This is a genomic window from Martinezella sp. CNPSo 3795 (genome assembly GCF_057784475.1).
On the sequence record NZ_JBXSOQ010000007.1, the window covers coordinates 114,207 to 171,877 of the forward strand.

General features: G+C 60.8%; 51 protein-coding genes and 1 riboswitch (2 of these 52 cut by a window edge). Of the genes, 33 read left to right on the forward strand and 18 right to left on the reverse strand.

Annotated elements, in window-relative coordinates:
- The 3 genes from AC13QY_RS20070 to AC13QY_RS20080 all read left to right on the forward strand — a co-directional run.
- Positions 1 to 55, forward strand: partial view of a peptidoglycan DD-metalloendopeptidase family protein gene (locus tag AC13QY_RS20070; RefSeq protein WP_488493861.1) — the final stretch only. 1,817 nt of this gene lie to the left of the window's left edge; the window shows 55 of its 1,872 coding nt (coding positions 1,818-1,872); the start codon falls outside the window, past its left edge; its stop codon occupies positions 53 to 55.
- 162 nt (positions 56 to 217) lie between these two features.
- Positions 218 to 874, forward strand: a complete 657-nt coding sequence (locus AC13QY_RS20075) for a TetR/AcrR family transcriptional regulator (protein ID WP_113353759.1) — start codon at positions 218 to 220, stop codon at positions 872 to 874.
- 178 nt (positions 875 to 1,052) lie between these two features.
- Complete coding sequence (locus AC13QY_RS20080) at positions 1,053 to 1,430, forward strand: DUF427 domain-containing protein (protein WP_113421202.1); 378 nt, start codon at positions 1,053 to 1,055, stop codon at positions 1,428 to 1,430.
- Here AC13QY_RS20080 and AC13QY_RS20085 read toward each other — a convergent pair.
- The 4 genes from AC13QY_RS20085 to AC13QY_RS20100 all read right to left on the reverse strand — a co-directional run bounded on the left by AC13QY_RS20085 (position 1,427) and on the right by AC13QY_RS20100 (position 5,673).
- Positions 1,427 to 2,497, reverse strand: coding sequence for an ABC transporter ATP-binding protein (locus AC13QY_RS20085; RefSeq protein WP_488493862.1), 1,071 nt, complete (start codon positions 2,495 to 2,497; stop codon positions 1,427 to 1,429). The two genes, AC13QY_RS20080 and AC13QY_RS20085, sit on opposite strands and share 4 nt — an antisense overlap.
- A 22-nt stretch (positions 2,498 to 2,519) precedes the next feature.
- Positions 2,520 to 3,368, reverse strand: coding sequence for a carbohydrate ABC transporter permease (locus AC13QY_RS20090; protein WP_488493863.1), 849 nt, complete (start codon positions 3,366 to 3,368; stop codon positions 2,520 to 2,522).
- Positions 3,361 to 4,299: a carbohydrate ABC transporter permease gene (locus tag AC13QY_RS20095; RefSeq protein WP_113331556.1), complete on the reverse strand. Its 939-nt coding sequence runs from the start codon at positions 4,297 to 4,299 to the stop codon at positions 3,361 to 3,363. Before AC13QY_RS20095 ends, AC13QY_RS20090 begins: the two co-directional genes overlap by 8 nt.
- 72 nt (positions 4,300 to 4,371) lie before the next feature.
- Positions 4,372 to 5,673, reverse strand: coding sequence for an ABC transporter substrate-binding protein (locus AC13QY_RS20100; protein ID WP_488493864.1), 1,302 nt, complete (start codon positions 5,671 to 5,673; stop codon positions 4,372 to 4,374).
- A gap of 221 nt (positions 5,674 to 5,894) precedes the next feature.
- Here AC13QY_RS20100 and AC13QY_RS20105 point away from each other — a divergent pair, with 221 nt between their 5' ends.
- From AC13QY_RS20105 to AC13QY_RS20150, 10 genes are all read left to right on the forward strand, one after another.
- Complete coding sequence (locus AC13QY_RS20105; protein ID WP_488493865.1) at positions 5,895 to 7,097, forward strand: ROK family protein; 1,203 nt, start codon at positions 5,895 to 5,897, stop codon at positions 7,095 to 7,097.
- Between the two features lie 140 nt (positions 7,098 to 7,237).
- Complete coding sequence (locus AC13QY_RS20110) at positions 7,238 to 8,338, forward strand: Gfo/Idh/MocA family protein (protein ID WP_488493866.1); 1,101 nt, start codon at positions 7,238 to 7,240, stop codon at positions 8,336 to 8,338.
- A 24-nt stretch (positions 8,339 to 8,362) separates the two neighbouring features.
- Positions 8,363 to 9,004, forward strand: a complete 642-nt coding sequence (locus AC13QY_RS20115; protein ID WP_113331552.1) for a ThuA domain-containing protein — start codon at positions 8,363 to 8,365, stop codon at positions 9,002 to 9,004.
- A 757-nt stretch (positions 9,005 to 9,761) separates the two neighbouring features.
- Entirely contained in the window at positions 9,762 to 10,844 is a 1,083-nt protein-coding gene (locus tag AC13QY_RS20120; protein ID WP_488493867.1) for an ABC transporter ATP-binding protein, read from the forward strand.
- 9 nt (positions 10,845 to 10,853) lie between these two features.
- Entirely contained in the window at positions 10,854 to 11,924 is a 1,071-nt protein-coding gene (locus AC13QY_RS20125; protein WP_488493868.1) for an ABC transporter ATP-binding protein, read from the forward strand.
- A 2-nt stretch (positions 11,925 to 11,926) separates the two neighbouring features.
- Positions 11,927 to 12,799 carry a carbohydrate ABC transporter permease gene (locus tag AC13QY_RS20130; protein ID WP_113331545.1) on the forward strand — a complete coding sequence of 291 codons (873 nt, stop codon included), beginning with the start codon at positions 11,927 to 11,929 and terminating at the stop codon, positions 12,797 to 12,799.
- A 47-nt stretch (positions 12,800 to 12,846) separates the two neighbouring features.
- Positions 12,847 to 13,719 carry a carbohydrate ABC transporter permease gene (locus tag AC13QY_RS20135; RefSeq protein WP_233788642.1) on the forward strand — a complete coding sequence of 291 codons (873 nt, stop codon included), beginning with the start codon at positions 12,847 to 12,849 and terminating at the stop codon, positions 13,717 to 13,719.
- 12 nt (positions 13,720 to 13,731) lie between these two features.
- Entirely contained in the window at positions 13,732 to 14,019 is a 288-nt protein-coding gene (locus AC13QY_RS20140) for a DUF2160 domain-containing protein (protein WP_113331541.1), read from the forward strand.
- 126 nt (positions 14,020 to 14,145) lie between these two features.
- The gene (locus tag AC13QY_RS20145; protein WP_488493869.1) at positions 14,146 to 15,876 is read left to right on the forward strand and encodes an ABC transporter substrate-binding protein; all 1,731 of its coding nucleotides are present in this window, start codon (positions 14,146 to 14,148) and stop codon (positions 15,874 to 15,876) included.
- Positions 15,877 to 16,162: 286 nt separating this feature from the next.
- Entirely contained in the window at positions 16,163 to 17,017 is an 855-nt protein-coding gene (locus AC13QY_RS20150; RefSeq protein ID WP_488493870.1) for a 5'-nucleotidase, lipoprotein e(P4) family, read from the forward strand.
- 252 nt (positions 17,018 to 17,269) lie between these two features.
- Here AC13QY_RS20150 and AC13QY_RS20155 read toward each other — a convergent pair whose 3' ends face one another.
- Complete coding sequence (locus AC13QY_RS20155; RefSeq protein WP_488493871.1) at positions 17,270 to 18,565, reverse strand: ABC transporter substrate-binding protein; 1,296 nt, start codon at positions 18,563 to 18,565, stop codon at positions 17,270 to 17,272.
- A gap of 151 nt (positions 18,566 to 18,716) precedes the next feature.
- Between AC13QY_RS20155 and AC13QY_RS20160 the strand changes: the two genes are divergently transcribed.
- From AC13QY_RS20160 to AC13QY_RS20175, 4 genes are all read left to right on the forward strand, one after another.
- Positions 18,717 to 19,739: a LacI family DNA-binding transcriptional regulator gene (locus tag AC13QY_RS20160; protein ID WP_113331531.1), complete on the forward strand. Its 1,023-nt coding sequence runs from the start codon at positions 18,717 to 18,719 to the stop codon at positions 19,737 to 19,739.
- Between the two features lie 42 nt (positions 19,740 to 19,781).
- Entirely contained in the window at positions 19,782 to 21,638 is a 1,857-nt protein-coding gene (locus tag AC13QY_RS20165) for a DUF2264 domain-containing protein (protein WP_488493872.1), read from the forward strand.
- Positions 21,635 to 22,660 (forward strand): hydroxyacid dehydrogenase, encoded by a 1,026-nt coding sequence (locus AC13QY_RS20170; RefSeq protein ID WP_488493873.1) that lies wholly within the window; start codon positions 21,635 to 21,637, stop codon positions 22,658 to 22,660. The genes AC13QY_RS20165 and AC13QY_RS20170 overlap by 4 nt, the downstream gene beginning before the upstream one ends.
- A gap of 217 nt (positions 22,661 to 22,877) precedes the next feature.
- Complete coding sequence (locus tag AC13QY_RS20175; protein WP_145635528.1) at positions 22,878 to 23,465, forward strand: transglycosylase SLT domain-containing protein; 588 nt, start codon at positions 22,878 to 22,880, stop codon at positions 23,463 to 23,465.
- A 31-nt stretch (positions 23,466 to 23,496) separates the two neighbouring features.
- Here the strand turns inward: AC13QY_RS20175 and AC13QY_RS20180 are convergent, their stop codons facing one another.
- The 3 genes from AC13QY_RS20180 to AC13QY_RS20190 all read right to left on the reverse strand — a co-directional run bounded on the left by AC13QY_RS20180 (position 23,497) and on the right by AC13QY_RS20190 (position 27,439).
- Positions 23,497 to 24,759 (reverse strand): Gfo/Idh/MocA family protein, encoded by a 1,263-nt coding sequence (locus AC13QY_RS20180; RefSeq protein WP_488493874.1) that lies wholly within the window; start codon positions 24,757 to 24,759, stop codon positions 23,497 to 23,499.
- Between the two features lie 140 nt (positions 24,760 to 24,899).
- Positions 24,900 to 26,321, reverse strand: a complete 1,422-nt coding sequence (locus AC13QY_RS20185) for a mandelate racemase (RefSeq protein WP_488493875.1) — start codon at positions 26,319 to 26,321, stop codon at positions 24,900 to 24,902.
- A gap of 422 nt (positions 26,322 to 26,743) precedes the next feature.
- Positions 26,744 to 27,439, reverse strand: a complete 696-nt coding sequence (locus tag AC13QY_RS20190) for a TetR/AcrR family transcriptional regulator (RefSeq protein ID WP_113352696.1) — start codon at positions 27,437 to 27,439, stop codon at positions 26,744 to 26,746.
- 180 nt (positions 27,440 to 27,619) lie between these two features.
- Here AC13QY_RS20190 and AC13QY_RS20195 point away from each other — a divergent pair, with 180 nt between their 5' ends.
- The 6 genes from AC13QY_RS20195 (at position 27,620) to AC13QY_RS20220 (ending at position 34,054) form a co-directional block, all read left to right on the forward strand.
- On the forward strand, positions 27,620 to 28,903 hold the full coding sequence (locus AC13QY_RS20195; RefSeq protein ID WP_488493876.1) for an ABC transporter substrate-binding protein: 1,284 nt from the start codon (positions 27,620 to 27,622) through the stop codon (positions 28,901 to 28,903).
- A gap of 37 nt (positions 28,904 to 28,940) precedes the next feature.
- Positions 28,941 to 29,876, forward strand: a complete 936-nt coding sequence (locus AC13QY_RS20200) for a carbohydrate ABC transporter permease (protein WP_371864875.1) — start codon at positions 28,941 to 28,943, stop codon at positions 29,874 to 29,876.
- A 28-nt stretch (positions 29,877 to 29,904) separates the two neighbouring features.
- Positions 29,905 to 30,753 carry a carbohydrate ABC transporter permease gene (locus tag AC13QY_RS20205; protein WP_173002562.1) on the forward strand — a complete coding sequence of 283 codons (849 nt, stop codon included), beginning with the start codon at positions 29,905 to 29,907 and terminating at the stop codon, positions 30,751 to 30,753.
- A gap of 73 nt (positions 30,754 to 30,826) precedes the next feature.
- The gene (locus AC13QY_RS20210; protein WP_488493877.1) at positions 30,827 to 31,852 is read left to right on the forward strand and encodes a Gfo/Idh/MocA family protein; all 1,026 of its coding nucleotides are present in this window, start codon (positions 30,827 to 30,829) and stop codon (positions 31,850 to 31,852) included.
- Between the two features lie 7 nt (positions 31,853 to 31,859).
- Positions 31,860 to 32,930 (forward strand): Gfo/Idh/MocA family protein, encoded by a 1,071-nt coding sequence (locus AC13QY_RS20215; protein WP_183809601.1) that lies wholly within the window; start codon positions 31,860 to 31,862, stop codon positions 32,928 to 32,930.
- A gap of 44 nt (positions 32,931 to 32,974) precedes the next feature.
- Entirely contained in the window at positions 32,975 to 34,054 is a 1,080-nt protein-coding gene (locus tag AC13QY_RS20220; RefSeq protein ID WP_113352895.1) for an ABC transporter ATP-binding protein, read from the forward strand.
- Positions 34,055 to 34,117: 63 nt separating this feature from the next.
- Here the strand turns inward: AC13QY_RS20220 and AC13QY_RS20225 are convergent, their stop codons facing one another.
- The 7 genes from AC13QY_RS20225 to epmA all read right to left on the reverse strand — a co-directional run bounded on the left by AC13QY_RS20225 (position 34,118) and on the right by epmA (position 42,459).
- A complete protein-coding gene (locus AC13QY_RS20225; protein ID WP_488493878.1) occupies positions 34,118 to 36,586 on the reverse strand; it encodes a glycoside hydrolase family 2 protein in 2,469 nt (822 codons plus the stop codon).
- 77 nt (positions 36,587 to 36,663) lie between these two features.
- Complete coding sequence (locus AC13QY_RS20230) at positions 36,664 to 37,623, reverse strand: DUF1839 family protein (protein ID WP_488493879.1); 960 nt, start codon at positions 37,621 to 37,623, stop codon at positions 36,664 to 36,666.
- Between the two features lie 8 nt (positions 37,624 to 37,631).
- Entirely contained in the window at positions 37,632 to 38,540 is a 909-nt protein-coding gene (locus tag AC13QY_RS20235) for an amino acid--[acyl-carrier-protein] ligase (RefSeq protein ID WP_145321919.1), read from the reverse strand.
- 5 nt (positions 38,541 to 38,545) lie between these two features.
- Positions 38,546 to 39,739 (reverse strand): acyl-CoA dehydrogenase family protein, encoded by a 1,194-nt coding sequence (locus tag AC13QY_RS20240; protein ID WP_488487148.1) that lies wholly within the window; start codon positions 39,737 to 39,739, stop codon positions 38,546 to 38,548.
- Positions 39,739 to 39,990 (reverse strand): acyl carrier protein, encoded by a 252-nt coding sequence (locus AC13QY_RS20245; protein ID WP_075853503.1) that lies wholly within the window; start codon positions 39,988 to 39,990, stop codon positions 39,739 to 39,741. The genes AC13QY_RS20240 and AC13QY_RS20245 overlap by 1 nt, the downstream gene beginning before the upstream one ends.
- A 355-nt stretch (positions 39,991 to 40,345) precedes the next feature.
- The gene (locus tag AC13QY_RS20250; RefSeq protein WP_488493880.1) at positions 40,346 to 41,398 is read right to left on the reverse strand and encodes a lysine-2,3-aminomutase-like protein; all 1,053 of its coding nucleotides are present in this window, start codon (positions 41,396 to 41,398) and stop codon (positions 40,346 to 40,348) included.
- Positions 41,395 to 42,459, reverse strand: a complete 1,065-nt coding sequence (gene epmA / locus AC13QY_RS20255) for an EF-P lysine aminoacylase EpmA (RefSeq protein ID WP_113331498.1) — start codon at positions 42,457 to 42,459, stop codon at positions 41,395 to 41,397. The genes AC13QY_RS20250 and epmA overlap by 4 nt, the downstream gene beginning before the upstream one ends.
- Before the next feature lie 151 nt (positions 42,460 to 42,610).
- On the opposite strand from epmA, the gene efp reads away from it, so the two are divergent.
- On the forward strand, positions 42,611 to 43,180 hold the full coding sequence (efp, locus tag AC13QY_RS20260) for an elongation factor P (RefSeq protein ID WP_069611558.1): 570 nt from the start codon (positions 42,611 to 42,613) through the stop codon (positions 43,178 to 43,180).
- A 133-nt stretch (positions 43,181 to 43,313) separates the two neighbouring features.
- Here the strand turns inward: efp and AC13QY_RS20265 are convergent, their stop codons facing one another.
- Positions 43,314 to 45,164 carry an ABC transporter ATP-binding protein/permease gene (locus AC13QY_RS20265; protein ID WP_488493881.1) on the reverse strand — a complete coding sequence of 617 codons (1,851 nt, stop codon included), beginning with the start codon at positions 45,162 to 45,164 and terminating at the stop codon, positions 43,314 to 43,316.
- Positions 45,165 to 45,327: 163 nt separating this feature from the next.
- Between AC13QY_RS20265 and AC13QY_RS20270 the strand changes: the two genes are divergently transcribed.
- The 9 genes from AC13QY_RS20270 to AC13QY_RS20310 all read left to right on the forward strand — a co-directional run bounded on the left by AC13QY_RS20270 (position 45,328) and on the right by AC13QY_RS20310 (position 54,123).
- Positions 45,328 to 46,170: an AAA family ATPase gene (locus AC13QY_RS20270; RefSeq protein ID WP_113389793.1), complete on the forward strand. Its 843-nt coding sequence runs from the start codon at positions 45,328 to 45,330 to the stop codon at positions 46,168 to 46,170.
- A complete protein-coding gene (locus tag AC13QY_RS20275; protein ID WP_113389792.1) occupies positions 46,170 to 46,592 on the forward strand; it encodes an NUDIX domain-containing protein in 423 nt (140 codons plus the stop codon). The genes AC13QY_RS20270 and AC13QY_RS20275 overlap by 1 nt, the downstream gene beginning before the upstream one ends.
- A gap of 80 nt (positions 46,593 to 46,672) precedes the next feature.
- A riboswitch (SAM riboswitch) is annotated at positions 46,673 to 46,750 on the forward strand.
- A gap of 47 nt (positions 46,751 to 46,797) precedes the next feature.
- Positions 46,798 to 47,724 carry a homoserine O-acetyltransferase MetA gene (metA, locus tag AC13QY_RS20280; protein ID WP_113331489.1) on the forward strand — a complete coding sequence of 309 codons (927 nt, stop codon included), beginning with the start codon at positions 46,798 to 46,800 and terminating at the stop codon, positions 47,722 to 47,724.
- Positions 47,725 to 47,727: 3 nt separating this feature from the next.
- Positions 47,728 to 48,921: a vWA domain-containing protein gene (locus AC13QY_RS20285; protein ID WP_488493882.1), complete on the forward strand. Its 1,194-nt coding sequence runs from the start codon at positions 47,728 to 47,730 to the stop codon at positions 48,919 to 48,921.
- Positions 48,922 to 49,266: 345 nt separating this feature from the next.
- Positions 49,267 to 50,292, forward strand: coding sequence for an aldose epimerase family protein (locus AC13QY_RS20290; RefSeq protein ID WP_269244608.1), 1,026 nt, complete (start codon positions 49,267 to 49,269; stop codon positions 50,290 to 50,292).
- Between the two features lie 122 nt (positions 50,293 to 50,414).
- Positions 50,415 to 51,188: a GntR family transcriptional regulator gene (locus AC13QY_RS20295; RefSeq protein WP_112724171.1), complete on the forward strand. Its 774-nt coding sequence runs from the start codon at positions 50,415 to 50,417 to the stop codon at positions 51,186 to 51,188.
- On the forward strand, positions 51,185 to 52,216 hold the full coding sequence (locus tag AC13QY_RS20300; protein ID WP_488493883.1) for an SIS domain-containing protein: 1,032 nt from the start codon (positions 51,185 to 51,187) through the stop codon (positions 52,214 to 52,216). Before AC13QY_RS20295 ends, AC13QY_RS20300 begins: the two co-directional genes overlap by 4 nt.
- A complete protein-coding gene (gene nagA, locus AC13QY_RS20305; RefSeq protein WP_113421224.1) occupies positions 52,216 to 53,373 on the forward strand; it encodes an N-acetylglucosamine-6-phosphate deacetylase in 1,158 nt (385 codons plus the stop codon). Before AC13QY_RS20300 ends, nagA begins: the two co-directional genes overlap by 1 nt.
- A 21-nt stretch (positions 53,374 to 53,394) precedes the next feature.
- Positions 53,395 to 54,123 (forward strand): SIS domain-containing protein, encoded by a 729-nt coding sequence (locus AC13QY_RS20310; RefSeq protein WP_113352713.1) that lies wholly within the window; start codon positions 53,395 to 53,397, stop codon positions 54,121 to 54,123.
- A 211-nt stretch (positions 54,124 to 54,334) separates the two neighbouring features.
- Here AC13QY_RS20310 and AC13QY_RS20315 read toward each other — a convergent pair whose 3' ends face one another.
- On the reverse strand, positions 54,335 to 57,511 hold the full coding sequence (locus AC13QY_RS20315; protein ID WP_488493884.1) for an efflux RND transporter permease subunit: 3,177 nt from the start codon (positions 57,509 to 57,511) through the stop codon (positions 54,335 to 54,337).
- A protein-coding gene (locus AC13QY_RS20320) for an efflux RND transporter periplasmic adaptor subunit (protein ID WP_488493909.1) crosses the window boundary here: on the reverse strand, positions 57,508 to 57,671 show its final stretch. The gene runs 1,012 nt beyond the window's last position; only the last 164 of its 1,176 coding nucleotides appear in the window; its start codon lies beyond the right edge, outside the window; the stop codon is at positions 57,508 to 57,510. The genes AC13QY_RS20315 and AC13QY_RS20320 overlap by 4 nt, the downstream gene beginning before the upstream one ends.

Consider the following 57,671-nt stretch of genomic DNA (forward strand, 5'->3'; position numbering starts at 1 on the left):
ACCGAATTTGGGACCGGGCTTTGGGCCGAGCCATTTCGGCGCGCCGTCTCCATAAGCCAGCCAGAAATCCGCACGAATGTCCTTCCCGATCCTTGCAAACCCGATTCCCGCGGGCGGCAATGGCGCCTCGATGCCGAATGCGATAACAATCCTTCTGTATTTCGCCATGGAGAAGATATCGCCGCGCGCCATCTGACGCGATGCCGGATATCCTCACATGGTAACCTGCAAGGAGCAGAAATTGGCGCGCAAGCCGTTGCCGGAACCAAAACCCATGCTGCCGAATGAAAGCAGGCGTCTGCGCGCAGATGCGCGACGCAACTATGGCAAGTTGATCGAAGTTGCAGCACAAGCTTTTGCCAGCCACGGCACCGCCGCCTCCCTGGAAGACATAGCTCGCCGCGCGGATGTCGGCATTGGCACGCTCTATCGCCATTTTCCGAGCCGGGAACACCTGGTGGAAGCGGTTTATCATCACGAAGTCGAAGCACTATGCGATGCCGCCGAAGAACTTTCACGCGAGCGCCCACCGGATGAAGCTCTGGAGGAATGGATGCATCGCTTCGTCGGTTACATCGCGACGAAGCGGGGCATGGCCGACAGTCTGCGCATCCTTTTCAACAGCAATTCCAAGCTCTTCGCCGACAGTTACGGCAAGGTGCCGGTCGCGCTCGCAAGTCTCATCGACCGCGCAGTCGCCGCCGGCGCGATCCGCACCGACGTCGACAGTACCGACGTGCTGCAGGCACTTTCCGGCACCTACTCCATGCCCGATTCACCGGAATGGTATGACCGATCCCGCCGCCTCGTACGCCTCCTGATGGATGGCCTACGCTGGGGGGCCTTGAAAACGCCGGGGTCGCAAGGGACCTGATAATCGGCAGAATGCTTCCTATATCCCTTTGAACTGAGATCGTCAGGCGAGTTTGGTTCTGCCGCAGTTTCGTGCATGGCCCCGCATCGCGGGGAGAGGGCTAGGGTGAGGGGCAGACCACATAAGCGATAGCAGAACCAAACTCATCTGACATTCACCAAAGTTGAGGAGAGCCAGAATGTCCGAAAGAGCAGTCAAGATCCCCGGTCCCGATCATCCAATCACGATCGAGGAAAAGCAGGCCCATGTCATCGTCTCCGTCGCCGGCAAGGTGATCGCCGATACGCATGAGGCCCTTTCGCTCAAGGAAGCATCCTATCCGGCCGTCATCTATATCCCGCGCAGGGATGTCGACATGTCCTCGCTGGAAAAGACCAGCCACGAAACCTACTGCCCCTACAAGGGCGAATGCTCCTATTACAGCATTCCGGCCGGCGGCGAGCGCTCGGTTAATGCCATATGGAGCTATGAAAACCCCTATCCATCCGTCAGCCGGATCAAGGATTACATGGCCTTCTATGCCGATCGCGTCGATTCCATCGATGTGAGAACCTAAAGAGCCAGGCCGCTCGCGGCGTCGAAGACATAGACCTGCTCCGGGCTCACCGAGACATTCAGCGGCTGCCCATAGCGCACCGGCGCCTCGCCATCGACAACAGCCGTCACCTGTTCGCCGGCAAGGTCGAAGAGCACATGTGTCTGGGCGCCGGTCGGTTCGACCAGCAGCATCTGACCGGTAAGGGGCGAACCGGCACTTGCAAGGCTCAGATGCTCGGGCCTCAAACCAACCTTCACGCTCTGACCCGCCTTCACCTTGCGTTCCCCAGCGATGCGGATCGGCGTGCTGTCCTTCAGCCGCACGGCAGGAACGCCCTCGACGCCTTCGACCACGCCATCGAGAAAATTCATGGCCGGCGAGCCGATGAAGCCGGCGACGAAGAGATTGGCCGGCTTGCGGTAAAGCTCGATCGGCGTGCCCTGCTGCTCGATGCGGCCCTGGTTCAGCACGACGATCCGGTCGGCCAGCGTCATCGCCTCGATCTGATCATGGGTGACGTAGATTGAAGTGGTCTGCACCTTCTGATGCAGCGCCTTGATCTCGGAGCGCATCTGCACGCGCAGCTTCGCGTCGAGGTTGGAAAGCGGCTCATCGAACAGGAAGACGGCGGGATTGCGCACGATGGCGCGGCCCATGGCGACGCGCTGGCGTTGACCACCGGAAAGCTGCGCCGGCTTGCGGTCGAGCAGCTTGGTGAGATCGAGCATGCGTGCGGCTTCATTGACCCGCTGCTCGATCACCTGCTTGGTCTCGCCCGAAAGCTTCAGGTTGAAGCCCATATTCTCGGCGACCGTCATATGCGGATAGAGCGCGTAGGATTGAAAGACCATGGCGATGTTACGCTCGCGCGGCGTCATCGAGTTGACCACCTGCCCGCCGATCGACACATCGCCATCGGTGATTTCCTCCAATCCGGCGATCATCCGCAGAAGCGTGGATTTGCCGCAGCCGGAGGGGCCGACGAGCGCGATGAACTCTCCGTCCTCGATTGAAAGCGAGATATCGTGGATGACGGTCAGCGCCCCATAGGCCTTGTGGATGTTGTGCAGTTCGACGGATGCCATGTTGTTTGCGCTCCAGTAAGGCTCAGGATTTCACGGCGCCGGCAGTCAGACCGGCAATGATGTGCTTCTGCGCCAGGAAGAAGACGATGACCGTGGGCAGGATGGTCAGCGTGATGAAGGCGAGCACCAGTTCCCATTCCGTGCCGAATTCGCCGCTATAGACCATCATGCCGAGTGGCCAGGGATAGATCGAATCCGAGTTCAGCATGATCAGCGGCAGGATATAGCTGTTCCAGCTGCCGACGAAGGAGATGATGCTGACGGTCGCGATGATCGGCCGCGAAAGCGGCAGCGAGATATGCCAGAAGAAACGGATATAGCCGCAACCATCGACAAAGGCCGCCTGGAACAATTCTTCCGGAAGGTTTCGAAAATAATTCCGGAAGAGCAGGATGCTCATACCGAGGCCGAACGCCACCTGCGGCAGCACGACGCCCCAATAGGTGTTGAGCAGGCCGAGATCGCGGATGCGGATGAAGAGCGGCAGGATGGCGGTGGCGGCCGGAAACATCAGGCCGATGAGGAAATAGTTCAGCAGGAAATTCGAGCCGAAGAATTTCACATGCGCGAAAGCGAAGGCGGCCATGGCCGAGACCGACAGCGTCAGGAACACTGTCAGCACGGCGATGATGAGGGAATTCGTCATCTGCCGCCAGTAGCGGTCGCCGAACAGAATGCCGGTATAATTCTCGAAATGCCATTCGGCCGGCAGGCCGAACGGGTTGGTGCGGAGATCGCCGAGCGTCTTGAAGCCGCCGAGCGCCGTCGTCAGAAGCGGGATCAGCACGATCGCGGCAATGATGGTCAGCGACACATAGAGATAGATCTTCGTGCCGGTGGTCAGTCGAACGGATGAGGCCAGATCAGTCATTGCGCATAAATATCCGTTTGTAGCCGAAGGCGAGGGTGACGCAGATCACGAACAGAACGACGCCGACGGCGCTGCCGAGTCCGACCTGCATACGGGTGACGCCGAAATTGTAGAGGAAGGTCACCATCGTCTGGGTCGAGTTGAACGGGCCACCGCCGGTGAGCGGCATGATCATGTCGAAGAGCTGCAGCGATCCGACGACGGCGAAGAAGACGGAAAGACGCAGCGTTGAGCCGAGCAGCGGCAGCGTCACGTAGCGGAATTTCTGCCAGCCGGTAGCGCCGTCGATCTCGGCCGCCTCGAGCACGCTCTTGTCCAGCGACTGCATACCGGCGATGAAGAGCATCATGTGAAAACCGAAATATTTCCACACGATCACGCCGAGCACGGCATACATCGCGAGATCCTTGTCGGCGAGCACGTAGGGCGTCGGCGTGCCGAGGAAATGCGCGATCGCGGCAAACAGGCCGTAGTCGCCGTCATAGACGAAGCGCCAGATCAGACCGGCAGCCACTTCGGCCAGCACGTAAGGCAGAAAGAAGATCAGCCGGAAAAGCACCACGCCGCGAATGCGGTGCGCCAGCATCGTCGCGAGCCAAATGGCAAGCGGCACCTGGATGGCGATCGACACGACGATGATCAGCGCATTGTTCTTGAGCGACGTCAGGAAGGCGCCGTTCTTGAAAAGAACCTGGAAATTGCGCAGCCCGACGAACTCGGTCGGCGGGCCGTAGCCGTTCCAGCGATAGAGGCTGTACCAGGCAGCTTCACCCATCGGCAGGATGACGAAAATGGTGAAAAGCAGCAGCGCCGGTGGCAGGAACAGCAGAATGACGGGCAGGCGGCCACGCGCCGCCGGCGACTTTCGTTTCGCTGCGGGTCTTACTCTTGCGACGGAAGGCATGGCGGTCGTGGCGCTGACATCGGTCATGGGCAGTCTCGACAGTTGCAATTCAAAGAAGAACCGGCGCCGGCACAAGGGAGAGGCCGGCGCCGGAGGGCGCTAGAGCTGGTCCTGCTCGAAGGCATCCTGGACCTGCTGCGCGCCATCCTTCGGCGAAATCTGGCCGGAGACGATACCAACAGCCACATCGTTGACGACGCGGCCGACCGAGGGGCCGAGATCCTGGTCGAAGAAGTTCTGGTGCCAGGTCGAATGCGCCAGCTGGTCGGCAGCCTCGTGCATCAGCGGACCCTTGACGCCATCTTCGGCACCGACGGCGACCGGGATGATCATGCCGGCTTGCGCCATGGTGCGCTCGTTTTCAGCATTGGTGAGATAAGCGAGGAAATCGAGCGCCTCGGGCGGGGCTTTCTTGGTGACGGCCCAGCCGTTCAGCCCGCCGAGCGTATCAGTCGGAAGGCCGGCACCGCCGGTCACGGCCGGGAAGGCGAAGCGGCCGATATTGTCATCCGCCAGACCCTTACCGTCACCGGAATTGGTGCGCTGGTTGGCAACGGTATTTTCGAAGCCGAGGATCATTGCAGCCTTGCCGTCGCCGAAGACGCCGAGCGCCTGCGGCCAGGTGGTGCCGAGATAGCCGGGCTGGAAAGGTTCGAGCTTGCCGAGCTCTGCAAGCTGTTCGCCGGCCTTGATGATTGCCGGATCGTTGAAACCGTTACCCTTGCCGTTCTTGGCGTCGTTGAAGACCTGCTGACCGCCGTCGCGCATCACCAGATAGCTCCAGTAGAAATGGATCGGCCACTTCTCGCCGCCGCCACCGGCGATCGGCGCAATACCGGCAGCCTTGATCTTCTTGACTGCGGCCAGATAATCGTCCCACGTCTTGATGGCACTGGCATCGACACCGGCTTTGGCGAACAGCGCCTTGTTGTAGAAGAAGGAAACCGTGCCGAGCTTGTAGGGTACGGCGCTGATCTTGTTGTCAAAGGTCAGACCCTTGACGGCTGCCTGATTGTAGCTCTTCAGCCAGGCGCCATCCTTGGCGTTCATCGCCGCGGTCAGGTCGAGCAGCGTGCCGGTTTGCTGCTGCTGCTTCAGCACACCACCGCCCCAGCTGAAGAAGAAATCGGGAGCATCCTTCGATTGCAGCAATGTCGGCAGCTTCGCCTTGAACGCCTCATTGGCCAGGAACTGCATCTCTATCTTTGTGCCGGGATGCTTGGCCTCATACTGATCTGCGATCTTGCGCCAGACGGCGACATAATTCGGATCGGTTTCCAGATGCAGCCATTTGACGACGGTATCGGCAGCAGCGCCCGTCGCGCCGGCGAGAATCGCCAGTCCGGTCGTGGCGGCGACAGCCGCGATGCGAAGGGCTTTGGCCCCGCGTAGATGGATCATGATTTTCTCCTCCCAAGGGAACCAAGAGCCTCAAATATTTTTTCCCTTATGCGGAATAATTCAACGGAGCTTTGCTGAAATGTCAACCGCCAACGCTAAATTTTCGGCAGACCGTCTGCAAAATGGCTTGACATTGGGCAATGGCCATAGGCTATTTAATTCGCATTCCGTTAAAAATATCAGGCCGCAGCCGAGCGGGTCCGTCATTCGGCGCCATTCTCATGAAAACAGCAGATCCCGAGCTTATGCGGGCGATAAACCGCTTCAATGTGCTGGATACGATCCGGCGAGCGGGCTCCATCGCACGTATCGAAATCAGCGACCGCACCCAGCTTTCGACCACCACAGTGTCGGCGATCACCGCGTCGCTGCTGGATGACGGGCTGATCCTGGCTCGCACCGAAGGCGACCTGCGCGAGGCGGCCAGCCGCGGCCGGCCCCGCGTCATGCTGGAGCTCAACCCGGATGCCGCGCGCGTCGTCGGTGCGAAAATCGCCGCCAATCGCATGGTCTTCGTCGTGACGGACTTTTGCGGCGAGGTTCTCTCGACGCTGACACTGGCGCTGCGTGTCGACCGGCAGCCGATCGGCGTCATCGCCGATCTCCTGGAGGATGGCGTGCGCCGCTGCGTCGTCGACGCCAATCTCGCGCTCGACGAGATCGATTCGGTCTGCCTCGGCCTGCCTGGTGTCGTCGAGCACCGCACCGGCCATGTCCGCACCAGCCCGATCTTCCGAGAAGCCGGCGTCGATTTCGCCAAGGAAATGTCGGAGCGGCTGGGCGTGACCACCATCGTCGAAAGCGATGCACATGCCATCACGCTCGCGCACCACTGGTTCGGCAAGGCCAGGGACCTGGACGACATGGTGCTGGTATCGCTGGAACAGACGCTGGGCCTGGGTGTTCTGCATGGCGGCCAGCTCTTTCGCGGCGCCGGCGGCCTCAGCCACAATCTTGGCGACCTCGTTCTCGGCATGGGTCCGCAGGGTATCATTCGCCTGGCAAGCCTTGCCGGCGAGAGCGCCATTCTCGGCGACCAGCCGAGCGGACGCTTCGCCGAAGCCATCCGCCTTGGCCGCGGAATGGCGCATGCCAAGACACTGATCGATGCCGAGGATGTCTCGCTGATCAATGCTGCCATTCGTGCCGGCGAGGCCTGCGGCATGGCGCTCGCCAACATCGTCACGCTGTTTGCCCCGCCGCGCGTCATTCTCGTGGGTTCGAGCCTGGCGCTCGGCCAGCCCTTCCTCGACAGCCTGCGGGAGGCCTATTCATTGGCTATTCCGCCATCGATCAGGGGTGTGACCGAACTGGTTTTCGACCAGTCGACCGACGAGACCTGGGCGCAGGGCGCCGCCGTCGTGGCACTGCGCGAACTCTACGAATCGCCCTGGGGAACGACGGGACCGGCACCGGCCCTGTGATACCGGAGCAGTTCCAGGAAAAGTGCGTAGCGGTTTTCCGTCCGGAATTGCGTCGAAACAATAGAATAGAGCGGTTCGGCAGCTCCGTGAAACGCCGAACCGCTCCAAGACAGCAAAGACAATTCATCTGGAGGAATCTTATGAACAAGGTCGGCATCGGCATCATCGGCTGCGGGAACATTTCCGGCGCCTATCTCACCGCCATGAAATCCTTTCCCATTCTCGACATCAAAGGTGTCGCCGACCTCAATCGCGAGCTCGCCGAGGCAAAGGCCGCTGAATTCGGCCTGAAAGCGGTCGATATCGCCACCTTGCTTGCCGATCCCTCGATCGAGATCATCGTCAATCTGACCATTCCGAAGGCGCATGTCGCCGTCGGTCTGCAGGCGCTCGATGCCAGCAAGCACACCTATTCGGAAAAGCCGCTCGGCATCAATTTCGCCGAAGGCAAGAAGCTCGCGGATGCCGCTGCCGCCAAGGGGCTGCGCATCGGCGCTGCCCCCGATACCTTCCTCGGCGGCGGTCACCAGACGGCGCGCGCCATCATCGACGAGGGCGCGATCGGCATCCCGGTCGGTGGCACCGCTACCTTCATGTGCCCCGGCCATGAGCGCTGGCATCCGAATCCGGCTTTCTATTATGAAGTCGGCGGCGGCCCGATGCTCGATATGGGTCCCTATTACATTACCGATCTGGTCAATCTGCTCGGTCCCGTCTCGCAGGTCGCAGGCTTTGCCGTCACGCCGCGCAAGGAACGCATCATCACCAGCGAACCCCGTAATGGCGAGCGCATCCCCGTGCATGTGCCGACGCATGTCGCCGGTGTCATGGCCTTTGCCAATGGCGCGGTCGTCCAGATCGGTATGAGCTTCGATGTCGCCGGCCACAAGCATGTTCCGCTCGAAGTCTACGGCACCGAAGGCACGCTAATCGTGCCCGATCCCAACCGCTTCGGCGGCCCGGTGGAGTTTCTGAAGAAGGGCGGCGAATTCGCCGAGCGCGAGGTCACCGCGCCCTATGCCGACGGCAATTACCGTTCGCTCGGCGTCGCCGATCTGGCGCACGCCATCCGCTCGAACCGTCCGCACCGCGCCAATGGCAGCCTCGCGCTGCATGTGCTCGAGGTCATGGAAGCCTTCCAGACGGCTTCCGATACGGGTCGCACGGTCGCCATCACGACGCAAACGGAGCGTCCCGCCCCTCTGTCCGAATCCCTGGTGGATGGGCAGATCGGCCGCTAACCAAGTAATTTCAGGAGGATTATCATGCGTGAAGCACTTATCGTCTGGGGCGGCTGGAGCGGCCACGAACCGCAGGAATGCGCCCACATCATCCGCGACATGCTGGAAGAGGACGGTTTCAAGGTCTATCTCGAAAACAGCACCGAGGCCTTCGCCGACCCTTCGATCCATGATCTTAGCCTGATCGTGCCGATCGTTACCATGTCGAAGATCGAGAAGGAGGAGGTGAAGAACCTTGCCGCTGCGATCGAAAGCGGCGTTGGTATCGCCGGCTATCATGGCGGCGCTGGCGATAGTTTCCGCGAAAGCGTCGAATACCAGTTCATCATCGGCGGTCAATGGGTCGCCCATCCCGGCAACATCATCGACTATACGGTCAATATCACCCGCCCGGACGACCCGATCATGGAGGGGATTACCGATTTTCCTTACACGTCGGAGCAATATTACATGCATGTCGACCCGTCGAACGAGGTGCTGGCGACCACCACTTTCACCGGCGATCATGCCTACTGGATCGACGGCGTCGTCATGCCGGTCGCATGGAAGCGCAAATACGGTCAGGGCCGCGTCTTCTATTCCTCGCTCGGCCATCAGGCCAAGGAATTCGACGTCCCGCAGATGAAGACCATCTTCCGCCGCGGCGCCAACTGGGCGGCGCGCTAAGTCCTGTCCATTTCGAAAACTGCCGCTCCTCATAATGCTTGAGGGGCGGTTCTGCATCGGTAAACGATGACGGCGCGAGCGCGCACATGGCAGATTTCATCGTTTCGAGCAAATGATAAGCAGGCAGGGCAGACGCCCGTGAATGGAGCTTGGGCATGAGCTCCATCCCGCATCCTGCCATCGATCACCTTCCCTATTCACCGCCGGATATTGCAGATCCTACCTCGCACTCAGTGCCAGGCTCCAAAACGCACGACTGTTCGGACGGGCGATCAGGCTCCGTCCGGCCATGATGCGAGTGGACGCATCGAAAGGGACACTAGCCTCCATTTGCAATTCCGATCAATTGCTTACCGGATTGATAATAAATCGCTAAAGCACGCCAGAGATGAGATTCATGAAGCGAAACTGAAACGCGGTCAATTTTCGTTTGACATTCCTTTATCTTCATTTATCGTCATTCTTGTTTCGGTTTTCGCGTGAGGGATGCAAATCGAAACAAGGGGAGGAATAATTGTCCGAAAATCAGATCAATACGGAAAACGGCTTGGTTTGCGGCATCGGCCGCACCGCCATTGACCTCGCGCGGCACCATTCAAGCCGATGCGATGTTTCCGCAGGCAGATCGGCACAATCCACCTCCCGACAACCATAATCTCAGCAATAGACACCGCCCGGCGACGGCATTTCCGGACGGATCAGTCTCTTCGCGATCCTCGCGGCAGCATCGATATGCGGCGCATGGAAGGAATCTATCGTGCTTGAACTCAGGGGCGTATCGAAGTCTGTCGGCGGCGAAACGCATATTGCGGAAACAAATCTGACGCTGCAGCGCGGCACGCTGAACGTGCTTCTGGGGCCGACGCTGTCTGGCAAGACGTCGCTGATGCGGCTGATGGCCGGCCTCGATAAGCCGACCACTGGCACGATCCACGTCGACGGCAAGGATGTCACCGGCCAGCCGGTGCAACGCCGCAACGTCGCCATGGTCTACCAGCAATTCATCAACTATCCCGCCATGACCGTCTACGACAACATCGCCTCGCCGATGCGATTGAGCGGCAAGAGTGCTGCAATCATCGACCAGGAAGTGAAAAAGGCTGCCGATCTTCTACGTCTCGGCCCCTTCCTTGATCGCCTTCCCTTGAGTCTTTCCGGTGGTCAGCAACAGCGCACGGCGCTTGCGCGCGCCATCGTCAAGAATGCTGGCCTCGTGCTGCTCGACGAGCCGCTCGCCAATCTTGACTACAAGCTGCGCGAGGAGCTGCGCGCCGAATTGCCGAAAATCTTCGCCGAATCCGGTGCCATCTTCGTCTACGCCACCACTGAACCGTCCGAAGCCTTGCTCCTTGGCGGCAATACGGCGACCCTGGCGGAAGGCCGCATCACGCAATTCGGGCCGACGATCGATGTCTTCCGTAATCCTCACGACCTGATTACCGCCACTACCTTTGCCGATCCGCCGCTGAACACGATCGCGCTCGACAAGAGTGGCCGCGAATTCGCGCTTGATGGCAATATCCGCCTGCCGGTACCGAGGGGTTTGGAAGACCGGCCGGATGGCCGCTACACGATCGCCTTTCAGCCACATCATCTCGCGCTCGCGCCGCAGACACCGGAAGCCGTCGCTGCCCCGGCACGGGTGATGGTGACCGAGATCACCGGCTCGGAGAGCTTCATTCATATCGATTTTGCCGGTCAGCGCTGGGTGATGCTGACACAGGGCGTGCAAGATATCGATGTCGACGATGCGATCGATGTCTACATCGATCCGCGCCACATCATGGTCTTCGACACCGATGGCGCCGCCGTCACTCTCGCCCTGCAACAAGCCGCCTGAGGAGAGACAATGGCCCGCATCGATCTTGACCACATCAGGCACGCCTACAACGACCACCCCAAATCCGACGCCGACTATGCGCTGAAGGAAGTGAATCACAGTTGGGAAGACGGCAGCGCCTATGCCCTGCTCGGCCCGTCCGGCTGCGGCAAGACCACGCTTCTCAACATCGTTTCCGGTCTGGTGCAGGCTTCCGAAGGCCGCATTCTCTTCGATGGCAAGGATGTGACGCGGCTGTCGACCCAGGAGCGCAATATCGCCCAGGTCTTCCAGTTCCCGGTCGTCTACGACACGATGACCGTCTACGACAATCTCGCCTTCCCGCTGCGCAACCGGCATGTTCCGGAAGCGGAGGTGAAGCGCAAGGTTGATGAGATCATCGAGATGATCGGCCTTTCCGACAGCGCCCACCGCAAGGCGCGCGGCCTGACGGCCGATGCCAAGCAGAAGATCTCGCTCGGCCGCGGCCTGGTGCGCTCGGATGTCAACGCCATCCTGTTCGACGAGCCGCTGACCGTCATCGACCCGCATATGAAGTGGGTGCTGCGCTCGCAGCTGAAGCAGCTCCACCGCCGCTTCGGCTTCACCATGGTCTATGTGACCCACGACCAGACGGAAGCGCTGACCTTCGCCGACAAGGTTGTGGTCATGTACAATGGCGAAGTGGTGCAGATCGGCACGCCAAACGATCTCTTCGAGCGCCCGCGCCACACCTTCGTCGGCTATTTCATCGGTTCGCCCGGCATGAACGTCATGCCTGTCGAAATCGAAGGCAGCAGTGCGCGCCTCGGTAACCGCACGATCGCGCTGCCCGGCGCGCCGAAAGAAAAGCGGGCCGGCCGTTCCGAACTCGGCATTCGTCCCGAATTCGTCCGCATCGGCCGCGAGGGCATGCCCGCCACCGTCACCAAAGTCGAGGATCTCGGCCGCCGCAAGGTGGTCCGCGCCAAGCTCGACGGCCAGGATATCGTCGCCGTCATCGGCGAAGACCAGACGGTGCCGGCCGAGCCGCATATCGCCTTTGATCCCGCCGGCATCAATATCTATGCCGACTCCTGGCGCATCGAGATGGGAGCCTGACGATGGACAAGACCTGGAACAACAAAGCCTGGTTCATGCTCATTCCGGTTCTGCTGCTCGTCGGCTTTTCCGCCGTCATTCCGCTGATGACCGTCGTGAACTATTCGGTGCAGGACACCTTCGGAAACAATCAATTCTTCTGGGCGGGCACGCAGTGGTTCGAAGAGATCCTCCATTCCGGGCGTTTCTGGGATTCGATGATCCGCAACCTGATCTTCTCCTTCGTCATCCTGGCGATCGAAGTGCCCCTTGGCATCTTCATCGCGCTCAACATGCCGAAGAAGGGCATCGGCGTTCCCGTCTGCCTCGTGCTGATGGCCTTGCCGCTGCTGATCCCCTGGAACGTCGTCGGCACGATCTGGCAGGTCTTCGGTCGCAGCGACATCGGCTTGATGGGTTATGTCCTCGTCAATCTCGGCATCGACTACAATTACGTCTCCGATCCGGCGGACGCCTGGGCGACGATCATCATCATGGACGTCTGGCACTGGACGAGCCTCGTCGTGCTGCTTTGCTATGCCGGCCTCGCCTCCATTCCGGATGCCTTCTACCAGGCGGCCAAGATCGACGGCGCCTCGCGCTGGTCCGTCTTCCGCTACATTCAGCTGCCGAAGATGAACCGCGTGTTGCTGATCGCCGTGCTGCTGCGCTTCATGGATAGTTTCATGATCTACACCGAACCCTTCGTTGTGACGGGCGGCGGCCCCGGCAATTCCACGACCTTCCTGTCGATCGATCTCGTGAAGATGGCGCTCGGCCAGTTCGACCTCGGCCCGGCCGCGGCCATGTCGCTGATCTACTTCCTGATCGTGCTCCTGCTGTCCTGGGTCTTCTACACCGTCATGACCAATTACGATGCGGGAGAAAGCCGATGAGCGGCAAGCCCCTCTCCACCACGGCCGATAACGCCGCGATGCACAAGATGGCCGCTTCCGACGCCGCCGCGAACGCGACTGCTGCGACAAGCGCGCGGGTTGCCCGCCGTCACGGCGAAAAGGGGCGGTGGGCGTGGCTTGTGCCGACGCTTTATATCGTCTTCCTGCTGTTACCGATCTACTGGCTCGTCAATATGAGCTTCAAGACCAATGAGGAGATCGTCAGCGGCCTAACGCTCTATCCGCACCAGCCGACGCTGCGCAACTACACGATCATCTTCACCGATCCGTCCTGGTACAAGGGCTACATCAACTCGATCACCTATGTCGTCATGAACATGGTGATCTCGGTCGCCTGCGCCCTTCCCGCAGCCTATGCCTTCTCGCGCTACCGCTTCCTCGGCGACAAGCACGTCTTCTTCTGGCTGCTGACGAACCGCATGGCGCCGCCGGCGGTCTTTGCACTGCCCTTCTTCCAGCTCTATTCGGCCTTCGGATTGATCGATACCCATATCGCCGTCGCGCTGGCGCACTGCCTCTTCAACGTGCCGCTGGCGGTCTGGATCCTCGAAGGCTTCATGTCCGGCGTGCCGAAGGAAATCGACGAGACGGCCTATATCGACGGCTATTCGTTCCCGCGCTTCTTCATCAAGATCTTCATTCCGCTGATCGCAAGCGGCATCGGCGTCGCCGCCTTCTTCTGCTTCATGTTCTCCTGGGTGGAACTGCTGATCGCCCGCACCTTGACCACGACCGACGCCAAGCCGATCGCCGCCATCATGACGCGCACCGTCTCGGCCGCCGGCATGGATTGGGGCCTGCTTGCCGCCGCCGGTGTCCTGACCTTGGTTCCCGGCGCGCTCGTCATCTATTTCGTCCGCAACTACATCGCCAAGGGCTTCGCGCTCGGCCGCGTCTAAAGGAAAACCGCCATGAATACAGACTTTTCCTGGATGGCCTGGACGCTGCCGACGGCACTGTTTTTCGCGACGATCCTGCTGCTGCTGATCGGCATGGCTGTGTGGGAGTATGTTTCGCCCGGCGGCCATCCGCGCCTCGGCATCCTGCGCTTCGAAACGACGCGTGGCGACCGGCTGTTCATTTCGCTGCTCGGCGCCGCCTTCATCCATCTCGCCTGGCTGGGTCTGGGAGGCCCAAGCCTGTGGTGGGCTCTTGCTCTTTCCGTGATCTACGCCATCGGCGTCTTCCGTCTGGTCTGACGCGGAAATTCAAACCGTTACCGCCCCGTTGCCCATCCGGTCATGCGGAGCAGTAAGGCAAATCGATACAGATGGCCGGAAATCCGGCTGGCTGACAATGCACTCGCAACCTGTAGGGAGGAATATATGCGACGGCATCTCTTGACGACAACGGCAGTTGCCTTGCTGGCCCTGGCCGGCACGGCGCATGCCGGCATGAACGAAGCCAAGGCATTCCTGGACAAGGAGATCGGCGATCTCTCGACGCTCTCGCGCGCCGACCAGGAAAAGGAAATGCAGTGGTTCATCGATGCGGCCAAGCCTTTCCAGGGCATGGAAATCAAGGTCGTGTCGGAAACCCTGACGACACACCAGTATGAATCGCAGGTTCTGGCCCCGGCCTTCACCGCCATAACAGGCATCAAGGTCACCCACGACGTCATCCAGGAAGGCGACGTCGTCGAAAAGATCCAGACGCAGATGCAGACCGGCCAGAACCTCTATGACGGCTGGGTGAACGATTCCGACCTGATCGGCACGCATTGGCGCTACAAGCAGGTTCGCAACCTGACCGACTGGATGGCTGGCGAGGGCAAGGACGTCACCAATCCGGGCATCGATATCGCCGATTTCATCGGCACCAGCTTTACGACAGCTCCCGACAAGAAGCTCTATCAGCTCCCCGACCAGCAGTTCGCCAACCTCTACTGGTTCCGTTACGACTGGTTCAACGACCCGAAGAACAAGGCCGATTTCAAGGCCAAGTATGGCTATGAGCTCGGCGTACCGGTCAACTGGTCGGCCTATGAGGATATCGCCCAGTTCTTCACCGGTCGCGATGTCGACGGCAAGAAGGTCTTCGGCCATATGGACTATGGCAAGAAGGACCCGTCGCTCGGCTGGCGCTTCACCGACGCCTGGCTCTCCATGGCCGGCAACGGCGACAAGGGCCTGCCGAACGGTCTGCCGGTTGACGAATGGGGCATCAAGGTCGATGCCAATTCCCGTCCTGTCGGCTCCTGCGTTGCCCGCGGCGGCGATACCAACGGCCCGGCTGCGGTCTATTCAATCCAGAAATATCTCGACTGGTTGAAGGGCTACGCCCCGGCGGAAGCGCAAGGCATGACCTTCTCGGAATCCGGCCCGGTTCCGGCACAGGGCAATATCGCCCAGCAGATCTTCTGGTACACGGCCTTCACCGCCGACATGGTCAAGCCCGGCCTGCCGGTCATGAATTCGGATGGCACGCCGAAGTGGCGCATGGCGCCGTCGCCGCATGGCGTTTACTGGAAGGACGGCATGAAGCTCGGCTATCAGGACGTCGGCTCCTGGACGCTGATGAAGTCGACCCCGGTCGACCGCGCCAAGGCCGCATGGCTCTATGCGCAGTTCGTCACCTCGAAGACGGTGGACGTGAAGAAGAGCCATGTCGGCCTCACCTTCATCCGCGAATCCACCATCCGCGATAAGAGCTTCACCAAGCGCGCGCCGGAGCTCGGCGGCCTGATCGAGTTCTACCGCTCGCCGGCCCGCGTGCAATGGTCGCCGACCGGCACCAACGTTCCTGACTATCCGAAGCTCGCACAGCTCTGGTGGCAGGCGATCGGCGATGCCGCTTCCGGTGCCAAGGATGCGCAAGGAGCCATGGATGCACTTTGCGCCGATCAGGAACGCGTCATGCAGCGCCTGGAACGCGCAGGCGTTCAGGGCGACATCGGCCCGAAGCTCGCCGAAGAGCACGACCTTGCCTACTGGAACGCCGATGCCGTCAAGAACGGCCATCTCGCTCCGCAGCTGAAGATCGCCAACGAAAAGGAAAAGCCGATCACCGTCAATTATGACGAACTGGTCAAGAGCTGGGCCGACGCGAAGAAATAAGCAACCGCACTTGGAGATGCGGCGGTGCCGGGGTCTGAAAGGATCCCGGCATTTTATCGTTTCAGAGCTCCAGCATGACCTTTGTCAAAAATGCCGCCGCATGGAGGCGCTTGGCACAGGGAGGGACCGCAAATCAAAATCAACTGAACCCGGATCCGCCAGCTGTCATATACTTGACACATTCCGTCTGCGCGCAAACTATCCTTATCCGGGTCAAGACTTTGATGCCTGTTTAAAATCGTTAATGCAATGAGTTGATTTCCGGAATTTCATAAAGGAGAACGGAGTGGAAAATAGATATCTAGGGCGCCTGACATTCGTGATCGGCCTCGCGTCTGCCTTGCCGGCTTTGGCCGCCGATCTGCCGGCCGCCATGCCCGACGACAATCTCAATGCCGTTCTTTGGGATCAGACGTCGGTGGAGGCGCAGGCCAACGCGCTTGGTGCCTATGCGCTCGGCCGTATCAGGCTCGACGAAGCGCTGGCCGACAAGAACTGGACCGCAGCTCCGGTCGAGCAAACAGGTAATTTCCAGGACTTTCCGCCCGCCATCATCCTCGATGTCGATGATACCGTGCTCAATACGTCGCCTTATCAGGCGCGTAATGTCACGGCGGGTACGAGCTTCAAGCCGGAAACCTGGACACAATATGTGAATGCCCAGCAGGACAAGCCGATTCCCGGCGCGGTGGAATTCACCCAATATGCCGCTTCGAAAGGCGTGAAGGTCTTCTACGTCACCAACCGCACCGCCGATGAGGAAGGCCCGACCGTTGAAGAAATGAAGCGCTTCGGTTTTCCGATGGGCGACAATGTCGACACTTTCCTGAGTGCCAAGGAACAGCCGGACTGGGGTTCAGCCAAGGGCACGCGCCGCGCCTTCATCGCCAAGAGCTATCGCATTCTCCTGATGTTCGGCGACAATTTCGGCGACTTCACTGACGACTACAAGGGTACGGTCGAAGAGCGGCAGAAGGTCTTCGAGGCCAATGCCGCGCATTTCGGCCACGACTGGATCGCCATCGCCAACCCGACCTATGGCTCGTTCGAAAGCGCACCCTATAAGGGGGATTACAAGCTTGCGCCGGAAGAACAGCGCAGGATGAAGCAGGATGCGCTGAAGCCCTGGGATGGGAAGTAACGGCAGACTTTGAGGAGGGTGCGATACCCCCTCTGTCCCTATCGGGACATCTCCCCCACAAGGGGGGAGATCGTTAGGAGTTTGCCGCTCGTCACTCGTAAAACAATAAACAGCAATTTGACCGGATTCGATGTTTCCTTGAGGTACGGCATGCCCGCGAGTTACCGATCCCCCCTTGTGGGGGAGATGTCACGAAGTGACAGAGGGGGGTGACAGCGGCGCGGCATATAACAAAGCCCGGATAAACTCCACTCAACCCTTCCGCTTCAATTTCGCCGCACCTTCTTCCACCAGCCGCTTCGCCGCCTCGGCGACCGTGATCTTGCCGAAGGCGAGCTGGTCGGCGACGGGGCGGGCGACGTTCGCGTCGAATTCCTGCGAGCCGAGCGGCGCCGGCACGGGATAGGTGCCCACCTGATCCTTCAACAGCTCGATATATTGCACCGTCTGCTGCTCCACAGGATTGAGCGTCGGCAGGATGGCGGCACGCACGGCGGGCGACATCGGCACGCCGCGCTCGACGCCGAGAATCTTGCCAGCATCGACATCATTGACGAAGAAATTGATGAACTTGGCCGCCGCTTCGCCATTCTTGCTGGTGGCGCCCACGCTCCAGATCAGCGCCGGACGATAGTAATGGCCGGAAGGACCATCCTTCTTCTCGCGCGGCAGCATGGTGACGGCGAGCTTGCTCTTGACGACAAGCTGATAGCCGACGAGCTGGTTGGAATAGGCCATGCCGATGGCCGATTTGCCGAGTGCCAGGCAGTTGCTCTCGATGACGTTCTGATCGAGCGTCTGCACGTCGGCGGAAACCGTGCCGCCGCGTTTGCGCAGGTCTTCCCAATAGCTGTACCATTCCTTGGCGTCGTCGACGCCGAAGCCGAGCCCGCCCTCTTCCGTAAAGAGGCTTTTGCCGCGCTGGCGCAGCCAGACATCGAGCACATAATTGTAGCGCGCGCCATAAGGGCCGCCCCAATAGCCGCGCTTGCCGGCCGCCTTCGTCATTTCCACGGCAAGATCGGCATATTCGGCCCATGTCGTGGTCGGACCGGGCGGCGTCAGGCCGGTCTTCTTGAACATGTCCTCATCGTAGAACATCGCGAAGGAATTGAGTCCGAGGCCGACGCCATAAAGCTTGTTGTCGACCGTCGTCAGCTTCAGCACGTCCTTGCCGAAACTTTCGACATTCAGTGTCGAGGGCACGAACTGGTCGAGCGGCATGCATGCGCCGCGCTTGGAGTAGTCGGAGATCGTGCTCGGCTCAAGCTGGAAGACATCGGCGATGTTCTGGCTGGCCATGCCGGTGGCAAGCTTCGCCCAGTAGCCCTCGCCACTGATGCTCTCGCCGACGACGGACAGATCGGGGTTCTTGCTATGAAACAATTCCGCAACCGCGACAGTGCGCTTGCCGCGATCAGGCGAACCCCACCACATCGCCCGAAGCTGCGTCGTATCGGCAAAGGCGGGCATTGCGTTTCCCCCGAAGGCAAGGCCAGCTGCGGTTCCGGCAGCTCCGATCATGAAAGAACGACGATTCATGCGCATGAGATTCCTCCTTCTCTTGCGTTGTCATCCGCGGCGATCTCCCCGACGCCTTCAGCGGACAAGTCAGCGCGACGATATGCAATTTCATTGCACTGTGCAATAAAAAATCTTTCTATTGCAAATTTGCATAAGTTTGCATAGCGTTTGCGATATGAACGATATTCGCTCCAAACGCATCAGGCAGGCCGACATCGCCACTGCCGCCGGCGTCTCCGTCTCGACGGTGTCGCGGGTCCTCACGAATGAACCCGGCATCAGCGACACGATCCGCCAGCATATCTTCAAGGTGGCGAGCGATCTCGGCTATCCGCTGAAGACCGCAGCCGAGACAGCGGCCGGCGGCTTGGCATTGATCGCCAGCGACAGCGTCACCGGCGGCTTGAGCGTCTTCTATGAAGGCATCCTCGAGGGCCTACGCGCTGGCGCCGCCGAGCGCGGCATGCGCTTCGACATCCGCCTCGTCCGCGAGGCGAGAACCGAACCGGAGTTGGTGAAGGAATATCTGCAGAGCGCCGGGGCCGAAGGCCTCTTTCTCGTCGGCATCGACCCATCGGAAGAGCTCTGCCGGTGGCTTGCGGCCAGCGGCACGCCGACCGTGCTCGTCAACGGCACCGATCCGAAGCTGCGCTTCGACGGCGTTTCTCCCTCGAATTTCTTCGGCGCCTACAACGCAACCCGGCGTCTGCTCGATGCCGGTCACCGCCGCATCCTGCATTTGACCGGCTCGCATCGCCAGACGATCCGTGAGCGCATCCGCGGCTTCGAAGCGGCGATCGCGTCGGTGGAAGGCGCCGAAGGCCGCATCGTGCCGATGAATTTCAGGGGTAGCTCCAGCCAGGAAGCCCATGACAAAACCGCCGAGATCCTTGCCGCAGGCGAAGGCTATACCGCCGCCTTCTGCATGAACGATTTCATCGCCGTCGGCGTGCTGGACGCCGTTGTTGAAGCCGGCCTGCGGGTGCCGGAGGATTTTGCCATTGTGGGCTTCGACGATCTTCCCTGTGCCCTGATGACCAATCCCCGCCTGGCAACCATGCGCGTCGATCGCGCAGCTCTCGGCCGAGAAGCCATCGGCCTAATGATCGCACGCTTCCGCGACCGCGATGCGCCGGCCCGCCACATCTGCCACGGCGTCCCGCCGATCGCCGGCGGCACGCTGCCACCCGAAACCTGAAATCCAATCCCAGCCGCGGAAACGATCGAGAAAGCCGAACCGATGATCTATGACCCCGCCAGCTCCAATCCTCTTGCCGGCAACCCGCTGAAGACCCTTACGGACATGCGCTGCGCGCTGACCGATCTGTTCGATCCGCTGCTGCCCTATTTTTCCGAAGGCAATGCCCGCGTTCGCATCGATGGCGCAGGTGCCCATTTCGACCGCGCAGCTGCCGATCTCGAAGGTTTCGCCCGTCCCCTCTGGGGCTTGGCTCCGCTCGGCGCCGGCGGCGGCGACTTCAGCCACTGGGGCCGCTACGCTGAAGGCCTCGCCAATGGCGTCGACCCAAAGCATCCGGAATATTGGGGCGCGGTTAACGGCCGCGATCAGCGCATGGTCGAACTGGCCGCCCTCGGCTTCGCGCTGGCGCTCGTGCCCGAAAAAATCTGGGAGCCGCTCGATTGTCGCGCGCGCGACAATCTGATCGCCTACCTCAAGCACGCCCGCACCTTCGACTACGCCGACAACAATTGGAAATTCTTCCGCATCTTCGTGGATATCGCGCTCGATCGCCTCGGCGCCACCTTCGACCGCAGCCTGACGGAAAGCTACCTGAACGAGCTCGATGGCTTCTACATCGATGACGGCTGGTATCGCGACGGCAATGTCCGCCGCATCGATCACTACATTCCCTTCGCAATGCACTTTTACGGGCTGATCTATTCCAAGCTCGTCAATGACGACCGCTCCGAGCGCTACCGCGAGCGCGCCATCCTGTTCGCGAGGGATTTCCGCCATTGGTTCGCGCCCGATGGCGCTACGATCCCCTTCGGCCGCAGCCTGACCTATCGCTTCGCCTGTGCCGGCTTCTGGTCGGCGCTCGCCTTTGCTGATGTCGAGGCGCTGCCTTGGGGCGAAATCAAGGGCCTGTGTCTCCGGCATCTGCGCTGGTGGGCCGACAAGCCGATCGCCCATCGCGACGGCACGCTGCCGATCGGCTTTGCCTATCCCAACCTGCTGATGTCGGAGAATTACAATTCCGCCGGCTCGCCCTATTGGGCTTTCAAGGCTTTCCTGCCGCTGGCACTTCCCGAAACGCATCCATTCTGGACAGCGGAAGAAAAGGCTCCGGAAAGTGAGCCGGCTATCATCCCGCAAAAGCATCCCGGCATGGTTTTGCTGCGCAGCAAGGACGATGTCGTGGCACTCTCCTCCGGCCAGGAAAACCAGCAGATGCGCTTCGGCGCGGAGAAATACTCGAAATTCGCCTATTCCGCCCGCTACGGCTTCAGCGTCGAAAGCGATGAGCGCATCTTTGCCGGCGGTGCCTTCGATAGCATGCTCGCCTTCAGCGACGATGGCCTGCACTACCGCGTGCGCGAAACCAATGAAGAGGCGAAGCTTGCCGGCGATACGCTCTATGCCAAATGGTCGCCCTATCCGGATGTGACCGTAGAGACCTGGCTGGTGCCGGCCTCGCCCTGGCATATCCGCCTGCACAGGATCAGCACGCCACGGCCGCTGCAGACGGCCGAAGGCGGCTTTGCCATTGCAAGACGCGATTTCGAGGCCGATACGCTCTCCTCCGCCATCGGAGCCGCCTATGCCATCGGCGAAGAGGATTTCAGCGGCATTGTCGACCTCGGCTCGACCATCGCACGCGAGGGCATCGCCCAGAAGGCGCCGCCGAATACCAATCTCATCGTTTCCAAGACGCTGGTGCCGCAATTGCGGGGCACGATCCCGGCTGGCGAGACCATTCTCGTCTCAGCCGTGCTTGCGGAGAAAGACCCGGCTGCCGTCGATCACGCCTGGAGTAAGCCGCCGGCCAAACCCGATATCGATGCGCTGCGCGCACTTATCAACGACAAGGGCATCTCGGTCAGCGCCATCAGAGCACCGGGTCGCCTGCCATGACGCAATCCATCTCGGGCCGCCCGGCCATTGCCCTCGCCATGCAGCCATCGCGCACGCAGCATGTGCTGCCCGAGGCGCTCATTCAGCGCCTCGACACTATCGGCCGGGTGCTCGACGCCGCACCGATGCAAAGCTTCGGCGATGTGCGTGCAGCCAAGCTGCTCGCGGAAACCGAAATCCTGATCACCGGCTGGGGCTCACCGACGATCGATGTTGCCGCGCTCGCAAAGGCGCCGCATCTGAAGCTAGTGGTTCATGCCGCAGGCACGGTGAAAGGACTTGTCGGCGACAGCCTGTTTGATCGCGGCATACGGGTCAGCCATGCCGCCCAGGCCAATGCCTTGCCGGTCGCCGAATTCACGCTTGCCGCCATCATCTTTGCCGGCAAGAAGGTTTTCCGGTTCCGGGATTTCTACATCGCCGACCGCAACCGCCAGCGGACGATACCGATGCAGGCCGAAGCCATCGGTAATTATCGCAGAACCATCGGCATCATCGGCGCCTCGCGCATCGGAAGACGGGTAATCGAGCTGCTTACACCATTCGACTACCGCATCCTGCTCTATGATCCAATGGTTGGCGACGTCGAAGCCACCACGCTCGGCGTCGAAAAAGCCGAGCTGGGCGCGCTGATGGCATCGGCCGACATCGTCTCGCTGCATGCCCCCTCGCTGCCCGCCACACGCCATATGATCGACGCCCGACGACTCTCGCTGATGAAGAAGGGGGCGACGTTCATCAATACGGCACGCGGCGCACTGGTCGATGAAGCGGCCCTGATCGCCGTGCTGAAAACTGGCCATATCGACGCGATCATCGACGTCACCGATCCGGAAATTCCAGAAGCCGCCTCGGCGTTTTACGAGCTGCCGAACGTCTTCCTGACGCCGCATATTGCAGGTGCCGTTGGGCTGGAACGGACCCGCCTCGGTGAGATGGCGGTGGATGAAGCCATCTGCTTTATCGAAGGCAAGCCGCTGCTCTATGAAATCCGCCGCGAAGACATGGCTAGCATGGCATGATGCGGCGCAGCAGATCCATGAAAACACCCTGAAATCGCCCCATTTCGGCACAGGCAAACAACCCGTTTTTAATCATTCCGCGCTAGCAATCTCATGAGCGTCGGTCCGCCAAAAGCTCGGTCTCGAACTTTTGGAAAGGATCATGCGTCGGCAGGTTGTTGCTGCGTACCTCGTGCCTCCGGAAGACGCACGGCGCAGCAATGAAGAGGTTCTAGTAATGCGTACCCGCGTCCTTTCCATTCTGGCCGTAATGCTGCTCAGCGTGCTGGCGGGCTGCGCCACCGCACCCCGCCATACCCGCAATATCTGCGCGATCTTCGATCAGCGCGATGGCTGGTTCAACAATTGGCAGCGCGCCGCCGAACGCACGGAACGCAAGTACGGCGTGCCCGTGCCGATCCTGATGGCGACGATCTATACCGAATCCGGCTTCCGGCCGCGCGCCCGCCCGCCGCGGCGCTATTTGCTCGGCTTCATTCCCTGGAAACGCCCGACGACGGCTTACGGCTATTCGCAGGCGCTCGACGGTACCTGGGACAAATACAAGCGCGAAACCGGCAATTGGACGGCAAGCCGCACCAATTTCGCCGACGCCATCGACTTCGTCGGCTGGTATCACTACCAGACGCACCTGCAGACCGGCATTGCCCTGAACGATTCCTACGATCTCTATCTCGCCTATTATTCCGGCGCCAAAGGTTATCTGCAGGGAGCGTGGCGCGGCAATGGAACCGCTCTTGCCGGCGCCAAGCGCTTCAACGGCATGACGCGGATCTACGCGCAGCAGCTGCCGAGCTGCAGCTGATCTCGAAACGCGAAAGCTCCATACCGCGGCCCTAAGGCCGCGGTTCCAGCAAGTTCAACCCGCCATCTTCGCCCCAGATATCGGCAACCGACACCTGCTGGCCGGTCTGGCTGCTCTGTAGCGCGGCAATGCCACAGAGGACCGACATCGCCCCTGCCCGCGAACCTGCTCGCTGCTTGAGTTCGTCATTCGGGCCGGAGCGCAGCAGCATGTTACGCAGCCGGTCGTCGCCGCCATAGTGCCCGCCGGAGGAGTGCGGCACCCATATGCGCTCGACATCGCCGAAATTCTTCATCACGACGATCTCGTCGGCCGGCGGCGTTGTCCAGTTCTGCTTCTCGTATTGGCGCAGCTCGATGCGGCCCTTGTGTCCGTTGAAGGCGATGTGATGACCTTCGATCGGCATATAGGTATTCAGGGAATAGGAGACGTTGATGCCGTTGCGATAGCGGATGGATGCCACCATCGTATCGGGGATATCGATATCCTCACGGAAAACGCAGGCGTCGCGCACATACCCATCGACGGATGAGGGGTCTTCATAGAGGCTCTCGAGCAGCGGCGTTGCGCTGATGTCGAGGTAATAGTCGCACTCGCCCTTGTACCGACAGGTGCGACAGCGCTCGCCGCGGAACGGGCCTTTGCGGCCATAATGCTTGAGATCGGCAAAGGCGGCGACCGTTTCCGGATCGGAATCCAGATACCAATTCAGAAGGTCGAAATGATGCGTCGCCTTATGAACGAAAAGGCTGCCGGAATTTTCGACATAAGCATGCCAGCGGCGGAAGTAATCGGCGCCATGGCTGGTGTCGAGATACCAATGGAAGTCGACCGAGGTGACATCGCCGATGATGCCTGAATTGATCAGCTCCTTGATCTTCGCAGCGGTCGGCGCGAAGCGGTAATTGAAGGAAATATCCAACCGCTTGCCGGTACGTGCCTCGGCATTGAGAATGCGCTTGATTTTGTCGACGGTCGTCGTCATCGGCTTCTCGCTGATGACATCGGCGCCAGCCTCCATCGCCTTGACGATCAGATCGTCATGGGTGGAATCGCGGGTGCAGACGATGACAAGATCCGGCTTTTCCGTCCGCAGCAATTCGTCGAAGTCGGTATAGATGGGCACCGATGCGCCGATATACTCCAGAGCCCGCTTTGCCCGCATGGCATTGAGATCGCAGACCGCCACGAGCTCGACCTCGTTGCTCCAACGCTCGACCAGATCCTTGCCCCACATAGTCGTGCCGCGATGACCCGTGCCGACGAGGGCGTAACGTTTTTTCGATGACTGCATGTCTCTTCCTCCAGAGTCTGCAAATGATGATGGGGCCGCAATGACCTGCGTTTACTTCGGCAAAAGCCCCTCACCGCGACCCTCTCCCACTTGCGGGGAGAGGGCTAGGGTGAGGGGCCAAGCACGGCAGCATCTGCAGGCTAGTGCGGCGACCTCTCCATCGCCGTCCAATCCGGCGCGACCGATGAACCGAGACCGACAGCACCGATAACGGAACTGATCGCAAGCTGTCCCCCCTCGATCCGCAGTCGCGTGCGGCCATTGCTGATGCGGTAGAGATCGGAATGCACCTCGGCGAAAGCGGCCTGCTCCGCCTCCGGCGCGCCGGCCATGCCGTCGACATAATGATGACCGTTGCGCTCGATATGCGTCATGCCGATGAGCGATGCGAGCGCCAGATCCTGCTGCACGGCAAGGCCTCCTTGCGTCGTCAGATCCTCGGCCGACATGAAATAGGGAATGCCGTCCTCGGCACTCCATTTGGCGACGCGCGCGCGGTTCAATAGCGAGCGATAGAAGCCTTTGCAGGATTTCGAGGAGATGCCGGTATAGCCAAACCCCCTCGCCGTGACGAAGGCATCGATATCGGCATCGGATTCGTCGATCTCCACCGGCTTGAAGGCAGCAAGCGCCTTCACCGGCTTCTCGAAGGCATGGGCGCGGGCGATCGGCTGCTCAACGAATAGGATCGAAGAGGCAAATCTTGCCAGCCTCGGCTCTTCCTTCACCCGGGAAAGCAGATCGGCAACAGCCTCTGCAGAGGCAAATTGCTCGTTGCCGTCGAGCGTCACCGAATAGTTCGGCACCTTGGCATCGATGACGGCAGCGACGCGGCAAAGGCGGTCGATATCCGCGTCGGGAACGCCCGACACCTTCACTTTGAAGAACGTCAGCCCATAGGCGTCGATCGCCTCTTCGAAACTTTCCGGCAGGCCGTCGTTCAGCCGCTCGCTTGCCGGGATATCGGCGCGCACGATCGCATCCACCAGACCGACAGTGTGGCGCGCGGCAAGGCTTGCCGAAGGCTCCAATGTCGAGAGGAAACCGGAGAGATCGAAGCCCGAGAGATCACGTGCCGTGGAGGTATCGATGCCGGGGCGGTTCGCCTTGATCGCTTCCGCGACGGTCAGTCCCTCCAGCCGGCAGAGCGCATCGAGAATAGCCCGGTTGGCAAGTGCCAGGCCGAATGATGCGACAAGCCCGTTCAGCTTCTCCGCCGCCGCTTGGGCATGATGTGAGGCCTCGACGGCGGCATGCAGGCCGAAAGCCGTTCCCGCACCAGCACCTCTTAAGGAATTAAGCGCCAGGACCAGCGAACGCCGCAGCTGGTTTTCATTGTCGGCATTGGAAAGCTCGGACGATTTGTCGAACCATTTCGGTACCATCAGCTCCGCCGCCATGCCCTCGGCCGAGCGCCCTTGCGCATCCTCGATGCGCACCCGCAGAAAGATCTGCCGCGCCTCGCGCAAGGTTGCTGCACCGAAACGGAAGGGAAGCCGCAGCTTGACCGGACGCTCGAATGTCTCGGCCTCGACAAGCCTGATGGTCAATGGTTCGGTCATGATGCTGGTCGGCTCCTGTGATGGTCAAGCAAGTCTATTTGTATAGGGCACCAATATGCGTGGCCCCTCACCCAGCCCTCTCCCCGCCTGCGGGGAGAAGGAGTTTTCAAGCCCATGACCAGCACGAAACCAGTAACGGCCAGCTGGTTTGCTCTGTCGCCCCCTCTCTCCGCCTCAACGGGGAGAGGGCTGGGGTGAGGGGCTATTCAGTCCATTGCAGAAGCGGTTCTTCAAATCTCCGGCCACGCCGCATTGTAACGACAGGCACACGCTATCTCCCCCATGCCCGATTCCCTCCAGAACCAGGAAAGCAAATGCTTAGTCGCCCAAGCAATGTAACCATATGGTTACAAGATCGCGCGTTACCTCCGGCGTTGTCAATCACCTTTTGAAAATTTCTCGAACCGCCGCACTGCCGAACACTACGCGCGGATCGAAGCGAGCGTGACGGCAACGATATGCTCACCCCACTCATTCAGCGCATCCGGTGCCATCAGCTTCCGCGCGAAAATCGTCGACAAGGTGTGCCGGTTCGACAGATAGAAAAAGCCGAGTGCCGCGATCGTGAGATAGACTGATATGGGATCGACCGCCGGCCGGAAAATGCCAAGTGCCTCCCCACGGCGCAGCACGTCCGCAAGTTCGTCGATCAGATGCGAATGCATTGCCGAGACTTTGTCGGAGCGCTGCAGATAATGCGCATGATGCAGGTTTTCGGTGGCGAGCAGGCTCAGAAACTCAGGATGCGCGAGAAAATGCCGCCAGGTGAACAAGGCCAGCTCCCGCATCCCCTCTTCCGGATGACGATGCGCCAGATCCAGCTGCTTTTCTGCGTTGCGGATCGTCGCATATGTCGCCTCCAGCACGGCGAGATAGAGCCCCTCCTTGTCGCCGAAATAATGATAGAGCATCCGCTTGTTCGTTTGCGCCCGCGCTGCAATCGCATCCACCCTGGCGCCACCGAAGCCATGCGCGGCAAATTCCTCCGTCGCCGCGTCCAGGATCGTGGCATGGGTGCGCTGCGGATTGCGAGACGCTTTTCTCGACCGCTTGCCCAAGGTCTTGCCGGCATCCGCTTGCGCTTTATTTTCAGGCTCTTGTCTCGCCCTGACCGCCATGGACGATCTCCTTCCGAACGGTAGCATTAGCGACGGATGCTGCCGGTTCCGGCATACATCGTTTTGATTGCCGCACGATTGGCGCTTGACAGCGGTCGCGTTTCTATCCAACTTGTAACCAAATAGTTATATCGTGCAAAGCAGTTCGTAAATCATCGGTTCACTGGGGAGGAGACCAGGATGACGTTGACGATCGATCGCCGGCAGTTGCTAGCCGGCATGGCAGCCACACTCGCTTTCAGCGGTATCGGACTTTCACGCGCCAATGCGGCAACCGCGATGCGCCTTCTTTGGTGGGGATCGAAGGAGCGTAGCGACCGGACGTTTGCGGCGGTAAAGGCCTATCAGGCGAAGAACCCGGATATCACCATCGCCGGCGAATCCTTCGGTTGGGACAGCTATTGGACGCGCTTGGCCACCCAGACCGGCGGCGGCAACGCGCCCGACCTCATCCAGATGGATTATCGTTACATCTTCGAATATGCCCGCCGCGGCGCGCTGCTCGACATGACGCCCTATCTCGGCAAGAGCTTGGCGATCGAGGATTTCGGCCCGGCCAACATCGATTCCGGCAAGGTCGACAACAAGATCTACGGTGTCAGCCTCGGCGTGAACTCCTTCATGGTCGTCGTCAATACGGCCGCCTGGACCGAGGCCGGCGTCGAACCGCCACATGACGCCATGACATGGGAGCAGATCGGCGATGCCTGCGCCAAGGTCACGGCTGCCAAGAAGCGTCGCGGTTTCTACGGCACGGCCGACGCAAGCGGCGGGGAGCCGGCGCTCGAATGCTGGCTGCGCCAGCGCGGCAAGGCGCTGTATACGACGGACGGCAAGCTCGCCTTCGAAGCAAAGGACGCGACCGAATGGTTTGATCTGTGGGGTCACATGCGCAAGATTGGCGCCTGTGTTCCGGCCGACGTGCAGGCGCTCGATCAGCAGACGCTCGAAACCGATATGCTTGTCATCAAAAAAGCAGCGATGAGCTTCGCCCATTCCAACCAGTTCGTTGCCATTCAAGGTCTGAACAAGGAAAAGCTCGATATCGTCTCCTATCCGGCCAATGCCGACAGCAAGCCCGGCCAGTATCTGAAGCCGTCGATGCTGATGTCGGTTTCGGCGATGTCAGCAAACAAGGATGCCGCCGTCGCCTTCGTCAATTATCTGGTCGAAGACCCGGAAGGCACGAAGGCACTCGGAGTCGAGCGCGGCGTTCCGCCTTCAAAAAAGATCCGCGATCTCCTGACGCCGGATCTGGATTCCGTCAGCAAACAGGTGGTCGACTATATCGGCCGGCTGACGCCGCACGTCGGAGCGCTGCCGCCATCCCCACCGAACGGCGCCGGCGAGAATGCATTCCTGTTGAAGAAGATCGCCGAGGAGGTGGCCTTCGGCAAAACCAGCGCGCAGGACGCTGGAACGAAGTTCACCGAACAGGCAGCAGCAAACATTACGCGAGGCTGATACCGTGGGTACAAACAGCAAGAGCGTTGCCGGCGGCTTGGCCGTCGGCGCGCGCGCGCCGTTGCGCGTGGAGACCTCCTACAAGGCGCCGAGCGCATTCGCGCGCAACGCACCCGGCTATCTCTTTCTTCTGCCGTGGTTCATCGGCTTCTTCGGACTGACCCTCGGACCGGCGATCGCCTCGCTCTATCTATCCTTTACCGACTATAATCTGTTGCAGTCTCCCAATCTCGTCGGCATAGACAACTATGTGCGGATCGCGACGGCGGACGACAAGTTCCTGTCGTCGATGAAGGTGACGCTGTTTTATGTCGTCTGCTCCGTGCCGCTGAAGCTCGCCTTCGCGCTGCTGGTGGCGCTGCTGCTCAACCGCGGCATCAAGGGCCTGCCGGTCTACCGTGCCATCTTCTATCTGCCGTCACTGCTCGGCTCCAGCGTCGCCATCGCCGTGCTGTGGCGGCAGATCTTCGATGCCGACGGTATCGTCAATACCCTGCTTTGGTACGCCTTCGGCATCAACGGGCCGAGCTGGATCTCCAATCCCGATTACTCGCTCTATACGCTCGTCATTCTCGCCATCTGGCAGTTCGGTTCGCCGATGATCATCTTCCTCGCAGGCCTGCGCCAGATCCCGACCGATCTTTATGAAGCCGCCAGCCTCGACGGCGCCTCCAAGGCACGGATTTTCTTCAAGATCACCCTGCCGCTTCTGACGCCCGTGATCTTCTTCAACGCCGTGGTCCAGACGATCGATGCCTTCAAAGCCTTCACGCCGGCCTATGTGATTTCCTCCGGCACCGGCGGGCCGATCGATTCGACGCTGTTCTACACGCTCTATCTCTACCAGGAAGCCTTCGGCTATTTCCGCATGGGCTATGCCGCCGCACTCGCCTGGATCCTGGTGATCATTATCGCGATCTTCACCGCCTTCTCCTTCCTCTCCGCTCGCTATTGGGTCCACTACGATGACTGACGCGAAGCTCACCCATTTTGCCGAGGACATGAAGCCGCCGCGCGAGCGCCCGTGGTTCCTCTCCGTCCTCATCCATGTCGCTCTCATCGCCGCGTCGATCGTGATGCTCTATCCGCTGCTGTGGATGCTGTCCGGCTCGATCAAGGACCAGAACGAGATCTTCGGCACGGCCTCACTGATCCCTTCGCAATTCGATTTCAGCTCTTATGCCCGCGGCTGGTTCGGCGGCCAGGTCACCTTCGGCAAATTCGTCTGGAATTCGGCCGTCATCGCCGTGCTGTCGGTCATCGGCAACGTGATTTCCTGCTCGCTGGCGGCCTACGCCTTCGCGCGGCTGAATTTCTGGGGCAAGAATTTCTGGTTCGCCCTGATGCTGGGCACGCTGATGCTCCCCTATCACGTCACGTTGATCCCGCAATATATCCTCTTCCTCAAGCTCGGCTGGGTGAAGACCATGCTGCCGCTCGTCGTGCCGAAATTCCTCGCCGTCGATGCCTTCTTCATCTTCCTGATGGTGCAGTTCTTCCGCGGCATTCCCCGCGAACTGGACGAGGCGGCCATGATGGACGGCTGCAGCCCATGGCGCATCTACTGGCGCATCATGCTGCCGCTGTCGCTTCCCGTCCTGGCGACGGCTGCCATCTTCTCCTTCATCTGGACCTGGGACGATTTCTTCGGGCCGCTGATCTACCTCTCGGACATCAACACCTACACGGTACAGCTCGGCCTGCGCTCCTTCGTCGACTCCACCGGAAGTTCCGACTGGAGCAGCCTGTTTGCCATGTCGAGCCTGTCGCTGATCCCGGTCTTCCTGATCTTCCTCTTCTTCCAGAGGCTGCTGATCGACGGCATCGCGACCGCCGGCCTCAAACGCTGATTATGAACCCCGCAGTCCCGAATACCCAAGGTTTGGGACTGCGAACCAACAAAACCACGAAAGGAAATGTCGCATGAGCGCGCTGCGCTTCGCCGCCATCGGCCTCAACCACGATCATATCTACGGCCAGGTCAACGTCATGCTGCGGGCCGGCGCCGAACTCGTCGCCTTCCATGCGGTGGAGGACGATCTCGCCGCCACCTTTGCCGAACGCTTCCCGCAAGCGAAACGCGTCGCTGACAAGCGCGAAATCCTGGAGGACCACTCCATCGCGCTGATCGTCAGCGCCGCGATTTCCAGTGAGCGCGCCGATCTCGCTATGGAGGCCATGCGCCACGGCAAGGACGTGATGCTCGACAAGCCCGGCATGGTGACGCTGGATCAGCTCGCTGAAGTGCGAAAAGTGCAGGCCGAGACCAAGCGCATCGTCTCCATCCTCTATTCCGAACATTTCGAGACGGCATCGACGGTCAAGGCCGGCGAATTGGTCAAGGCGGGCGCCATCGGCAAGGTCATCCACACGACCGGCCTCGGCCCCCATCGGCTGCGCAAACCCACCCGGCCGGACTGGTTCTTCGACCGCAAGCGCTATGGCGGCATCATCGCCGACATCGCCTCACATCAGTGCGAGCAGTTCCTGTTCTTTGCAGACTCCCTCGAAGCCGAGGTGCTGTCGGCGACGGTGTCCAACCGCGCCAATCCGGAAACGCCGGGCCTGCAGGATTATGGCGATTTCCATGTGAGGACGCCCGACGTCACGGGCTATGTCCGCGTCGACTGGTTCACGCCGGACGGGCTTTCCACCTGGGGCGACGGCCGCCTCTTCATCGTCGGCACGGAAGGGACAATCGAGCTGCGCAAATATATCGATGTCGCCGGCCGGCCCGGCACCGACCATCTCTTCCTCACCGACCGCAAGGGCATGCAGCATATCGACTGCGGCGGTGTGGAGCTGCCCTATGGCCGCCAGCTTGTGGCCGACATCAGAGACCGCACCGAAACAGCCATGGGCCAGGAACATTGCTTCAAGGCCATGGAGCTGGCGCTGAAGGCGCAGGCGCTTGCCGAGGCTACATCGCTCAAGAACGCTCAGAGGTAACTGCGTCATGTCCGACATCAAGAAAGTCGCGATCATCGGCCTCGGCATCGGCCGCTCCCACATCGTCGAAGGTTATCTGCCGCATCCGGATCGCTTCGAAGTCGCCGTCCTCTGCGATCTCAACGAGGAACGCCTGAATGCCGTCGGCGACGAATTCGGCATCGCGAGACGCCTCAAGGACTTCTCGGAAGTCCTCAACATGCCCGATATCGACATCATCGACATCTGCACCCCGCCCGGTTCGCATTTCCAGCTCATCATGCAGGCGCTTGCCGCCGGCAAACACGTGGTCTGCGAAAAGCCGCTTGTGGGATCGCTCGCCGATGTCGATGCGGTCATCGCGGCCGAAAAGACCGCCAAGGGCCGGCTGATGCCGATATTCCAGTATCGCTATGGCGACGGCATCCAGAAGGCCAAGCGCATCATCGCTTCGGGTATTGCCGGCAAGCCCTATGTCGCCACGTCGGAGACGCATTGGGTGCGCGGCGCCGATTATTATGCGGTTCCCTGGCGCGGCAAATGGGATACCGAACTCGGCGGCGTGCTGATGACGCACTCAATCCATCTGCACGACATGCTGACCTATCTGATGGGGCCGATCGCGGGCCTCTTCGGCCGCGTCGCCACCCGCGTCAACGATATTGAGGTGGAGGACTGCGCCAGCGCCAGCCTGTTGATGGAAAACGGCGCGCTCGCCACCATCAGCGCAACGCTCGGCTCGCAGGAGCAGATCAGCCGCCTGCGCCTCGCCTTCGAAAACGTCCTGATCGAAAGCAATCACGAGCCCTACAGCCCCGGCCAGGACCCCTGGAAGATCGTCCCCGCCAATGACGAGATCGGCGCGAAGATCGATGCGCTGCTCGCCGACTGGTCGCCTATTCCCAACCGTTTCAACACGCAGATGAGGCTGTTCCACGACGCGCTGGTGTCCGGCGGACCGCTGCCGGTGACGACGGCCGATGCCCGCCAGGCACTGGAACTGGTCACCGCATTCTATGAATCGTCGGAAACCCGCACCGAAGTCCGCTTCCCCGTCGGGCCGGAAGCCAAGAAATACAAGAGCTGGAGGCCGTCATGAACGTTGCCCCGCGAGCCATCAGGACCAACAAGGAGGGAGCGCCCATGGCGACAAGCGTATCGCTGCAGAAGGTTATCAAGCGCTATGGCGAGCTTCAGGTGGTTCACGGGATCGATCTGGAAATCGAGCCGGGTGAATTCACCGTTTTCGTCGGCCCCTCCGGCTGCGGCAAGTCCACGCTCCTGCGCATGATCGCCGGCCTCGAGCCGATTTCCGGCGGTGGCCTCTATCTCGACGGCAGCCGCATGAACGATGTCCCCGCCTCCAAGCGCGGCATCGCCATGGTCTTCCAGTCCTATGCGCTCTATCCGCATATGACCGTTTACAAGAATCTCGCCTTCGGCCTGGAAACGGCCGGCATGAAGAAACAGGACATCCAGCCGCGCGTCGAAAAGGCGGCAGAGATCCTGCAGATCAAGCAGCTGCTGCAGCGCAAGCCGAAGCAGCTTTCCGGCGGCCAGCGCCAGCGCGTCGCGATTGGCCGCGCCATCGTGCGCGAGCCCAACATCTTCCTCTTCGACGAGCCGCTTTCGAACCTCGACGCGGAACTGCGCGTGCAGATGCGCGTCGAGATCGCCCGCTTGCACCAGCGCCTCGGCAACACCATGATCTACGTCACCCACGACCAGACCGAGGCCATGACCATGGCCGACAAGATCGTGGTGCTGAACGGTGGCAAGATCGAGCAGGTGGGCGCGCCGCTCGACCTCTACAACAAGCCGAAGAACAAGTTCGTTGCCGGCTTCATCGGCTCACCGAAGATGAACTTCCTCGATGCGAAAATCGTCGCCTCCGACGACGGCTCCGCCGTCATCGATCTCGCCGGCCAGACGGTGCGCCTGCCGCGCCGGCTAGGCAGCCTCCAGCCTGGACAGCCGGTGACCCTCGGCGCCCGCCCGGAGCACCTGAACGTCGGCGATCGCGGCCTAGCGCTCGGCAATGCCCGCGTCGATCTCGTCGAACATCTCGGCGGCCAGACGATCCTCTATGTCACGCTGCATGGCGGTCAGGCGCTAACGGTCGCGCTGGAAGATCAGCAGGCCATCCGCGCCGGCGAGACGGTTAGCATTCACATCGATCCCGAGCGCTGCCATTTGTTTGGGCCGGATGGGGCGACGCTGTAGGAGAGCTCACGCAGGGTTATCTCGCCCCTGGCGGGCGAGATAACTCGTCGCGCCCGCCATCAACTACACCTCGACGATCCGCCGGCTGCCGATGGCGCGGATCTGACCGGATGGAATGACATCGGCCGGAACGCTCTCCCGCCGGTACAGGCGAATCCGGCGGCTGCCCGGCGCAAGATGGAACCAGTCGTCCTCGGCCCGATAGGCTTCTAGATCGATCTGCACCGATTGTGCCAGCCGATCGCTGATCAGCTCCAAATACCAATCCTCACCTTCCTGAAGAACCGATGCAGTGATCTCGGCATCGTGAAAAGCTTTCGTTCTGCCAAGCGGGAAGTAGAAGGCCTGAGCGATAAGCGCGCCGGTTACCGAGTTCGTCAGCCGGGCCACTACGACATCATGTGATGGCGGACCGAAACGGAAAGCATAGGTCGTGTCAAAGAAGGCGCCAAACAGATCAGTGCAGGCTATCTTTTGCTTGGCGCGGGCTTCGAGCACCAGATCGCGGCCGCCACCGACGACGATCTGACGCCCGTCACGCAGGCAGGAGACTTCGACGGTGAGGTCAAGCGCCGCATAGCTCTCATTCATGACGTGTACGTCGAGACCGTTCGTACCTTCATCCATCAGAAGCACCTGCACTGGCCGGAAGGCACGGCGCAGCCCATACCAGACCGGCTTCGGCTCTCCGGTCGAATCGATCACGCCCCAGCCGGCGCCGGGAAGCAGATCCTGCAGCGTCCAGACAAGCGCGCCATTGCAGCCGGAACCTCGGCGGCGCCACTCCGCATAGGTCTCCTCGGCCACTTCACCGGTCACCGCCCGCGAGAGGTTGAGATAGAGATCCGGGTCTTCCCGCCGCAATCGGTTGGGCTCGAAACCGTAAAGCTCCTGAAGATAATGATCACGCACATCCTCGAAATCCCAGGATGCGCCGCGATCGCGCGGTACCCGCTCTTTCCATAGCGGGCTATGGACTGCCGGAACCGGCAGATGCTGCCCCAGAGTACGGGCTTGCGGCACATGCGCGAAAGCCAGGCTCTCTGCGGCGAAGCGGACGTCGGCGCGGCGCGCATCGGCAAGCGGCCGCATATACGCCCCGACGCCATAATAATGCGTGACGCCGGCATTTGGCGAAAACGGCATCGGCCCGCCCGAGGGCGAGTTGACGACATAGGGCACCTCCGGCCGCAACGATTGCACCAGTGGCGGGATGATCTCCTCCACAACAGGGCTTTTCCAGAACTGTTCGGGCAGGCCCATCATGGCTGCCTGCTGATGGATCTCGCTGCCGCCGCAAAGGATGGCCAGCGAAGGCGACAGCCGAGTGCCGCTCAGGAACTGCGAAACCTCCGCCTCGACATGGGCGTTGAACGCCTTGTCATTCTTCGGATAGTCGAAATTAGCGAACATGAAATCCTGCCAGACCAGCAGGCCAAGTCCGTCGCACAGGCGGAAGAATTCCGGCGTTTCATATGCCATGGTGCCGCCGATACGGATCATGTTCATGCCGGCTTCAGCCGCCAGCCGTAGCCAGGGTTCATAATCGTCGCGGCCGCCAGGCAGGCGTACGATATCGGCCGTGGTCCAGACCGCGCCGCGGCAGAAAATCCGCTCGCCATTCACGACAAGAGCGAAATCCTGGCCATCGGCACCACGATCGACCGACAGCCGACGGAAACCGGTCTTTCCGAGCGCATGCTCCATGCCATCGACGACGAGCGAGATATCATGGAGTTGCGGCACGCCATGGGTATGCGGCCACCAGGGCGCCACATCGGGAATTTTGAGGATTGCGGTATAACGGCCGGCGCTATCCTTTTCGAAGGCCTGTTTCGTCTCTCCGCACTTCAATACCAGCTCTTCAACGTCGCCCTCGATCGAGAGCGAGGCGTAGAGCCTGCCCTCGCCATTCTCAAGCAAATCCGGCCGCAAGGAGAGATCACGAATGACAGGCGCGCTCGGCCGCAGCAGCGAGATCGGCCGCCACGGACCGACGGCCTGAACATCCGGGCACCAGCCTGGCATATGGCCGAGCAATGTCGTGCGCACCATGCGCAGGCCCTGGGGCGTGATCATCTGCGGCCGCCAGCGGGCGCGTGGCCCGGGCTCGGAAAGCTTCGGCTCCAGCGCACGGAAGCAAAGCGCCAGCTCGTCACCGCCAAGCAGGGTGACGTCAAGGTCATGGGCCTCGAACATGCTTTCGGACACAAGGATTTGCTGGCCGTTGAGGAAGACTTCGCAAAGCGTCGCCAGCCCCTCCAGTCGCAGGACCGCCTCGCCCGCCTCCACATCCACCAGACGGCAGATGTACCAGGCATCGCGATCATGAAGCGGCTGCGGCCTTGTCCGGTCGAAATGCCCGGCCTTTTCCAGCGCCTCCGCCACCGTGCCCGGCACGGGCGCGGGAATGAAACCTGAGGTCAGCGGCACATCGGACGGTAAGAGGCAGGTGCCTGCCTCCGTCAGTACCAGATTCCAACCTTCGCTCAGCCGCATTCCGCCGCCGAGATCCGCCAAGCGCCCGCCCATGACATCTTCGGGGGATTACCCCCGCCCCAATATGTTCAGAAATAACCCAGCCGTATCGCGGATCAAACGGAAGCCCGTCAAAGCTTCCGTTCAAGTTCGCTCATCATGGAATCCCACGCATCGGCGGCGGGATCAAGCGCCGTGCGCAGCGGCTCGAATTTCTTGCGCGTGATGGCGCGGGCAAGCTGGAACTGCACCGATTTTGCCGTCTCGGAAATTTTCCGCGCTTCGCCAGCCGCGTTACCCAAATCAGCCGCGAGCCAATCGAAATGGCTGCCGGCCAGTTCGAAATTGGCGCCGAGCTGACGCAGCGTGTTGAAGGCATATTTATGGAAGAAGCCGAAAGGCCGTTCGGCGATCGCCTCCACCTGCGCCGGGAAGACCTCGGCGAAGGCGCGGATCGGATTGGCCTTGGGGCGACGGCGGAAATGGAAGGACAGAAGCTGCCGCGCCGTCTCGCGGATTCCAGCGTCAGCGGGTACCTTCTCCGGAAATTTCGCAAATTCCGTATAGGGCAGGAAGGGCAGGTCCTCGTCCGTCAGATGCAGCTGGAACAGCCCGTCGAAATCCTCGCCCGACAGCTGGAAGAAGCCGCCATTGTGGAAATAATCGAGCGTGCGGCCTTCCATATCGAGCCGGTTGATCGCGACCGTCGTCTTGCCGTGTTCGCGGCGATAGCCGACGCCTTGCGTGTCCGGCATGAAGAAGGAATCCATCTCCACCAGGCAGAGCCGGCCGCGGCCGATCTGCTCGGCGACATGGTTCTCAACCTTGTCGTAAATCGCAAGCTCGGTGCAGCGCACGCCATAGAGCGCTTCCAGATCCTCGAGCGGCACCTTGAAGAAGGTGAACTGATCGCCCTCGAAATCCTGTGTCACCGTGAAGCCGAGCATGGCTTCCGGCGGCAGCTTCAGGCTCGAAAGCACCTCGATCCAGAGATCGATGTAGCAGTTGGTCTCAGGCCACATGCGCTCGCTGTCGTGCAGCGCATGTGGCTTGTAGACGGCGGGGTCCAGTCCCTGAAACACGGAAGCCATGGGTGCGATCAGCCCCACAGCGTCTTGCGCACGCTCTCGGGCCATTCCTTGGTGTCGAGACCATGGGTGTGGAACAGCGCCAGCGCGATGCGCTCCAGGCCGAAGCCGACGCAGGCCGTGTGCACGACGCGGCCATCGGCAAAGTTCAGGCCCCATTTCGTGCCGAAGGCATCCTGATGGTAGTTGAAGCTCATGCAGGCGGTCGGCTTGGCGGTCGAGGTGATCGGGATCAGCAGCTCGAACTTCAGGTTCTGGTCGCGCTGGTTGTTGGCGAGCATCTTGCCGGCCCGGCCGAAGAACGGGTCGTTGGCGACATCGATGGTGACGTCGAGGCCGACGGCCTTCATCATCTCGACACCGCGATCCATCCAGCTCTGGCGGAAATCCGTCACATGCTTTTCGCTGCCCATGCAGACATATTCGCGCATGCGGAAGAGCTGCTGGCGGGCCGGGTCCTTGGAAGGCTCGTGGCGGAAGCAATAGGATTGCAGATCGTAAAGCGCGCCGTCTTCCGGAATGGCGCCGCGCTTGGCAACCGTCGGATAGAGCGGATAGCAGGCGGCAGGCGTCAGCACGATATCGGTGGCCTGCTGGTCTTTCGTCCAGTCGTCGCCGACTTCCATGCACTTCAGCAAGCTCATATGGTCGAGCTCGTTACCGCAGAAGCTATGCACGGTGCCGGCCAGCTGCGGGAAGCTCTTCATATAGCCGCTCGTCTCAAAGAAGGCGCGATTCATGCCCGGCGGAAAGCGGATGGCTTCGGCGCCATCGGCGCCGCCGAATTTGTCGATCAGCCGCTCGAAGGCGGAAATCACATCTTCGAACTGGCCGCTGCGCCCGTAGAGGCCATCAACGCCGGTGTCGATCAGCAGGCCGGATTCGAAAAGACGGTCGAGAAACGATGTTTGCATATCCATGACGGTTACCCCAACAGGCTGGTATCTTGTTTGTGGACGAGCAGCATGGTCGACGTATTGCCGAGAATGCGGTCATTCGAAATCATCAATTGCGCCGAGTGCGCGTCGCGCAGGTGGCGGCCGAGGCTGTAGGGCGTACCGTTCTTGTAGCCCATGATGCCGCAAATCAGCATCGCATGATTGATGATCGGCAGGATCATCTCCGAGGATGCGATCTTGACGTTGTTCATCGCCACGGCGAAGGCCATCGACGACAGGCGGTCCGCATCGAGCTTCGCCTCCTCATAGGCCTTCAGCCCGGCAACCACATTGGATTTCACCATCTGCAGCATGCTGGAGGCTTCGGCGAGACGCAGCGCACCGGGCGGCGGTGCGCCGGGAGACTTGCGGGCAGCGGCACGAACGAAAGCTTGTGCGCGGGAAACGGCATCGGCGGCAATGCCATACCACACACCGCTCCAGAGGAGGTGCGAGCTTGCCAGCATCGATTGCGCGGCGATCTCGGCAAATGGCTTCGGCAGGATCTGCTTGGCCGGCGCCACGCCCTTGAACAGGAAGCCGTCGGAGCAAGTGCCGCGCATGCCGAGCGTGTTCCACTCGACCGTGCGCTTGATCTCGTATTGATCCCTGAGGAAGCAGGTCAGCACCTGATCGGAAGACGCCGCCTCGGCATGGCTGCGCGAGGTGATCAGAATGGCGTCGGCGTGGGCGCCATAGGAGATGACGGTCGCATCCTTTTCGAGGGTGCAGGTATCGCCTTCGACCTTGATGGCGCAGATGCTGTTGCGCAGATTGCCGCCGATCCCGCCCTCGGTCGTCGCCGAAGCGAGCAACAGCTGTTCCCTGGCGATGCGGCGCATGAAATCGCGGTGCCAGTCGCTGTCGGCGCCGTGCTCGACCAGGCTCGACAGCTTGATCTGATGCATGGCGAAGACCATGGCGCTTGCAGCGCAAGCCTGACCAAGGATCGAGCAGAGCTCGGCGATTTCGGTCACCGACGCGCCTTCACCGCCGAGATCGGCGGGGATCTGGATGGAGAGCAGCTTCTCGGCGCGCATGGCGTCGACGGCTTCGCGTGGGAACCGGCCTTCGGCATCGACGGCATCGGCGTGCTGGCTGGCGATCGCTGCGACGCGGGCGGCGCGCACCGCCGCTCCTTCGCCCGACCCAACCTCGAGTAAAGCGACCGCCGCAGTCATTAGGCGACCTTTCTACTGTCGAGGATCATGCCGACAGTTCTTTCGATCGCGGCAATGCTGGCGAAGGACTTGCGGTTCAGCAGGTTGTCGGGAAACTCGATGTCGAAGGCTTCCTCGATGCCGAGCATCAACTGGACGGAAGCGAAAGAAGACAGGCCTGTCGCATAAAGATCAGCATCGTCTTCGATCTGATCGATAGCAACGGGAAGCGCGCCGAACTTGGCCAGCAAATCGCGAATCGTCTTGTTCATAGTCTAGTCCCTTCTGGCAATGGTAAGCATAACCGCAGTTACGCCGTCTTATCCTTCACCAAGAAGTAACAGGCAAAATAGAACATTCCGCTAAGCGACGTGGTAAATACAAACGACTTATACTTCGTAGAAAATTGCTATATTCAACACTTGTCTGATTAAAATTTACCTTCCGTAAGCCATATAAAGGATGACTTCCGCAAAAATATTATATTTACCTAATATTATGCCATGTCGATTTTTGGAAGAGCGAGGTATCAAAAAAGGTTAACGCACCAAAATTCGCCACTACGTTTTATTCGAAAACAACAATCACAATCAGAGCGTCAGTGCAATAAGATCATAAGTACGCACTTTAGCTTTGCGGCGGATAAATATGCTCGCCGCCGCGATAGTCTGAAATCGAGTAGCAACCTTCACCCAGCTCACGGACGGAGCTCTGGCCGATATCGGCCTTGCCATAGCCGCCAGGAATATCGAGAATGTAGGTCGGTTGGCAAAGGCCGGAAATGCGGCCGCGCAGGCTTGCCACGATTGCCTGCCCTTCGGCGATGCCAAGGCGGAAGTGGCTGGTTCCGGGCGCAAGGTCCGGATGATGCAGGTAATAGGGCTTCACCCGCGTCTCCACGAAAGCCTTCATCAGCGCCGCCAGCACCTCCGGATCGTCGTTGACGCCCTTCAGAAGGACCGACTGGCTGATAAGCACGATTCCGGCATCGACCAGCCGGGCGCAGGCGGCGCGCGCCTCCTCCGTCAGCTCGCGTGTATGGTTGGCATGCAGCGCCACATAGATGGTCTTGCCGCTCGCCTTCAAAGCCGCAATCAGCGCCGCATCGATCCTTGACGGGTCAACGACGGGGATGCGGGTATGGAAGCGGACGATCTTCACATGGTCGATCTCGGCAAGCTGCCCGAGAATCTCTTCCAGCCGGCGCGGCGAGAGAATGAGCGGATCGCCACCGGTCAGGATGACCTCCCATATCTCCTTGTGCTCGCGGATATAGGCAAAGGCGCCGTCCAATGCATCGCCATCCAGCGTGCCAAGTCCCTGCGGTCCGACCATCTCGCGGCGGAAACAGAAGCGGCAATAGACCGGGCAGACATGCACGGCCTTCAACAGCACGCGATCCGGATAGCGATGCACGATGCCTTCGACCGGGCTGTGCGTGTGGTCACCGATCGGATCGGCCCGCTCCTCCGGCGTAACGATGAGTTCGGCGGCATCCGGCACGAACTGCCGGGCAATGGGATCGGCGGGGTTTGCGGGGTCGATCAGACGCGTGACGGTCGGCGTCAGGGCGACGGCATAGCGTTCCGCCACTGCTTCCAGCGCCGCTGCCTGATCTGCATCGATCAGCCCGGCGCGCTCAAGCTCTCCGATGGTCCGGATCGGGCGCACCACATTCATGCGTCATACTCCGCGACCGGTGCCCACAGCACCTGCTCGATCCGTGAGGCGCCGGTTGCCAGCATCACGAGCCGGTCGAAGCCTAGCGCGATGCCGCTCGCCTCGGGCATGACGGCAAGCGCCTCCAGAAACTCCTCGTCCAGCGGATAGGTCTCGCCATAGACACGCTGCTTTTCCGCCATTTCGATCTCGAAGCGACGACGCTGCTCTTCGGCATTGGTGAGTTCGCCGAAAGCATTGGCCAGCTCGACGCCGCAGGCATAGAGCTCGAAACGCTCGGCAACGCGATGATCCCTGGCCGATGGCCGCGCAAGCGCCGCCTCAGAAACGGGATATTCGTCGAGAATAGTGGCGCGTCCGAAGCCCAGATTCGGCTCGATCTTCTCCACCAATACGCGGCTGAAAAGATCCTGCCACAGATCGTCGTCGGCAACGCGAATGCCCGCCTTGCGCACATCCGCCGCCAGGCGCTCGCGATCCGTCGATCCGTCGAGACCGATGGAGGCGAAGAGATCGATACCGGCATATCGTTCGAAGGCGGCCGCGACGCTGATTCGCTCGGGCGGGAGAAATGGATCGATCTCCGCGCCGCGGTAGCTGAGTTTCTTCGCCCCGACCGTCTCGGCCGCCAGCGCCAGCAGCGCGGCACAATCCGCCATCAGGATTTCGTAGCTCTCTCCTGCCCGATACCATTCCAGCATGGTGAATTCCGGATGGTGCAGCGGCCCACGCTCGCGATTGCGATAGACATGGGCAAAGCAGGCAATGCGTTCTTCACCCGCCGCAAGCAGCTTCTTGCAGGCAAATTCGGGTGATGTATGCAGATAAAGAGGCGATGCCTTGCCGTCGGTCGTCAGCGCCTCGGTCTCGAAAGCATGCAGATGAGCCTCGTTGCCGGGCGACACCTGCAGCGTCGCCGTATCCACCTCGATGAAGTCGTTGCGCGCGAAGAAAGTCCGCAGCGCCGCCTGGATGGCATTACGGCCGATCAGGAACGGCCGCCGGTCCGCATGGACATTGCGGGTCCACCAGGGGGACGCTTTGCTCGTCTTTGGCTTCATTCCTAGCTTTCTTCAGGGCACCGGCCGCCTTGGGGGTGGCTATTTCCGTTGATTTAGGGTAGTTGCGCCCCCAAGCAAACAAAAGCTGCGTCTCGGAGAGCATTTCGACAGTCCCTCTACGACGCAAAAGGCAGCGTTACAAGGAAGTCTTATGGTCAAGGTCATCGCCTCTTCGGTCCGCAAGGGCAACGTTCTCGACGTCGACGGCAAGCTCTACGTCGTTCTCACCGCACAGAACTTTCATCCGGGCAAGGGTACACCGGTCACGCAGGTCGACATGCGCCGCATCGTCGACGGCGTGAAGGTGTCCGAGCGCTGGCGCACCACCGAGCAGGTCGAGCGCGCCTTCGTCGAAGACGTGAACTTCCAGTACCTCTATGAAGACGGCGAAGGCTTCCACTTCATGAACCCGGCCACCTACGACCAGGTCGTCGTCGATGCCGAAACCATGGGCGACCAGAAGGCCTACCTCCAGGAAGGCATGACCTGCATTCTGTCGATCCATGAAGGCGTTCCGCTGGCGCTCGAACTGCCGCGCCACGTCACGCTCGAGATCACCGAGACCGAGCCGGTCGTCAAGGGCCAGACGGCATCCTCCTCCTACAAGCCCGCCATGCTCTCGAACGGCGTGCGCACCATGGTTCCGCCGCACATCAATGCCGGCACCCGCGTCGTCATCGCAACGGAAGACAATTCCTACGTCGAGCGCGCCAAGGACTGAGCCTCGGCCACCTGCTTGCATGAAGAACGCCTCGTCCTGGTGACGGGGCGTTTTGCGTTTTGGGAAAATTGAAGCCGGAGGGGCAGCGACTGCGCGAAGACTTACCGTACCGCTCTGGTTGCGATGGGCCTGGCTACGGCGCACTGGCCTTTTTCTCATCCGCCTGCGCCGCACCGGTAGTTTCGGAAGGCGTTTGCATATCGGTGCTGTGCTCATGCGGAGCCAGGGACTGCAGATGCAGGACGCGCGGCGACATGGCGTGCATGAAGGCGTCGGAGCGGCCGATATAGATAAGGGTTGCATCTTCCAGCTCAGCCAGCAGAGCAAAGGCCTTCGCCTGAACCTCGGCCTCCAGCCCTTCCAGGGCATCGTCGAAGACAACCCATTTCGGCTTTGCAAGCAGCAGATGCGCAAAACCGACGGCTTTCTGCTCTTCGGTATCGAGCAATCGATCCCAGCGAGCCTGCGTATCGAGACGGCTCTTCAGACGGCCAAGCCCTACCTTGTCGATGACGGCATCGACGGCGGCATCGTCATAGGCGTCCCGATCGTCCGGAAAACAGATTGCCTCCCTGAGGGTGCCGGTCGGCACATAGGGCGTGTGCGGCACGAACAGCATGTCGTCCATCGGCGGCAGGCTGACCGTGCCGGAACCGCTATACCATTGATGCGCCAGCACCTCGAACAGCAGCCTGCGATTTACGCCGTGATCGCCGTTGATCATCACATGCTCGCCGGCATTGATCGTGACCGTACCCTCCGCGATCCGGAAGCCGTTTTCCGTCGCCTCGTCGCTGGTCTTCGTCGAAATCTCCAGATCGGTCCAGACCATCGTGCCCGGCGCCGCCTTTTCGAAGACGAGGGTGTGCGGCATCGGCATTTTATCGTCCATTTCCGTCAGTGCCTTGCGGAAATCGGTCACGCGCATCAGCGTCGCACGCCATTCGGCAATCGGGCCGAAATTGGCGACATACCAGCGCAGCGCGGAATTGACCTGATTGAAGGCGCCGACGGCCACCATCAGCTGACCGAAGGTCAGGCCGCCGGAGAAATAGGCGGGCGCGGCAACGAGGATGGGAATGATCAGCACCAGCCAGCCATAGCCGGCCGAAACCCAGGTGAGATTGGTATTGGCGATGGCAAGCTGACGGATGACAGCAAGCACGGCCGATATGTCGAGATTGATCCGCCGGCGCTCGTTCTCCTCGCCTCCGGCGATGGTGATTGCCGGCATATGCTCATTGGCATGCATGAGCGCGAAGCGCAGCTCGGCTTCCTTCGAATAGCGGTCCGCATTCAATCGCACCAGACGCCGGCCGACAAATTGGCTGAGGAAAGAAGCGGACCCGGCATAGAGGATCGCCGCCCAGACCATGTAGCCGGGGATGGAGAAGCTCATGCCCCGGAGGTGAAAGACCATGCCGCTGGAGAGCTCCCAGAGCACGCCGATGAAGCTCAAAAGCAGGATCGTCGCCTGCACCAGTCCGATGGCAAGCCCCGTCGAGCTTTCGGCAAGATTGCGGGCGTCCTCATGCAGCCGCTGGTCGGGATTGACGCCGATCAGGCCGGAGGAGGCAAGACGAAGCGCACGCTTGGCCTGCAGCCATTGATCGACCAGATCGCGCGCCAGCCCCTCGCGCATGTAGAGCGCGGTCATCTGGTTGAGCCAGGCCTGAACGACATTGAGGACGAGCAGCGAGCCGGCGATGATGCCGAAGACGCCGAGCTGATGGAAGAAAGCGGAAATATCGCGCCTTGCCAGCGAATCGTAGAAGGGCGCATTCCAGTTGTTGAGCAGCACCTGGACATAGGCCGTGACCAGAATGATCACGAAAAGCGCGATGGTCAGGGAAATGATCTTGATGCGAACAGCCGAATTCCAGAAAGCGGAGAACATCATCCTCAGCCGAAAGAAAAGGCTCAAATCGTATCCGACCTGTTCATTTCCCTGGATATTCGGCTTGGCTTGCTTTTCAACTGCCATCAGCACTTCCCTGCGACGCGTCCCGTCAGTTAATCATGACCCGCCCTCATGTCCACCCTTGCAATAGATCGGTGGGATCACATTCCTATATACACGGTTTCGCGTCTTGAACCGAATAAGGTCAGCAATTAGCTTGCGCTCGAAAGATTGAGAAAGCCTTCCGATGCAATTCCAGGGAACCGCCGACTATATCGCCGACAAGGATCTGATGGTCGCAGTCAATGCCGCCATAAGGTTGGAGCGTCCGCTTCTCGTAAAGGGCGAACCCGGTACGGGCAAGACCGAACTTGCACGCCAGGTGGCGGCCGCGCTCGGTCTCGACCTGATCGAGTGGAATGTCAAATCGACGACGAAGGCCCAGCAGGGTCTCTACGAATATGACGCGGTTTCACGCCTGCGCGACAGCCAACTCGGCGACGTCAGAGTTCATGATGTCAGGAATTATATCCGCCAAGGCAAGCTCTGGCAGGCCTTCACCTCGCCGAAGAAGTGCGTGCTGCTGATCGACGAGATCGACAAGGCGGATATCGAATTTCCGAACGATCTCCTGCAGGAACTCGACCGCATGGAATTCCATGTCTACGAGACCGGGGAGACCATTCGGGCCGCGATCCGCCCGATCGTCATCATCACCTCGAACAACGAGAAGGAACTGCCGGACGCCTTCCTGCGCCGCTGTTTCTTTCACTATATCCGCTTTCCCGACATGGAGACGCTGAAGCGCATCGTCGAGGTGCATTATCCCGGCATCAAGCAGGCGCTCGTTCATGCGGCACTGACGCAATTCTTCGAAATCCGCGACGTGCCTGGCCTGAAGAAGAAGCCTTCGACCTCCGAAGCGCTCGACTGGATTCGCCTGCTTGTTACAGACGATATCGATCCCGAAACGCTACGCGCCGATGCGAAGAACGCGTTGCCGAAGCTGCATGGCGCACTGCTGAAGAACGAGCAGGATGTCCATCTCTTCGAACGGCTGGCCTTCATGGCGCGAGGGCAGGGAAGATAATGCAACCCGATGCCGTCAAGGTCTTAATCTATGCCGTTCGGGATGGGCATCTGCTTGTTTTCGGTGAGCCAGATTTTCCCGCCGTCCAGATCCAGGTTCCTGGCGGCACGGTCGAATCCGGTGAGGACATCGTAGCGGCCGCGGCGCGCGAATTCGAGGAGGAGACCGGTTTTGCGCCACACGAACTCTATTCGCTGGGCGTTCACGACTACCATTTCGAAAAGAACGGCCGCGATTACCATCACCAACGGCACTATTTCCGCTGCCATATCTCCGAACGAGCGCCTGCCACTTGGCTTCACTACGAAATGACGCCTTTCGACGGTGGCGACCCGATCGGCTTCCGCTTCTTCTGGCTACCGATCGAAGCTGCCAGGCATCGCCTGGGTTACGGCATGGAAGCCCTCCTTGAATATCTGTAGGCCACATCGCGCCTCCAAGCTCAACCCCAGACTTTCCCCGACGCTTGCCCCATTGACCCGCGGAGATGTCGGGTTTATGAAATTTCCCTCGTGGTGATTTGGCCGGCCGGCTTGCAGCCACGTTAAATAAGTCGCTAAAGGGCCGCGTGCGGACCGGTAGCGATTCTTATCGCGGCCGGTTTTTTTGTATTTGGCGAGTGAAACGATGCCCATCAAGATTCCCGATACGCTCCCCGCGTTTGAAACCCTCCAGAACGAGGGTGTGCGGGTGATGACCGAAACGGTGGCGTTCCGACAGGATATCCGCCCCCTTCAAATCGGGCTTCTGAACCTCATGCCGAACAAGATCAAGACCGAGATCCAGATGGCGCGCCTGGTCGGCGCATCGCCGCTGCAGGTGGAGTTTTCGCTGGTGCGCGTTGGCGGCCACAAGGCCAAGAACACCTCGCAGGAGCATCTGCTTGCTTTCTACGAGACGTGGGAAGAAGTGAAGCACCGCAAGTTCGACGGCTTCATCATAACCGGCGCACCGATCGAGCTGCTGGAATATGAGGACGTCACCTACTGGAACGAGATGCAGGAGATCTTAGACTGGACGACCACCAACGTCCATTCGACGATGAACGTCTGCTGGGGGGCGATGGCGGCGATCTACCATTTCCACAAGGTGCCGAAATATACGCTTACGGAGAAGGCTTTTGGCGTCTATCGCCACCAGAACCTGAAGCCCTCTTCGGTCTATCTCAACGGCTTCTCCGACGATTTCGCCATTCCGGTGTCCCGCTGGACCGAAGTGCGCCGGGCAGACATCGAAAAAGTGCCCGGCCTGGAAATACTGATGGACTCGAGCGAGATGGGCGTCTGTCTCGTGCACGAACAAGCCTGCAACCGGCTCTACATGTTCAATCACGTGGAGTATGATTCCACGTCGCTGGCGGATGAGTATTTCCGCGATGTGAATGCGGGCGTGCCGATCAAGATGCCGCACAACTACTTCCCGCATAACGACCCGGAAATTCCTCCGCAGAACCGGTGGCGCAGCCATGCGCATCTGTTCTTCGGCAACTGGATCAATGAGATCTACCAGACCACGCCGTATGATCTGGAGGAGATTGGCCAGGAAAGGACGTGAGGCTTGTTCATTCCCTTCTTCCTGAAGCTGAGGCAAGCGAAAGTTCCGGTGACGCTCCGGGAATTCCTGTCGCTGCTTGAGGGAATGGAAGAAGGGATTGCCGATTACGACGTGGAGGCCTTCTACTATTTGGCCCGCGCGACGCTGATTAAGGACGAACGCTTCATCGATCGCTTCGATCAGGTCTTCGCCGATTACTTTCGCGGCGTCGAGGCGATCGGCGGCAATGCCGATGGAGAAGCAATGGAGCGGACCGCCATTCCCGAGGAATGGCTGCGCAAACTTGCCGAGCGGCATCTGACCGAAGACGAAAGACGGCAGATCGGGGCGCTCGGCGGCTTCGACAAGCTGATGGAGACGCTGCGCGAACGGCTGGCCGAGCAGAAGGGCCGGCATCAGGGCGGCTCGAAATGGATCGGCACGGCAGGCACCTCGCCCTTCGGCGCCTACGGCTACAATCCGGAAGGCGTGCGCATCGGCCAGGAAACCTCGCGCCATCGCCGGGCGGTAAAAGTCTGGGATCGGCGCGACTTCAGGAATCTCGACGACGGCGTCGAGCTCGGCACTCGCAACATCAAGGTAGCGCTGAAGCGCCTGCGCCGCTGGGTTCGCGAGGGGGCAGCCGAGGAACTTGATCTTTCCGGCACGATCCGCTCCACCGCGGAGCATGGCTATCTCGATGTCCGGACACGGCCGGAACGCCGCAACGCGGTGAAGCTTCTGATGTTCTTCGATGTCGGCGGCTCGATGGATGACCATATCCGCGTCGTCGAGGAACTCTTCTCCGCCGCGCGATCCGAGTTCCGCCACACGGAGTATTTCTATTTCCACAATTGCCTCTACGAAGGCGTGTGGAAGGACAATCGCCGTCGGCGCGTCGATATCACCGCGACGACGGATCTCATCCGCACCTTCGGTCCAGACTACCGCGTCGTCTTCGTCGGCGACGCATCCATGAGCTCCTATGAGATCACTCAGCCAGGCGGCTCGGTGGAGCACTGGAACAAGGAGGCCGGCGAGACCTGGCTCGCGCGAATGACCGGTCATTTCCGCAAATGCGTCTGGATCAATCCCGTGCCGGAAAGCTATTGGGGCCATACGACCTCGATCTCGATGATCCGCCGGCTGATGAGCGACCGCATGTATCCCCTGACGCTCGGCGGGTTGGAGAAGGCGACAAGGGAATTGTCGCGCTAACATCAGGCTTCCTCCGCGCTTAGCCCTCACCCCGGCCCTCTCCCCGTTTTGACGGGGAGAGGGGCTCTACAAGGATCCTCTAGAACCAGAGGCAACTGTCTGCCTCTGTCGTCCCCTCTCCCCGCAAGCGGGGAGAGGGTTAGGGTGAGGGGCCGTTACAGAAACCGCCCGCTCTGTCATAGGCATTGCATACTTCGGGCGCAGCGTAGCGTCTCGAAAGAAAGCCGGACGGAGCCTTGATCCCCCTCTGCTTACCCCTAAATTTCGCCATCGAACTGGTTGCGGAACGGCGCGAATGGAGGCAGGGTCTGACCTCGCATACTCAAAAGCAATGGATGAGCTGATATGACGGAAAGCACTTTGCAGCGGGAACATTTTGGGACGACGGCCGATGGGGATACCGTTTATCGCGTCAAGATCGTCGGTGGCGGCCTGACGGCTCATATCATGTCATGGGGCGCGGTCATCCAGGACCTTCGCCTTGATGGCCACGAGCCCTCGCTCCTGCTCGGCTTCGACAATTTTGCCGATTATCCCCTCCATTCCTCCTATTTCGGCGCCACGCCCGGCCGCTGCGCCAACCGCATCGGCGCCGGTCGCTTCACGCTTGATGGTAAGCAGTATCAGCTGGAGCTCAATGAAAAGGGCGTCACCCACCTGCACGGCGGCAAGGACAATATCGCCAAGCGCAACTGGACCATCGTCGAGCATAGTACCGACCGCGTCGTCCTGAAGATCGTCGATCCCGATGGCCGCGCCGGCTATCCCGGCAATTGCACGATACAGGCGACCTATTGGGTCCATGGCAACGGCGAATTGTCGGTCACCTACGAATCCACAACCGACCAGCCGACGCTCGCCAATGTCTGCCAGCACGCCTATTTCAATCTCGACGGCCGCGACGATGCCCTCGGCCACGACATCATGATCGCCGCCGATCACTATACGCCAACGGACGACAAACAGGTGCCGACCGGTGAGATCCGCTCCGTCGAAGGCACCGCCTTCGATTTCCGCGAGATGGCGCCGATGAAGCGCTTCGAAGGAAGCGAGCAGGCGCTTTACGACCACAATTTCTGCCTCTCGACCGAGCGTACCGCCAAGCGGTCCGTGGTCCTTGCCCGCAGCGTCAATTCCGGCGTCTCGCTCGAGGTGCGCACCACCGAGCCCGGCGTGCAGTTTTATACCGGTTTCAAGCTGGACGTGCCGGTTCCCGGCCATGACGGCCGCAAGATCGGCCCGTTTGCCGGTTTCTGCCTGGAAACGCAGGTCTGGCCCGACGCCATCAACCACCAAGGCTTCCCCAATGCCGTGCTCCGCCCGGGCGAGGTATTGCGGCAGGAAACGGATTACATCTTCACCAAGAACTGAGTTGGGCATGGCCCGCTCATTTGAAAGTCGGCCGGGCGTCCAAAGCGCCCGGCCGATTCTTTTTTGCGATGCGACCAGATTCACCTTGTGGATTGGTTCTAAATAGGTTCTATATAAACACCATGGATAGAACCAGTTTGATCCTCGAATTGAATAATCGCGGTTTGAGCGACGAGACCGCGAGCGGACCGCTTTACAAGCGCCTGGCGCAGGCGCTGACCGGCCTCATCCAGGAAGGTTTGCTGAAGCCGGGCACGGCGTTGCCGGGCGAGAGAGACCTAGCCGGAGCGTTGGAAATCGGCCGCGTCACGGTGCGTACCGCCTATCGCGATCTCCTCGCCTCGGGCGTCATCGAATCCCGCCACGGCAGCGGCACCTTCGTCTCGCAGCATGTCGAGCGCATCGAGCAACCGCTCTGGCGCCTCTCCTCCTTCTCCGCCGACATGCGCTCGCGCGGCCGCGAACCGGCGGCGCGCATCCTGTCACGCACCGTCAGCGCACCGGCGCCGGAGGAATCGTTCCTGCTTGGCCTCAGCCTTGATGAGCCCGTATTGCGGCTCGACCGACTGCGCCTGGCGGATGGCCAGCCACTCGCTATCGAACGCGCCGTCGTTCCCATCAAGTTTCTGGGCGAAGATGCCATATCCGAAGGATCGCTATATGACGCCCTTGCTGCCAAGGGTTTCAAACCGGTGCGTGCCCAGCAAAGGCTGACCGCAGTGACGCTCGACCCGACCTCCGCCTCGATCCTAACCGTGAAGGCCGGCGCGCCGGCGCTTCTGATCGAACGCGTCTCCCGCCTGGCCGACCAGCGCGTCGTTGAATATACCCGCTCGCATTATCGCGGCGATGCCTATGATTTTGTTGCTGAATTGAGAATTGGAGATGACCTATGAGCGAAACCCAATCCCTGATGCTGACGGAAGCCGGCCAATCGCCCGAGGTGGTTGCGACGCTGCTTGAAAAGGAAAAGCCAGCTTTCGCCGAGATCGCGAAGCTCTTCTCGACCGGTCGTCCATCGCTGATCACGACGGCCGCGCGCGGCTCTTCGGACCATGCCGCCACCTTCTTCAAGTATCTCTTCGAAATCTCCTGCGGCGTCCCCGTCGCTTCTGTCGGCCCGTCGATCGCCTCCGTCTATGGCGCACCACTGCATCTGAAGGGCGGCATCCACTTCACCGTCTCCCAGTCCGGCGGCAGCCCTGACATTATCGCCCTGCAAGCCGCTGCCAAGAAGGGTGGCGCCACCACGATCGCCGTGGTCAACGTCACCGACAGCCCGCTCGCCAAGGAAGCCGACATCGTGCTCGGCCTCAATGCTGGCAAGGAACAGAGCGTCGCTGCGACAAAATCCTTCATCGCCTCGGTTGCCGCCCTTGCCGGCGTGACGGCAGCGATTTCGCAGGATAAGGCCCTGATCGACGGCCTTGCGAAACTGCCGGAAGCGCTTGCCGCCACCTCGGGCATCGACGGCAAGGCTGCCGAGGATGTGCTTTTCAATGCCTCCTCGCTCTATACCGGCGGCCGCGGCCCCGCCTTCGCTATCGCGCTGGAAGCAGCTCTAAAGGCCAAGGAAACAGCCAGCCTTCATGCCGAAGCCTTCTCGCTGGCCGAACTCATGCACGGCCCGATGCGCCTCGTGCATCCGGGCTTCCCGATCGTCGCCTTCTCGCCCGACGATGCTGCCTTTGCCAACAATGCTCAGGCGCTCGAACGCCTGCAGAAGCTCGGCGCCACAGCCGTCTCCTTCTCGACCGCACCGCTTGCCGGCATAAACCTGCGCATGCCGACGACGGGCAACGGCCTGCTCGATCCGCTCGTGTCGCTGCTGTGCTACTATCGTCTCATCGAGTCGGTGACGCGTCGCAAGGGTTTCGACCCGGACAAGCCGGCTAATCTCCTCAAGGTAACGGAGACCATGTGATGGACTACAAGGTCTTTACCGGCGCCCGCATCTTCGATGGCGATCGGTTTCACGAGGATAGCGCATTGGTGATCGGTAATGGCCGTATCCATGCCATTACCGGTGCCAATGATGTGCCCGACAATGCCGAAACGATCGCGTTGAACGGCGGTGTGCTTGCTCCCGGCTTCATCGACGCGCAGGTCAATGGTGGCGGCGGCCGCATGTTGAATGACGAGCCCTCGGCCGACTCCATGTTTATGATCGCCGCAGGACACCGCCCCTACGGTACGACATCGCTACTGCCGACGCTGATCACCGATGTCGCGGCCGCGAGCGCGGCGGCGATCGAGGGCGCGATCGAGGCGGTGAAAGCCAATCGCGGCGTCGCCGGACTGCATCTGGAAGGCCCCCATCTGGCGCCGGCCCGCAAGGGCGCGCATCTTGCCGAGCTGATGCGCCCGGTCGAAGACAACGACGTCCGGACCTTCATCCGCGCCCGTGAGGCGATCGGCACCTTGCTGGTGACGATTGCCGCCGAGCAGGTCACCGAGCGGCAGGTGCAGGCACTCGCCGAAGGCGGCGTCATCGTCAGCATCGGCCATAGCGATTGCACGGCGGAAGCCGCCGATGCGCGTTTCGATGCCGGTGCGCGCGGCGTTACCCATCTTTTCAACGCCATGAGCCAGATGGGCCATCGCGCACCCGGTCTCGTCGGTGCGGCGATCGATCACCCTGCCCCCTGGTGCGGCATCATCGCCGACGGCCATCATGTCGATCCGATAGCACTACGCGTCGCGCTGCGTGCAAAGCGCGGTGAAGGCCGGCTGTTCTTCGTCACGGATGCCATGTCGCTCGTCGGCACCGATCTTCCGAGCTTTACGCTGAACGGCCGCACGGTCTATCGCACCAAGGGCGGCTATTGCTCCAAGCTGACGCTCGATGACGGCACGCTGGCGGGCTCCGATGTCGATATGGCCTCCACCATCCGCTACGGCGTCAATATTCTCGAGCTGCCGCTGGCTGAGGCCCTGCGCATGGCGACGTCCTATCCCGCCCGCTTCCTGCGGCTCGCCGACCGCGGCCATCTGACGCCGGGAACCCGCGCCGATCTCGTCCACATCAACGACGCCATCGAAGTCACCGAAACATGGATCTCCGGCCAGCCTTCGGCCTAAAATTTGAAAAGGAGGCTCGGCATGACCGCAGTCACGGACAGCTATTTCACCGCCCTCATCGGCCGGCTGGAAACCTTGCGTGAAACGCTGGCCGAGCCGATGTCGAGGGCTTCGGCCGCCATTTGCGCGGCCGCACGCGCCGATCGCCGCGTCTATGTCTTCGGCACCGGCCACTCGCACATGCTGGCCGAGGAGGTGCATTATCGCGCCGGCGGCCTCGCCTTCACCATCCCCGTGCTGGTGGGCTCTGCCATGCTGCATGAAGGCGCCGTTATCAGCTCGGTCTATGAGCGCACCGAAGGGCTTATCCGCCCGGTCTTCGAACGCTATGGCATGCAGCCGGGCGACGTGCTGATTATCGCCTCCAATTCCGGCGTCAACGCCGCGCCGATCGAGGCGGCCGATTATGGCCGCGAAATCGGCGCGACGGTCATCGCCATCACATCGCTCGCCTATTCGGCCGCCATCGCCAATGGACGCCGGAGATTGGCCGACATCGCCGATATCGTGCTGGACAACGGCTTGCCGCCGGGCGATGCCATGATCGATCTGCCGGGCACGGAGCTGAAGGTCGGGCCGGCCTCGACAGCAGTCGGTACGACGGTCCTGAACGCCATCTTCGCCGATGTCGCTGCCGAACTCTGCAAGGATGGCAATCCGCCCGTCTACCTCAGCGCCAACATGCCGGGCGCCAAGGAAACCAACCAGCAGCTGGTCAAGAAATACCGGCCTCGCAACCCGCATCTCTAAAGCAATTCTAGGAAAAGTGCGCAGCGGTCTTCCGTCCGGGATTGCGTACAGCCAAAGAGATAGAGCGGCTCAGAGATTCCGTGAAAAACTGAAACGCTCTCAGGCCCCCCCCCCCGAAAGCTCGCAGCAGCTTCCTGCCTGAAACCCGTAAAAACAATGGGATAGGGCGGTTGAGCGTTTCCCGTGAAACACCCAGCCGCTTGGTCAGGCATCATTGTGCCGCGGCATCGGTGGCCGAGGGCTCCTGCGCGGCTTCCGCCTGCTTGCGCCGCCGGCGCAGAACGACATAGAAAACCGGCGTCAGGAACAGACCGAACAGCGTCACGCCGAGCATGCCCGAAAAGACGGCCGTACCGAGCGATTGCCGCATTTCCGCGCCGGGGCCTGTGGCAATCATCAGCGGCACGACGCCGAAGATAAAGGCGAAGGCCGTCATCAAGATCGGACGCAGACGCAGGTGGCTGGCCTCGATGGCCGCCTCGACGGCGCTCTTTCCCTCAGCCTGCGCTTGTCGGGCAAACTCCACGATCAGGATCGCGTTCTTGGCCGCAAGGCCTATCAGCACGATAAGCCCGATCTGCGTGAGGATATTGTTGTCCATCCCCCTCAGATGCACGCCGATCAGCGCCGCCAGAACCGCCAGCGGCACGATGAGAATGATCGCAAGCGGCAGGATCCAGCTTTCATATTGCGCCGACAGCGCCAGGAAGACGAAGATGACCGACAGGGCGAAGATATAGATCGCGGTATTGCCGGTATGCTTTTCCTGATAGGCAAGCTCCGTCCATTCGAAAGTCGTGCCCGAAGGCAGAAGGTTCTTCGCCAGCCCTTCCATGATATCGAGGGCCGAGCCGGTAGAGACACCCGGCCCCGGATTACCTTGAAGGGGGACCGAGACATACATGTTATAGCGCTGCACCAGCGTCGGCCCGGTCGTATCCCGGATATCGACCAGCGTGCCGAGCGGTACGAGCGCTCCGGTCGCCGAACGCACCTTCAGCGCCAGAATATCCTCGCGGTCCATGCGATATTGCTGATCGGCCTGCGCCCGCACCTGATAAACGCGGCCGAAGGCATTGAAGTCGTTGACATAGGACGTGCCGAGATTGATCGACAGCGTCTCGAAGATATTCGGGATCGGCACGTTGAGCGCCCGCGCCTTGTCGCGGTCGATCGCCAGGAAATATTGCGGGCTGTTGGCCGAGAAGGTGGTGAAGACGCCGCTGACGCCCTTATTCTGCGCGGCAACACCCATCATCTGATAGGCGAGCGGCAGGATGCGGCGCATGTCAGCATTTTCCCGGTCCATGATCTGCATCTTGAAGCCGCCGGAATTGCCGATGCCACGGATCGACGGCGGCGGAATGGCGATGATGAAAGCCTCCTCGATGCCTTGCAGGCTACTGAAGAGCTGGCCGATGATCTTGGTGGCCGTGTCGCCGCTCTTCAACCGCTCCTCGAATGGCTTGAACGGCGTGAAGATGACACCCGAATTCGAGGCATTGGTGAAGGTTGCACCGTTGAAGCCGGCAAAGGCAACCGCATTGGCGATGCCGGGCGTCTTATTGATGATATCGGTCGCCTTCTGGATGACGGCGTTGGTGCGGGCCAGCGAGGCTCCATCAGGCAGCTGCACGACGACGATGGCATAGCCCTGGTCCATGGTGGGAACGAAGCCCTGCGGCACGATCCGGCCCATATACCATGTGCCGGCGAGCAGCCCGGCAAAGACGAGAAGCGCGCAGGCGAGAGCCGCCCACGTCGTGACGAGGTGGCGGACGATCCAGGAATAGCCGCGGCTCATTCGCTCGAAACCCCGATTGAACCCGTCACCCAGGGCACGGCCGAAGCGCGCGAAGATATTGTTGGATTTCTCGTGGCTGTGCGGACGAAGGACGATCGCGGCGATCGCCGGCGAGAGCGTCAGCGAGTTCAAGCAGGAAATCGCCGTCGCGACCGAGATCGTCACCGCGAACTGCCGGTAGAACTGCCCGGAAATGCCGGGAATGAAGGCTGTCGGCACGAAGACCGCAATCAGCACCAGCGAGATTGCCAGCACGGCCGTACCGACCTCGTTCATGGTCACATGTGACGCCTCTTTCGGCGTCATGCCGAGTGCGAGGTTGCGCTCGACATTCTCCACCACCACGATCGCATCGTCGACGACGATACCGATGGCGAGCACCAGGCCGAACAGTGTCAGCATGTTCAGCGAGAAGCCGAAGGCGAGCAGGAAGGCGAAAGTGCCGATCAGCGAAACGGGGATTGCGACAATCGGAATGATCGCCGTTCGCCAGGATTGCAGGAAAACCAGCACAACGATGGCGACGAGAACCGCCGCCTCGAAGATCGTCTTGTAGACCTCGTGGATCGACTCGGCGATGAACTCCGTCGGGTTGTAGATGATGCGGTATTCCAGCCCCTGCGGAAAATCCTGCGACAAGTCCTCCATGGTCTTCTGGATATCGGCGGCGGCGGCGAGCGCATTGGTGCCGGGCCGGGCAAAGACGCCGAGCGCCACCGCCGGGCTGCCGTTCAGATAGCTGTTGGTGACGTAATCCTGGGCGCCGAGCTCGATGCGCGCAACATCCTGCAACTGCACGAGACGCCCGTTGCCGGTTGCCTTGACGATGACGTAGCGGAATTGCCGTGCGTCGGAAAAGCGCCCCTGGGTCGTGACGGTGTATTGGAAGGCGTTGGTGCCCGAAACCGGCGGCCCGCCGATCGCGCCGCCCGAAACCTGCACGTTCTGATCCCGCAGCGCCTGCACGATATCGCCGGCGGTCATGCCGTAGGCCGCGAGCTTTTCCGGATCGAGCCAGATGCGCAGCGAATATTGCCGTTCGCCGAAGAGCTGCACGTCGCCAACACCGTCCAGACGGACGAGAATGTCGCGGATGCGCGTACGCGCATAGTTGGAAATATAGAGCTGGTCGTAACGATTATTCGGCGACAAGAGATGCACGACCATCATCAGGTCGGGCGAGCTCTTGACTGTCGTAATGCCGATGCGGCGGACGTCGTCGGGCAGGCGCGGCTCTGCGATGGCGACGCGGTTCTGCACCAGCACCTGCGCCTTGTCGAGATCGGTGCCGAGCTTGAAGGTTACCGTCAGCGACATGGAGCCGTCGGCACTGGAATAGGAGGACATGTAGAGCATGTCCTCAACGCCGTTGACCTCCTGCTCGATCGGCGTCGCCACCGTATCGGCGATAGTCTGGGCGTCGGCACCGGGATAGGAGGTGCGAATGACGATGGTAGGAGGCGCGACCTCGGGATATTGCGCTACCGGCAATTGGAAATAAGCGATGCCGCCGACGATCAGCAGCACGATGGAGAGGACCGATGCGAAAATCGGCCGATCGACGAAGAAGTGGGAAAACCTCATTGGCTGGTCCCCTGTGCATCGGCCTGGGCCGGCGGCTCGTCGTTCGTCGCCTGCTGCGGCAGCTCGATCAGCTGCGGCGTCACCTTGACGCCGGGCCGGATCCGCATCAGCCCGTTGACGACGATCGTCTCGTCGCCGGTCATGCCCTCACGGATGACGC

Bases quoted from the DNA above. Each gene is read 5' to 3' on its own strand.
- AC13QY_RS20215 (WP_183809601.1), top strand. From the start codon at position 31,860: ATGTCCGACATCAAGAAAGTCGCGATCATCGGCCTCGGCATCGGCCGC.
- AC13QY_RS20135 (WP_233788642.1), top strand. From the start codon at position 12,847: ATGGCCGCTTCCGACGCCGCCGCGAACGCGACTGCTGCGACAAGCGCG.
- AC13QY_RS20270 (WP_113389793.1), top strand. From the start codon at position 45,328: ATGCAATTCCAGGGAACCGCCGACTATATCGCCGACAAGGATCTGATG.
- AC13QY_RS20190 (WP_113352696.1), bottom strand. From the start codon at position 27,439: ATGGCGGTCAGGGCGAGACAAGAGCCTGAAAATAAAGCGCAAGCGGAT.
- AC13QY_RS20165 (WP_488493872.1), top strand. From the start codon at position 19,782: ATGATCTATGACCCCGCCAGCTCCAATCCTCTTGCCGGCAACCCGCTG.
- AC13QY_RS20230 (WP_488493879.1), bottom strand. From the start codon at position 37,623: ATGGCTTCCGTGTTTCAGGGACTGGACCCCGCCGTCTACAAGCCACAT.
- AC13QY_RS20290 (WP_269244608.1), top strand. From the start codon at position 49,267: ATGACGGAAAGCACTTTGCAGCGGGAACATTTTGGGACGACGGCCGAT.
- AC13QY_RS20105 (WP_488493865.1), top strand. From the start codon at position 5,895: ATGAAAACAGCAGATCCCGAGCTTATGCGGGCGATAAACCGCTTCAAT.
- AC13QY_RS20175 (WP_145635528.1), top strand. From the start codon at position 22,878: ATGCGTACCCGCGTCCTTTCCATTCTGGCCGTAATGCTGCTCAGCGTG.
- AC13QY_RS20225 (WP_488493878.1), bottom strand. From the start codon at position 36,586: ATGGGCGGGCGCTTGGCGGATCTCGGCGGCGGAATGCGGCTGAGCGAA.
- AC13QY_RS20160 (WP_113331531.1), top strand. From the start codon at position 18,717: ATGAACGATATTCGCTCCAAACGCATCAGGCAGGCCGACATCGCCACT.
- epmA (WP_113331498.1), bottom strand. From the start codon at position 42,459: ATGAAGCCAAAGACGAGCAAAGCGTCCCCCTGGTGGACCCGCAATGTC.
- AC13QY_RS20310 (WP_113352713.1), top strand. From the start codon at position 53,395: ATGACCGCAGTCACGGACAGCTATTTCACCGCCCTCATCGGCCGGCTG.
- AC13QY_RS20265 (WP_488493881.1), bottom strand. From the start codon at position 45,164: ATGGCAGTTGAAAAGCAAGCCAAGCCGAATATCCAGGGAAATGAACAG.
- AC13QY_RS20220 (WP_113352895.1), top strand. From the start codon at position 32,975: ATGGCGACAAGCGTATCGCTGCAGAAGGTTATCAAGCGCTATGGCGAG.
- AC13QY_RS20155 (WP_488493871.1), bottom strand. From the start codon at position 18,565: ATGCGCATGAATCGTCGTTCTTTCATGATCGGAGCTGCCGGAACCGCA.
- AC13QY_RS20080 (WP_113421202.1), top strand. From the start codon at position 1,053: ATGTCCGAAAGAGCAGTCAAGATCCCCGGTCCCGATCATCCAATCACG.
- AC13QY_RS20275 (WP_113389792.1), top strand. From the start codon at position 46,170: ATGCAACCCGATGCCGTCAAGGTCTTAATCTATGCCGTTCGGGATGGG.
- AC13QY_RS20110 (WP_488493866.1), top strand. From the start codon at position 7,238: ATGAACAAGGTCGGCATCGGCATCATCGGCTGCGGGAACATTTCCGGC.
- AC13QY_RS20095 (WP_113331556.1), bottom strand. From the start codon at position 4,299: ATGACCGATGTCAGCGCCACGACCGCCATGCCTTCCGTCGCAAGAGTA.
- AC13QY_RS20205 (WP_173002562.1), top strand. From the start codon at position 29,905: ATGAAGCCGCCGCGCGAGCGCCCGTGGTTCCTCTCCGTCCTCATCCAT.
- AC13QY_RS20115 (WP_113331552.1), top strand. From the start codon at position 8,363: ATGCGTGAAGCACTTATCGTCTGGGGCGGCTGGAGCGGCCACGAACCG.
- AC13QY_RS20130 (WP_113331545.1), top strand. From the start codon at position 11,927: ATGGACAAGACCTGGAACAACAAAGCCTGGTTCATGCTCATTCCGGTT.
- AC13QY_RS20245 (WP_075853503.1), bottom strand. From the start codon at position 39,990: ATGAACAAGACGATTCGCGATTTGCTGGCCAAGTTCGGCGCGCTTCCC.
- AC13QY_RS20250 (WP_488493880.1), bottom strand. From the start codon at position 41,398: ATGAATGTGGTGCGCCCGATCCGGACCATCGGAGAGCTTGAGCGCGCC.
- AC13QY_RS20240 (WP_488487148.1), bottom strand. From the start codon at position 39,739: ATGACTGCGGCGGTCGCTTTACTCGAGGTTGGGTCGGGCGAAGGAGCG.
- AC13QY_RS20315 (WP_488493884.1), bottom strand. From the start codon at position 57,511: ATGAGGTTTTCCCACTTCTTCGTCGATCGGCCGATTTTCGCATCGGTC.
- AC13QY_RS20170 (WP_488493873.1), top strand. From the start codon at position 21,635: ATGACGCAATCCATCTCGGGCCGCCCGGCCATTGCCCTCGCCATGCAG.
- AC13QY_RS20125 (WP_488493868.1), top strand. From the start codon at position 10,854: ATGGCCCGCATCGATCTTGACCACATCAGGCACGCCTACAACGACCAC.
- AC13QY_RS20185 (WP_488493875.1), bottom strand. From the start codon at position 26,321: ATGACCGAACCATTGACCATCAGGCTTGTCGAGGCCGAGACATTCGAG.
- nagA (WP_113421224.1), top strand. From the start codon at position 52,216: ATGGACTACAAGGTCTTTACCGGCGCCCGCATCTTCGATGGCGATCGG.
- AC13QY_RS20075 (WP_113353759.1), top strand. From the start codon at position 218: ATGGTAACCTGCAAGGAGCAGAAATTGGCGCGCAAGCCGTTGCCGGAA.
- AC13QY_RS20195 (WP_488493876.1), top strand. From the start codon at position 27,620: ATGACGTTGACGATCGATCGCCGGCAGTTGCTAGCCGGCATGGCAGCC.
- AC13QY_RS20085 (WP_488493862.1), bottom strand. From the start codon at position 2,497: ATGGCATCCGTCGAACTGCACAACATCCACAAGGCCTATGGGGCGCTG.
- AC13QY_RS20300 (WP_488493883.1), top strand. From the start codon at position 51,185: ATGAGCGAAACCCAATCCCTGATGCTGACGGAAGCCGGCCAATCGCCC.
- AC13QY_RS20090 (WP_488493863.1), bottom strand. From the start codon at position 3,368: ATGACTGATCTGGCCTCATCCGTTCGACTGACCACCGGCACGAAGATC.
- AC13QY_RS20295 (WP_112724171.1), top strand. From the start codon at position 50,415: ATGGATAGAACCAGTTTGATCCTCGAATTGAATAATCGCGGTTTGAGC.
- AC13QY_RS20140 (WP_113331541.1), top strand. From the start codon at position 13,732: ATGAATACAGACTTTTCCTGGATGGCCTGGACGCTGCCGACGGCACTG.
- metA (WP_113331489.1), top strand. From the start codon at position 46,798: ATGCCCATCAAGATTCCCGATACGCTCCCCGCGTTTGAAACCCTCCAG.
- AC13QY_RS20210 (WP_488493877.1), top strand. From the start codon at position 30,827: ATGAGCGCGCTGCGCTTCGCCGCCATCGGCCTCAACCACGATCATATC.
- AC13QY_RS20145 (WP_488493869.1), top strand. From the start codon at position 14,146: ATGCGACGGCATCTCTTGACGACAACGGCAGTTGCCTTGCTGGCCCTG.
- efp (WP_069611558.1), top strand. From the start codon at position 42,611: ATGGTCAAGGTCATCGCCTCTTCGGTCCGCAAGGGCAACGTTCTCGAC.
- AC13QY_RS20100 (WP_488493864.1), bottom strand. From the start codon at position 5,673: ATGATCCATCTACGCGGGGCCAAAGCCCTTCGCATCGCGGCTGTCGCC.
- AC13QY_RS20180 (WP_488493874.1), bottom strand. From the start codon at position 24,759: ATGCAGTCATCGAAAAAACGTTACGCCCTCGTCGGCACGGGTCATCGC.
- AC13QY_RS20235 (WP_145321919.1), bottom strand. From the start codon at position 38,540: ATGGATATGCAAACATCGTTTCTCGACCGTCTTTTCGAATCCGGCCTG.